Annotated in this window: 52 protein-coding genes and 4 tRNA genes; 14 read left to right on the top strand and 42 right to left on the bottom strand. The window is 72.3% G+C overall.

Translation table 11 applies throughout. From position 1 onward, the window contains the following. The first annotated feature begins 291 nt into the window (after positions 1-291). Positions 292-762: a pyridoxamine 5'-phosphate oxidase family protein gene (locus ACTJKO_RS17080; RefSeq protein WP_440690506.1), complete on the top strand. Its 471-nt coding sequence runs from the start codon at positions 292-294 to the stop codon at positions 760-762. A gap of 231 nt (positions 763-993) precedes the next feature. On the opposite strand, the gene ACTJKO_RS17075 is transcribed toward ACTJKO_RS17080, so the two are convergent. The 3 genes from ACTJKO_RS17075 to ACTJKO_RS17065 form a co-directional block, all read right to left on the bottom strand. Then, positions 994-1,065: transfer RNA gene (locus ACTJKO_RS17075), tRNA-Val, on the bottom strand. A gap of 13 nt (positions 1,066-1,078) precedes the next feature. Further along, a tRNA-Cys gene (locus tag ACTJKO_RS17070) sits at positions 1,079-1,152 on the bottom strand. Between the two features lie 82 nt (positions 1,153-1,234). Beyond that, positions 1,235-1,306, bottom strand: a tRNA-Gly gene (locus ACTJKO_RS17065). Positions 1,307-1,544: 238 nt separating this feature from the next. On the opposite strand from ACTJKO_RS17065, the gene ACTJKO_RS17060 reads away from it, so the two are divergent. The 5 genes from ACTJKO_RS17060 (at position 1,545) to ACTJKO_RS17040 (ending at position 8,155) form a co-directional block, all read left to right on the top strand. Beyond that, a tRNA-Val gene (locus tag ACTJKO_RS17060) sits at positions 1,545-1,617 on the top strand. Positions 1,618-1,693: 76 nt separating this feature from the next. Next, positions 1,694-3,223 carry a DUF3375 domain-containing protein gene (locus ACTJKO_RS17055; RefSeq protein WP_440690504.1) on the top strand — a complete coding sequence of 510 codons (1,530 nt, stop codon included), beginning with the start codon at positions 1,694-1,696 and terminating at the stop codon, positions 3,221-3,223. Then, positions 3,220-3,981 carry a DUF4194 domain-containing protein gene (locus ACTJKO_RS17050; protein ID WP_440690502.1) on the top strand — a complete coding sequence of 254 codons (762 nt, stop codon included), beginning with the start codon at positions 3,220-3,222 and terminating at the stop codon, positions 3,979-3,981. Before ACTJKO_RS17055 ends, ACTJKO_RS17050 begins: the two co-directional genes overlap by 4 nt. Continuing rightward, positions 3,978-7,358 carry an ATP-binding protein gene (locus ACTJKO_RS17045; protein WP_440690500.1) on the top strand — a complete coding sequence of 1,127 codons (3,381 nt, stop codon included), beginning with the start codon at positions 3,978-3,980 and terminating at the stop codon, positions 7,356-7,358. The genes ACTJKO_RS17050 and ACTJKO_RS17045 overlap by 4 nt, the downstream gene beginning before the upstream one ends. Before the next feature lie 488 nt (positions 7,359-7,846). Then, entirely contained in the window at positions 7,847-8,155 is a 309-nt protein-coding gene (locus ACTJKO_RS17040) for a hypothetical protein (protein WP_440690498.1), read from the top strand. A 146-nt stretch (positions 8,156-8,301) separates the two neighbouring features. Here the strand turns inward: ACTJKO_RS17040 and ACTJKO_RS17035 are convergent, their stop codons facing one another. After that, positions 8,302-9,768 carry a peptide MFS transporter gene (locus ACTJKO_RS17035; RefSeq protein WP_440690496.1) on the bottom strand — a complete coding sequence of 489 codons (1,467 nt, stop codon included), beginning with the start codon at positions 9,766-9,768 and terminating at the stop codon, positions 8,302-8,304. A 216-nt stretch (positions 9,769-9,984) separates the two neighbouring features. On the opposite strand from ACTJKO_RS17035, the gene ACTJKO_RS17030 reads away from it, so the two are divergent. Further along, entirely contained in the window at positions 9,985-12,075 is a 2,091-nt protein-coding gene (locus ACTJKO_RS17030) for an acyl-CoA dehydrogenase family protein (RefSeq protein WP_440690494.1), read from the top strand. Positions 12,076-12,158: 83 nt separating this feature from the next. Here the strand turns inward: ACTJKO_RS17030 and csrA are convergent, their stop codons facing one another. From csrA to ACTJKO_RS16965, 13 genes are all read right to left on the bottom strand, one after another. After that, a complete protein-coding gene (gene csrA / locus ACTJKO_RS17025; protein ID WP_440690492.1) occupies positions 12,159-12,425 on the bottom strand; it encodes a carbon storage regulator CsrA in 267 nt (88 codons plus the stop codon). Between the two features lie 4 nt (positions 12,426-12,429). Then, entirely contained in the window at positions 12,430-13,365 is a 936-nt protein-coding gene (locus ACTJKO_RS17020) for a hypothetical protein (RefSeq protein WP_440690490.1), read from the bottom strand. Beyond that, complete coding sequence (locus ACTJKO_RS17015) at positions 13,340-15,394, bottom strand: flagellar biosynthesis protein FlhA (RefSeq protein WP_440690488.1); 2,055 nt, start codon at positions 15,392-15,394, stop codon at positions 13,340-13,342. Before ACTJKO_RS17015 ends, ACTJKO_RS17020 begins: the two co-directional genes overlap by 26 nt. Next, positions 15,391-16,587 carry an EscU/YscU/HrcU family type III secretion system export apparatus switch protein gene (locus tag ACTJKO_RS17010; RefSeq protein WP_440690486.1) on the bottom strand — a complete coding sequence of 399 codons (1,197 nt, stop codon included), beginning with the start codon at positions 16,585-16,587 and terminating at the stop codon, positions 15,391-15,393. Before ACTJKO_RS17010 ends, ACTJKO_RS17015 begins: the two co-directional genes overlap by 4 nt. 6 nt (positions 16,588-16,593) lie before the next feature. Next, on the bottom strand, positions 16,594-17,352 hold the full coding sequence (locus ACTJKO_RS17005) for a flagellar biosynthetic protein FliR (protein WP_440690484.1): 759 nt from the start codon (positions 17,350-17,352) through the stop codon (positions 16,594-16,596). 3 nt (positions 17,353-17,355) lie between these two features. After that, entirely contained in the window at positions 17,356-17,628 is a 273-nt protein-coding gene (gene fliQ, locus ACTJKO_RS17000; RefSeq protein ID WP_440690482.1) for a flagellar biosynthesis protein FliQ, read from the bottom strand. Between the two features lie 9 nt (positions 17,629-17,637). Then, positions 17,638-18,456, bottom strand: coding sequence for a flagellar type III secretion system pore protein FliP (gene fliP, locus ACTJKO_RS16995; RefSeq protein WP_440690480.1), 819 nt, complete (start codon positions 18,454-18,456; stop codon positions 17,638-17,640). Continuing rightward, on the bottom strand, positions 18,453-18,986 hold the full coding sequence (locus tag ACTJKO_RS16990; RefSeq protein ID WP_440690478.1) for a FliO/MopB family protein: 534 nt from the start codon (positions 18,984-18,986) through the stop codon (positions 18,453-18,455). The genes fliP and ACTJKO_RS16990 overlap by 4 nt, the downstream gene beginning before the upstream one ends. 8 nt (positions 18,987-18,994) lie before the next feature. Continuing rightward, the gene (gene fliN, locus ACTJKO_RS16985) at positions 18,995-19,702 is read right to left on the bottom strand and encodes a flagellar motor switch protein FliN (protein ID WP_440690476.1); all 708 of its coding nucleotides are present in this window, start codon (positions 19,700-19,702) and stop codon (positions 18,995-18,997) included. Further along, on the bottom strand, positions 19,699-20,589 hold the full coding sequence (locus ACTJKO_RS16980; RefSeq protein WP_440690474.1) for a flagellar motor switch protein FliM: 891 nt from the start codon (positions 20,587-20,589) through the stop codon (positions 19,699-19,701). Before ACTJKO_RS16980 ends, fliN begins: the two co-directional genes overlap by 4 nt. Positions 20,590-20,677: 88 nt before the next feature. Next, positions 20,678-21,646, bottom strand: a complete 969-nt coding sequence (locus ACTJKO_RS16975; RefSeq protein ID WP_440690472.1) for an OmpA/MotB family protein — start codon at positions 21,644-21,646, stop codon at positions 20,678-20,680. Positions 21,647-21,648: 2 nt separating this feature from the next. After that, positions 21,649-22,476 carry a motility protein A gene (locus tag ACTJKO_RS16970; protein ID WP_440690470.1) on the bottom strand — a complete coding sequence of 276 codons (828 nt, stop codon included), beginning with the start codon at positions 22,474-22,476 and terminating at the stop codon, positions 21,649-21,651. Position 22,477: 1 nt separating this feature from the next. Continuing rightward, positions 22,478-22,765: a flagellar FlbD family protein gene (locus ACTJKO_RS16965; protein WP_440690468.1), complete on the bottom strand. Its 288-nt coding sequence runs from the start codon at positions 22,763-22,765 to the stop codon at positions 22,478-22,480. 231 nt (positions 22,766-22,996) lie between these two features. On the opposite strand from ACTJKO_RS16965, the gene ACTJKO_RS16960 reads away from it, so the two are divergent. Next, positions 22,997-24,565, top strand: coding sequence for a helix-turn-helix domain-containing protein (locus ACTJKO_RS16960; protein ID WP_440690466.1), 1,569 nt, complete (start codon positions 22,997-22,999; stop codon positions 24,563-24,565). A 70-nt stretch (positions 24,566-24,635) separates the two neighbouring features. Here the strand turns inward: ACTJKO_RS16960 and ppsA are convergent, their stop codons facing one another. Further along, a complete protein-coding gene (ppsA, locus tag ACTJKO_RS16955; RefSeq protein ID WP_440690464.1) occupies positions 24,636-27,038 on the bottom strand; it encodes a phosphoenolpyruvate synthase in 2,403 nt (800 codons plus the stop codon). Between the two features lie 131 nt (positions 27,039-27,169). Between ppsA and ACTJKO_RS16950 the strand changes: the two genes are divergently transcribed. Continuing rightward, positions 27,170-28,618, top strand: a complete 1,449-nt coding sequence (locus ACTJKO_RS16950; RefSeq protein WP_440690462.1) for a helix-turn-helix domain-containing protein — start codon at positions 27,170-27,172, stop codon at positions 28,616-28,618. A gap of 92 nt (positions 28,619-28,710) precedes the next feature. Beyond that, complete coding sequence (locus ACTJKO_RS16945) at positions 28,711-30,291, top strand: Na+/H+ antiporter (protein ID WP_440690460.1); 1,581 nt, start codon at positions 28,711-28,713, stop codon at positions 30,289-30,291. Positions 30,292-30,321: 30 nt separating this feature from the next. Here ACTJKO_RS16945 and ACTJKO_RS16940 read toward each other — a convergent pair whose 3' ends face one another. Further along, complete coding sequence (locus ACTJKO_RS16940; protein ID WP_440690458.1) at positions 30,322-30,987, bottom strand: DedA family protein; 666 nt, start codon at positions 30,985-30,987, stop codon at positions 30,322-30,324. A 52-nt stretch (positions 30,988-31,039) separates the two neighbouring features. Beyond that, positions 31,040-31,738, bottom strand: coding sequence for a phosphatase PAP2 family protein (locus ACTJKO_RS16935; protein WP_440690456.1), 699 nt, complete (start codon positions 31,736-31,738; stop codon positions 31,040-31,042). Positions 31,739-31,813: 75 nt separating this feature from the next. Between ACTJKO_RS16935 and ACTJKO_RS16930 the strand changes: the two genes are divergently transcribed. Both ACTJKO_RS16930 and ACTJKO_RS16925 read left to right on the top strand, forming a co-directional pair. Further along, complete coding sequence (locus ACTJKO_RS16930) at positions 31,814-32,563, top strand: ABC transporter permease (protein WP_440690454.1); 750 nt, start codon at positions 31,814-31,816, stop codon at positions 32,561-32,563. A 47-nt stretch (positions 32,564-32,610) separates the two neighbouring features. Continuing rightward, on the top strand, positions 32,611-33,369 hold the full coding sequence (locus tag ACTJKO_RS16925; protein ID WP_440690452.1) for a COG4705 family protein: 759 nt from the start codon (positions 32,611-32,613) through the stop codon (positions 33,367-33,369). A 16-nt stretch (positions 33,370-33,385) separates the two neighbouring features. On the opposite strand, the gene ACTJKO_RS16920 is transcribed toward ACTJKO_RS16925, so the two are convergent. From ACTJKO_RS16920 to ACTJKO_RS16900, 5 genes are all read right to left on the bottom strand, one after another. Continuing rightward, positions 33,386-34,153: an FAD:protein FMN transferase gene (locus ACTJKO_RS16920; protein ID WP_440690450.1), complete on the bottom strand. Its 768-nt coding sequence runs from the start codon at positions 34,151-34,153 to the stop codon at positions 33,386-33,388. After that, positions 34,150-34,683 carry an FMN-binding protein gene (locus ACTJKO_RS16915; RefSeq protein WP_440690448.1) on the bottom strand — a complete coding sequence of 178 codons (534 nt, stop codon included), beginning with the start codon at positions 34,681-34,683 and terminating at the stop codon, positions 34,150-34,152. Before ACTJKO_RS16915 ends, ACTJKO_RS16920 begins: the two co-directional genes overlap by 4 nt. Continuing rightward, complete coding sequence (locus tag ACTJKO_RS16910; RefSeq protein ID WP_440690446.1) at positions 34,680-36,137, bottom strand: ferredoxin reductase family protein; 1,458 nt, start codon at positions 36,135-36,137, stop codon at positions 34,680-34,682. The genes ACTJKO_RS16915 and ACTJKO_RS16910 overlap by 4 nt, the downstream gene beginning before the upstream one ends. Positions 36,138-36,260: 123 nt before the next feature. Further along, on the bottom strand, positions 36,261-37,625 hold the full coding sequence (locus ACTJKO_RS16905) for a sensor histidine kinase (protein WP_440690444.1): 1,365 nt from the start codon (positions 37,623-37,625) through the stop codon (positions 36,261-36,263). Next, complete coding sequence (locus tag ACTJKO_RS16900) at positions 37,622-38,305, bottom strand: response regulator transcription factor (protein WP_440690442.1); 684 nt, start codon at positions 38,303-38,305, stop codon at positions 37,622-37,624. Before ACTJKO_RS16900 ends, ACTJKO_RS16905 begins: the two co-directional genes overlap by 4 nt. Before the next feature lie 45 nt (positions 38,306-38,350). Here ACTJKO_RS16900 and ACTJKO_RS16895 point away from each other — a divergent pair, with 45 nt between their 5' ends. Beyond that, the gene (locus ACTJKO_RS16895) at positions 38,351-39,250 is read left to right on the top strand and encodes a LysR family transcriptional regulator (protein ID WP_440690440.1); all 900 of its coding nucleotides are present in this window, start codon (positions 38,351-38,353) and stop codon (positions 39,248-39,250) included. Positions 39,251-39,262: 12 nt separating this feature from the next. On the opposite strand, the gene ACTJKO_RS16890 is transcribed toward ACTJKO_RS16895, so the two are convergent. The 3 genes from ACTJKO_RS16890 to ACTJKO_RS16880 all read right to left on the bottom strand — a co-directional run bounded on the left by ACTJKO_RS16890 (position 39,263) and on the right by ACTJKO_RS16880 (position 41,579). Continuing rightward, entirely contained in the window at positions 39,263-40,327 is a 1,065-nt protein-coding gene (locus ACTJKO_RS16890; protein WP_440690438.1) for a YeiH family protein, read from the bottom strand. A gap of 114 nt (positions 40,328-40,441) precedes the next feature. After that, positions 40,442-40,642, bottom strand: a complete 201-nt coding sequence (locus ACTJKO_RS16885; RefSeq protein WP_440690437.1) for a hypothetical protein — start codon at positions 40,640-40,642, stop codon at positions 40,442-40,444. A gap of 139 nt (positions 40,643-40,781) precedes the next feature. Then, positions 40,782-41,579, bottom strand: a complete 798-nt coding sequence (locus tag ACTJKO_RS16880; RefSeq protein ID WP_440690508.1) for a helix-turn-helix domain-containing protein — start codon at positions 41,577-41,579, stop codon at positions 40,782-40,784. A 77-nt stretch (positions 41,580-41,656) separates the two neighbouring features. Here ACTJKO_RS16880 and ACTJKO_RS16875 point away from each other — a divergent pair, with 77 nt between their 5' ends. Continuing rightward, positions 41,657-42,148 carry a VOC family protein gene (locus ACTJKO_RS16875; protein WP_440690435.1) on the top strand — a complete coding sequence of 164 codons (492 nt, stop codon included), beginning with the start codon at positions 41,657-41,659 and terminating at the stop codon, positions 42,146-42,148. A 17-nt stretch (positions 42,149-42,165) separates the two neighbouring features. Here ACTJKO_RS16875 and ACTJKO_RS16870 read toward each other — a convergent pair whose 3' ends face one another. From ACTJKO_RS16870 to ACTJKO_RS16805, 14 genes are all read right to left on the bottom strand, one after another. Further along, complete coding sequence (locus tag ACTJKO_RS16870) at positions 42,166-42,534, bottom strand: hypothetical protein (protein ID WP_440690433.1); 369 nt, start codon at positions 42,532-42,534, stop codon at positions 42,166-42,168. A 261-nt stretch (positions 42,535-42,795) separates the two neighbouring features. Continuing rightward, the gene (locus tag ACTJKO_RS16865; RefSeq protein WP_440690431.1) at positions 42,796-43,287 is read right to left on the bottom strand and encodes an AAA family ATPase; all 492 of its coding nucleotides are present in this window, start codon (positions 43,285-43,287) and stop codon (positions 42,796-42,798) included. 69 nt (positions 43,288-43,356) lie between these two features. Further along, a complete protein-coding gene (locus ACTJKO_RS16860; protein WP_440690429.1) occupies positions 43,357-44,532 on the bottom strand; it encodes a flagellar hook protein FlgE in 1,176 nt (391 codons plus the stop codon). Between the two features lie 58 nt (positions 44,533-44,590). Further along, positions 44,591-45,031 carry a flagellar hook assembly protein FlgD gene (locus ACTJKO_RS16855; RefSeq protein WP_440690427.1) on the bottom strand — a complete coding sequence of 147 codons (441 nt, stop codon included), beginning with the start codon at positions 45,029-45,031 and terminating at the stop codon, positions 44,591-44,593. A 40-nt stretch (positions 45,032-45,071) separates the two neighbouring features. Beyond that, a complete protein-coding gene (locus tag ACTJKO_RS16850) occupies positions 45,072-46,742 on the bottom strand; it encodes a flagellar hook-length control protein FliK (RefSeq protein ID WP_440690425.1) in 1,671 nt (556 codons plus the stop codon). Next, the gene (locus ACTJKO_RS16845; RefSeq protein ID WP_440690423.1) at positions 46,739-47,458 is read right to left on the bottom strand and encodes a C40 family peptidase; all 720 of its coding nucleotides are present in this window, start codon (positions 47,456-47,458) and stop codon (positions 46,739-46,741) included. Before ACTJKO_RS16845 ends, ACTJKO_RS16850 begins: the two co-directional genes overlap by 4 nt. Then, positions 47,455-47,886, bottom strand: a complete 432-nt coding sequence (locus ACTJKO_RS16840) for a flagellar FliJ family protein (RefSeq protein ID WP_440690421.1) — start codon at positions 47,884-47,886, stop codon at positions 47,455-47,457. The genes ACTJKO_RS16845 and ACTJKO_RS16840 overlap by 4 nt, the downstream gene beginning before the upstream one ends. Further along, the gene (locus ACTJKO_RS16835; RefSeq protein ID WP_440690419.1) at positions 47,886-49,217 is read right to left on the bottom strand and encodes a FliI/YscN family ATPase; all 1,332 of its coding nucleotides are present in this window, start codon (positions 49,215-49,217) and stop codon (positions 47,886-47,888) included. The genes ACTJKO_RS16840 and ACTJKO_RS16835 overlap by 1 nt, the downstream gene beginning before the upstream one ends. Then, entirely contained in the window at positions 49,214-49,864 is a 651-nt protein-coding gene (locus ACTJKO_RS16830) for a hypothetical protein (RefSeq protein WP_440690417.1), read from the bottom strand. Before ACTJKO_RS16830 ends, ACTJKO_RS16835 begins: the two co-directional genes overlap by 4 nt. Then, the gene (fliG, locus tag ACTJKO_RS16825; protein WP_440690415.1) at positions 49,857-50,912 is read right to left on the bottom strand and encodes a flagellar motor switch protein FliG; all 1,056 of its coding nucleotides are present in this window, start codon (positions 50,910-50,912) and stop codon (positions 49,857-49,859) included. The genes ACTJKO_RS16830 and fliG overlap by 8 nt, the downstream gene beginning before the upstream one ends. After that, on the bottom strand, positions 50,909-52,573 hold the full coding sequence (gene fliF / locus ACTJKO_RS16820) for a flagellar basal-body MS-ring/collar protein FliF (RefSeq protein ID WP_440690413.1): 1,665 nt from the start codon (positions 52,571-52,573) through the stop codon (positions 50,909-50,911). Before fliF ends, fliG begins: the two co-directional genes overlap by 4 nt. Further along, the gene (fliE, locus tag ACTJKO_RS16815) at positions 52,573-52,926 is read right to left on the bottom strand and encodes a flagellar hook-basal body complex protein FliE (RefSeq protein ID WP_440690411.1); all 354 of its coding nucleotides are present in this window, start codon (positions 52,924-52,926) and stop codon (positions 52,573-52,575) included. The genes fliF and fliE overlap by 1 nt, the downstream gene beginning before the upstream one ends. Next, positions 52,926-53,321, bottom strand: coding sequence for a flagellar basal body rod protein FlgC (locus tag ACTJKO_RS16810; protein ID WP_111044204.1), 396 nt, complete (start codon positions 53,319-53,321; stop codon positions 52,926-52,928). The genes fliE and ACTJKO_RS16810 overlap by 1 nt, the downstream gene beginning before the upstream one ends. Beyond that, positions 53,318-53,662: a flagellar basal body rod protein FlgB gene (locus tag ACTJKO_RS16805; RefSeq protein WP_440690409.1), complete on the bottom strand. Its 345-nt coding sequence runs from the start codon at positions 53,660-53,662 to the stop codon at positions 53,318-53,320. Before ACTJKO_RS16805 ends, ACTJKO_RS16810 begins: the two co-directional genes overlap by 4 nt. Positions 53,663-53,886: the final 224 nt, after the last annotated feature.

The following is a 53,886-nucleotide window of genomic DNA, read 5'->3' as shown; positions in this document are numbered from 1 at the left end:
CACCGCGCCTCCCGACCCTGCCTGGTCACCACGCGGACGGGGCGGGACCCTTGTGCCCTGCCGCCGGTCCTGCCGGGCCGCGGTCCTGGAGCTCGGAGTCCGCGACCGGATCCTCCGCTCCTCGAACCCGGAACGGTCCCTGGGCGCGTCCACACTCGACGTGGCCCTCGTCCCGCGTCCGTGGGACTTCCGACCCTGGGCACGAGCAACGGGCCGTCGCATGCTGGTCCGACCGGGCGAGAAATCGGAGCGATCACGCTCGTTCCGTCCCGCAGACCAGGAGGCAAGACAATGGACGCAGCGGCGACCGGACCTTCGAACGAGACGAACGAGGCGAAGGCTCAGGGAACGGAGCGAGCCGACGCGACCCCGCTGGACGAACTCGTCGTCAGGCTCGACGCCGACCAGTGCTGGGAACGACTCCACCGCTCGCGCATCGCTCGTGTCGCCTTCCGCACAGAGGAGTCCCTGGAGGTCGTCCCGGTGAACTACGTCGCCGAGGCGCGACAGTTGGTCTTCGCGACGTCGAGCAACGTCATCCTCGACGCCGTCCATTCCGGGCGCGAGATCGTCATGGAGGTCGACGAACACGACGGGTGGACCGCATGGAGCGTCGTGGTGAGGGGAACCGCCCACATCCCCGACATCCGGCACGTGACGGCGCAGCGCATCCGCTCGATGCTCCCCACGCCGAAGCGCGCCACCGTCGTGCTCGAGCCGACCAGCGTCACCGGCCGGCTCTTCGACCAAGCCGCTCCGTGACAGCCTCTCGTCATCGCGATGGGCAGCCGGATCCTCGCGTTCGCCGCACCCCTCCTCGTCGCCGCAGCGGTGGACACCGCCGCGGCGCACCCGAGACGGTGTCATTGACGGCCGCGTCGCGCGCCGCGCGCGCTCCTGACGTCGTCTCCACCATCGTGCTCGGCGCACGCTCCATCAGTGGCGTGGTGATGGAACACGAAAGCCCCCGGAACTCCGGGGGCTTTCATTCTGTGGGCGATACTGGGATCGAACCAGTGACCTCTTCCGTGTCAGGGAAGCGCGCTACCGCTGCGCCAATCGCCCAGAGGAGTTGAACTGGAGGTGGGGACGGGATTCGAACCCGCGTGGACGGCTTTGCAGGCCGCTGCCTAGCCTCTCGGCCACCCCACCATCGAGGTTCACGTCTCCGTGAGTACCCGAACGGTGGGATACCCTCTGGTGAGTCGTGGCGCCCCGTGGGGAACCACACTCGAGCGGATGACGAGATTCGAACTCGCGACCCTCACCTTGGCAAGGTGATGCGCTACCACTGCGCCACATCCGCATTTGTCTGACCCGCTGTCGCGGCGACGACGTAAACTCTATACGAACCGAGGGGCATCCGCCAAAATCCTCCTCGTTCACCGGGCGTGTCCCCCGTGTTCATGCCGATCGATGGCCGTTCGGGCGTGCGAACAGCAGGTGGTCGCCTCCGATCCACCACCGCGCCACACCCGGGAAGGACGTCGTGTTCGGCGGACCGCCCGGGATCCGCTACTATCGACTGGCACGCACAGTGCAGGGGGCGATTGGCGCAGTTGGTAGCGCGCTTCGTTCACACCGAAGAGGTCATCAGTTCGAGTCTGGTATCGCCCACCCCAAGAGCCCGGCGCAGTCGCGTCGGGCTCTCGTCATCTCACGAAGCAGGCAACCGGACCGGACGAAGGGGCACATGACCGACGTCGACCTCGAGTTCGCCCGGGTCCGAGCGGTCCTCGAGCGACCGACCCTGCGGCTCATGTCCCGGCCGACCAGCGCCACCGTGCTCGCCGTGTTCCGCACGGTGTTCGACCGCGACGTGCAGTACGTCCCCGCGGACCGCATGCACCTGCAGGTCGAGGAGCACGTGGCGCGGCTCCAGGCCACCGGTGCACGTGTCCCCGCGAGCGAGAACCCCGAGGGCGACCCCGACGCGCGTCCGAACGGCCGCACGCTCTGCCGTGAGTGGGTCGCGGCGCAGTGGCTCGTCCGGTCGAACTCCCCGGACGGCGACGAGCAGTACTCGCTGACGAGCCACGCCCTCGAAGCGCTCTCCCTCGTCGACGCGCTCTCGGCGGACCGCGCGCTCATCAGCGAGAGCCGCCTGGCGATGATCGTCGACGCCGTCCACCGGTGGGCGGCGCGCGCGGAGCCCGACCCGGACGTGCAGATCCGCCGCATCGACGCGCAGATCGCCGAGTTGCAGGCCGAGCGCGACCGGCTCGCGCAGGGTGAGGTGGACACGGTCGACGACGCCCGCATGCGCGACGGGTACACGAACATCTCCGACCTCATACGTCAGCTCCCCAGCGACTTCAAGCGCGTCGAGGAAGCCGTCGCGGCCATGCACCGTTCGATCGTCGAGGACTTCCGGCAAGAGGTCCGTCCGATCGGCGAGATCCTCGACGACTACCTGGCGCGCACCGACAACCTCATGGAGGCGACCCCCGAGGGGCGTGCGTTCGAGGGCGCGTTCGAGCTCCTCCGCGACGACGCGCTCCTGCTCCGTCTCCGGGACGACATCGCGACGATCCTCGCCCACCCCTTCGCCGAGTCGCTCGGTGCCGCCGAGCGCCGCGCCTTCCGGAACACGGTCGTCATCCTCCGCCAGGGCATCGAGGACGTCCTCGCCCAGCGACGGCAGCTCACCGCGACCCTGCGCGACCAGATCGTGGCGCACGACGTCGTCCGCGACCGTGAACTCGACGCCGTGCTCCGGTCGGTCAACCGCGGGCTGGCGACGTGGATGGAGCAGGGGTCCCCGCGGGACCGTCTGCCGCTCGGACTCCTCCCCGCCACGGCCGAGGTCGGGACGCTGCGCGAGCGGTTCTACGACCCCGATGCCGAGTCCGTCCCGCCGCCGATCGAGGAGCCGGACGACGACGTGTTCGAGGAGCTCGACGTCGAGACGCTCCGCCGCCACGGCGGCCCGCTGCTCACCGAGCTCCGCGCCGCCCTGCGCTTCGCCGCCGGCGACTCGAGCGTCGAGGCGTTCCACGAGCTGCCGCCCGAGCAGCGTCGCCCGGTCGAGCTGTTCGGGCTCGCGCACCTGCTCACCGGGCACGACGACTTCGAGACCGCCGCGCACGTCGCCGAACACCGCACGGTGCGGCCGGACGGCACCCCGGTCACCTTCCACATGCCGACGGCGACCCTCACCGGCGAGCACCGCGACCGGCCCCACGACACGACGAACGACGAGCACGCACAGGAGGCGCGGTGAGCGACACGACGCCGGCACCGGTCGACGAGACGGTCCCCGACGACGTCACGGCGACGATCGAGGACGACGACGAGCGCGACGAGACGAGCTTCGCGCTCTTCGAGGGCGACGAGGGACGGCTCGACGACCGCCAGCGCCGCGCGCTCGTCGCCCTCCTGCGGAACCCGTACGTCAGCGCACGCACCCACGCCGACGAATGGCGCACCGTGCTCGACACCGAGTACCAGCTGCGCTCCCGCCTCAACGACCTCTTCCTCGAGCTCCACGTGGACCGGGACCGCGAGGTCGCCTGGAAGCGCCAGGCGCGTCCGGAGAGCCAGCGGCGCGGTTTCCCGACCCTGCTCCGCGACGTGCCGTACACCCGCGAGGAGACGATCGTCCTCGTCTACCTGCGGATGCGCCTCCGCGCCGACACCCGGCCGGGGCTCGACCAGGTCGTCGTCGACCGGTCGGAGATCCTCGGCCACGTCGCCGGGTTCCGTCCCGCGACCGCGACGGACCGCACCCGCGACGAGGGCCGGGTGGCGAAGGCGATCGAACGGCTCGTGACCGCGCGCATCCTGCTCCGCACCACGGACCCGGACCGCTTCCGCGTCGCCAGCGTGGTCGAGGTGCTGCTCCCCCTCGAGCGGCTCCTCGAACTCGACGCCTGGCTGCGGAACGCCGCCGCGCAGGGCGGCGACCCGAGGGACGGGGACGAGCCGCGCCTCCCGTCCGCACCCACCGACACCGACGACGAAGGCGAGACGGAAGCATGACCGACACCGCGACCGACGCCTTCGGGATGACCGCCCTGTTCGACACCGTGGCGCAGTGGCGCGCCGAGTCGATGCAGGTCGTGAACTGGGGCGGGTTCCACGGGCACCGGCAGGTCGAGCTGTCCGGTACCGCCACGCTCATCTCGGGCGCGTCCGGCACCGGCAAGTCGACGCTCATGGACGCGTACCTCGCCGTGATGATGCCCTCCGACGTGCCGTTCAACGGCGCCTCGAACGACGCCACCACGGGGCGCGCGAGGAGCGCGGACCAACGGAACCTGCTGACCTACCTGCGCGGGAAGGTCGACACCCGCCGAGACCCGGAGTCCGGCGCCCTGCGCGACGTGAACCTCCGCGGTGATGACCAGACGACGTGGGGTGCGGTCGCGGTCACGTTCCGCAACGACGACGAGCGACGGTTCACCGTGCTGCGCGCGTACATCGTGCCGAAGCGGGCCCGCGGTGTCGGCGACATCCAGATGACGATGGCGACCGTCGACGACACGTTCGACCTCCGCCGGCTCGAGGAGTTCGTGCCGTCGCGGTTCCACCACCTCGAGCTCACCGGCCGCGTGCCCGGGCTCGTCATCCGGGACACCTACCAGGAGCTCGCGTACACGCTGCAGACCCGGCTCGGCATCGGCGACTCCGGCGGGGGCAACCGGGCGATGCGCCTGCTCGCCCGCATCCAGGCCGGGCAGCACCTGCCGACCGTCGACGCGCTGTACAAGTCGCTCGTGCTCGAGACCCCCGGCACGTACGACGCAGCCGACCGGGCCCTCGCGCACTTCTCCGCCCTCGACGAGGCGTACGAGGCGATGGACACCGAGGAGCGAAAGGTCCGGATCCTCTCCCCCATCACCGGGCTCCACGAGGAGATCGAGCGCTCGCGTGCCGCGGCCGAGGCGCTCGACGGCATCGCCACGGGCGCCGAGGTGTCCCCCTTCGCCCACTGGACCGCGACCCGCAAGCGGGAACTGCTCGACGCCGAGGTCGAGCGGAACGCCCGGGAGCGCACCGCGTCCCGCGCCGAGGTCGCCGCCGCCGAGGCCCGGCACGGGGCCGTCGAGATCGAACTGCGCGACGCCGAGGCCCGACTGCGCGACCAGGGCGGCAACGCGCTCGCCCAGCTGGAGGACCGCATCGACCGTCGCACCCGCGAGCGCGACGCCGTGGTCCGGACCCGGGCCACGTTCGACGAGCGGACGGCGGTGCTCGCGCGACCCGTCACGACCGAGGCCGACTTCACCGCGGCGCAGCGGGCCTCGCACGAGTTCCTTGGCACCTACGCCGCACAGCGCACGGCACTCGACGACCGGCGTGACGCCCTGACGCGCGAGGAGTACCCGCTGCTCGACCGGGAGCGCTCCCTCCGCCAGGAACGCCAGTCGCTCGAACACCGCCAGGGCGCGATGCCGCTGCCGATGCACGAAGCGCGGCTCGCCATGGCCCGCGCCGCCGGCATCGACCCCGCCGACCTGCCCTTCGTCGCGGAGCTGCTCGACGTCCTGCCCGGCGAGGAACGCTGGCGCACGGCGATCGAGTCCGTGCTGGCCCCGGTCGCCCGGACGCTGCTGGTCGACCAGGACCGCCTGGCCGACTTCAGCGAGGCGATCGACTCCCTCCGGCTGCCCGTGCGCGTGCAGTTCGAGGGGGTCCCCACCGGTCCCCACCTCGACCTCGCCGGCGACCCCTCGATGGTGTCCGGCAAGCTCGCGATCAAGTCGTCGCCGTTCAGCACGTGGGTGCGGGAGCGGATCGAATCGGAGCGCACCGACGCCCGTTGCGTCACCGACGCGGCGGAACTCTCCGGTCCGGGCCGTCGGGTGACCGAGTCCGGTCAGCTCCGCGACGGACGGCGCGGCGCCCACGGCGACCGGCGCCAGGCGAACGTCATCGGGTTCACGAACGAGGCGCGCGTGGCCTCGGTCGAGGACGAGCTCGCGTCCATCGCGCAGGACCTCGCGACGCTCGAGGCCCGGCGGACGGACGTCGCGCAGGACATCGCAGCGCTCGACACCCTCCGGGCGGCGCACCAGCACGTCGTGGACGTGACGTGGGACGCGATCGACGTCGAGGGCCTCGAGGCCTCGCTGGCGCGGCTCGACGAGGAACGGCAGGCCCTGCTCGCAGCCGACGACGGGCTCCGCACCCTCCGCGAGTCGGTGGCGCGCCTCCGGAAGTCCCTCGACGAGGCCGCCGACCGCCGCGCCGCCGCCCGACAGACGGTCGCACGGCTCGAGGAGCGACACGCGGTGCTGGTCGACGGGCAGGACGCCGCCGCCGAGATCCTCGAGCGGTTCTCGGACGCACCGGGGTCCCTCCCCGACGCCGAACAGGCGCGTCTGCTGTCGGAGACCTTCGCCGAGGTCGGCGCGCCCGACGGCATCGACGGCTTCGACGACGCCACGCGACGGTTGAAGCGCCGGCTCGAGGAACGGCTCTCACAGGCGCTCGACGGCGCGGCGTCGGCGTCGAACGCGCTCACGCTGACGTTCCAGCGCTACCAGGACGCCTGGCCCGACCCGAACCTCGGCACCGGTGTCGCCTCCTACCCCGACTACCGAGCGATCCTCGACCAGATCGTGGCGACCGGGTTGCACGCCCGGCGCTCCGAGTGGCGCCGACGGCTGTCGCAGTGGAGCGGTGAGGACCTCGTCCCGCTCGCCGGGGCGTTCGACCGCGCCGTCGTCGAGATCGAGGAGCGCCTGGAGCCCGTCAACGAGATCCTCCGCGAGCTGCCGTTCGGCGCGAACCGGGACCGCCTGAAGATCCAGATCCGCCGCGTCACCCGCGAGGACGTCACCGCGTTCCGCCGCGAGCTCCGTGCCCTGTCCGCGTCGGTCGACACGGAGCTGACCGACGACGTCCTCGAGACCCGGTTCCGCCGGCTCCGACGCTTCATGGCCGTCATCCGCCCCGACCCCGAGGCACCCCGGGGCCGGACGACGCAGCGGGACGCCGTGCTCGACGTCCGTCGGCACATGGAGATCACGGCCGTCCGCTACGACACCGACGGCAACGACCTCGGCGTGTACTCGTCGCTCGGCGACAAGTCCGGCGGGGAGACGCAGGAGCTCGTGGCGTTCATCGTCGGCGCCGCCCTGCGCTACCAGCTCGGCGACGAGACCCGGCCCCGGCCGCGGTTCGCACCGGTGTTCCTCGACGAGGCGTTCATCAAGGCGGACTCCGAGTTCGCCGGACGTGCCGTGACGGCGTGGCTCCGGCTCGGGTTCCAGCTCGTCGTGAGCGCGCCGCTCGACAAGGTGACGGCGCTCGAGCCCTCGATGGAGCGGCTGCTGTCGATGCGGAAGCACCCGGACACGGGCCACTCGTCGATCACCGAGATCGCCCGGGCCGCGGCGCCGGAGGCGTAGCCGCGCCCGGCGGCGGCGCGCCGCGCCGAGTGGGCGAAATACGTCACGCTCGGCGCCCGCCAGCGGCACGATCTGCCCACTCGACGCAACGCACGCGGCATGTCCCGCGCACTCGGCGCCGCCAGCCATGCGACCGGCCCGACCCGCGCCTCCCGTCCGTCCGCCCCACCCCGAATGCGCAACATACGTCATTCTGGGCGCCCGCCAGCGGCACGTTCTGCCCACTCGACGCAACGCACGCGGCGTGCCCCGCGCACTCGGCGCCGCCAGCCGTCCGCGGGCCAGGAGGCGCGCAACCGGCCCGACCCGCACCTCCCGTCCGTCCGCCCCCACCCCGAGTGCGCGAAATACGTCACTCTCGGCGCCCGCCGGCGGCACGTTCTGCCCCCTCGACGGAACGCACGAGGCATGTCGCGCGCACTCGTCGCGGCCGGCCGAGCGCAGGCCAGGAGGCGCGCGACCGGAACGGGACGCGCTACGGTTGGCGCGTGTTCGGACGCCGTCGCTCCCCCAGCCCGCAGCCCGACGACCGCCCGGGCCTCGGCATCGGGGCGCTCGTGCAGGTCGTCCCCACCGACCGGGGTGGTGAGCGCTGGGCCGGCGAACCCATCGGCGTGATCGTCGCTCCCGGCGGCAACCAGCTCGTCGGCTACCCGGGCGTGGGCGAGCCGCTGTCGTGGACGGTCGCGTTCGAGGACCCCGTGTACACGGAGGACGGCCGCGGCCCCTTCGAGCGCGCGACCGTCCTGAGTCGTCAGTTGGTGCCGATCGAGACGGCACCGGTGAGCGAGGCCTAGTACTCCTCGGAGCCGCTCTTCATCATGGCGGCGAAGGCCATGCAGACCCCCACGCCACCGAGCACGCCGACTCCGATGATGACGCCTGCGATGAGTTCGAGCATTGATGACTCCTTGGTTGCGGGGCCGGTGTGGCTGTCCTCAGGTTAGCGGATGCCACGCATGAGCTTCAGCACCGGCTTGGCGAGGACGAGCAGCACGACACCGACGATGACGGCGGCGAGTCCGAGGACGGTGAAGTACGGCGCCTCGTTCTCGGGGGAGTAGTACCGCGACAGCACGCCGGTGACGGCGGTGCCGAGCGACACCGACAGGAAGAACAGCGCGACCATCTGCGTCTGGAACTTCGGCGGAGCGAGCTTCGTTGCCACGGACTGACCGACGGGCGAGAGCAGGAGCTCGGCGATCGTGAAGACGAGCAGGATGCCGACGAGGGCGAGCAGCGGCGTGCCGTTCTTCCCCGAGTGCACGAAGGGCAGGAACAGCAGGAACGCGACGCCCATGATGCCGGTGCCGAGCGCGAACTTCGTCGGCGTCGAGGGCTGGCGGTCGCCGAGCTTGGTCCAGATCGCGGCGAAGACGCCCGACAGCACGATGATGAACACCGGGTTGATCGACTGCACCCACGACACCGGCATGTCCCAGCCGAACAGCGAGCGGTCGAGACGCTGGTCGGAGTACACGGTCACGACGGTGAACTGCTGCTGGTACAGCGACCAGAACACGGCGCTCCCGATGAACAGCGGGATGAACGCGAGCACCCGGGAGCGTTCCACGGCGGTGATGCCGCTCGTGAGGATCACCACGAAGTACGCGATGGTGGCGAGCACGACGATCGCGACCACGACCGTCGGGAGGTTCTCGACGTTGAGCAGGCCGGTGAGCACCGCGACGACGATGACGACGAGGCCGACGACGACGATCCCGCCGATGAGGGGCAGCCGACGCCGGTCGACCGGGTTCGTGACGTGCCGCACGACCTCGGGGAGCTTTCGGCGCCGGATCGCGTACTGCACGAGGCCCGCTGCCATGCCGACGGCGGCGAGGCCGAAGCCGTAGTGGAAGCCGAGCGAGGTCTGCAGCAGCCCGGTGAGGAGCGGACCGAAGAACGCGCCGAGGTTCACGCCGAGGTAGTACAGCGAGAACCCGGCGTCGCGGCGGGGGTCGTCGCGGCTGTAGAGCCCGCCGACGATCGTGGTCGCCGTGGCCTTGAGTCCGCCGGAGCCGAGCGCGATGAGCACCAGGCCGACACCGACTCCGGCGACTCCGGGGATGAGGGCGAGGGCGATGTGCCCGAGCATGACCACGATGGCGCTGCCGAACAGCGTGCGGTCCGCGCCGAGCAGCCGGTCGGCGATCCACGCGCCGATGATCGTGAAGAGGTACACGGCACCGCCGTACGCACCCATGATCCCGCTGGCGATGCCCTTGTCGATCCCCAGGCCGCCCTGCGAGAGCGTGTAGTACATGTAGATGAGGACGATGCCCTGCATCCCGTAGAAGGAGAACCGCTCCCAGAGCTCGACCGCGAACGGCGTCGACAGCTCGAACGGCTGTCCGAAGAACGTGCGCTTCTGCTCCGGGTTGCGTTCCGGTGCGGTGGTACCTGACATGCCGGACAGTCTGCCTGCTCCGACCCCGCCGTGCACAATCGTCACGGCGCGATCAGGAATTCGCGGGCGCCGGTTTTGGAGGGTTCCCACGAGGCGCCGCACCGACGAGCGGTCCGGCGTTGTGCGGCCCGGACGGCGTTCATGCCACTCGCGGGTGCGCTCAATAGCGTGGTCTCTGCAACACCGGACAGAGCAGTTCAGGAGGGCTCCGACACCATGGTCGACACCGCACCCGTCCACAGCACGAACACCCCGAAGGCCGACGCCGCGGGCGACCCCGCGGCGGGGACCCCGACGGGCGGGACGGACACCGACGTCCGCATCGACGTCGACCTGCTCGCCGAGCACCTGCTCGGACGGTGGGCCGAGGACCGCCGCATCTCCCGCCGGCTCGCCCTGGACCCGTCGATGCACAAGATCGAGGGCCAGCCCGTCCCGGAGCACCGCGCCCGGACGCTCGACCAGCTCCGGACGCTCGTCGAGGCCGGTGCGATCCAACGACCGTACCCGGCGGAGTTCGGCGGCCAGGACAACCACGGCGGCAACCTCGCCGCGTTCGAGGAGCTGACGACCGCCGACCCGTCGATGCAGATCAAGGCCGGCGTGCAGTGGGGACTGTTCGGCTCGGCCGTGCACCACCTCGGCACCGAGCGGAACCACCGCGAGTTCCTGCCCGGCATCGTGTCCTTCGAGGTCCCCGGCTGCTTCGCGATGACCGAGACCGGGCACGGATCTGACGTCCAGAGCATCGCCACGACGGCCACGTACGACCCGGCGACGGAGGAGTTCGAGATCCACACGCCGTTCCGCGGCGCGTGGAAGGACTACATCGGCAACGCCGCACTGCACGGCAAGGCGGCCGTCGTGTTCGCGAAGCTCGTCACCGCGGGCGTCGACCACGGGGTGCACGCCTTCTACGTCCCGCTCCGTGACGACGAGGGCGCGTTCCTCCCCGGTGTCGGTGGCGAGGACGACGGCGTCAAGGGCGGTCTGAACGGCATCGACAACGGTCGGCTGCACTTCGACCACGTCCGGGTGCCCCGCACCAACCTGCTCAACCGCTACGGCGACGTCGCGCCCGACGGCACGTACTCGTCACCGATCGCCTCACCCGGTCGGCGCTTCTTCACGATGCTCGGCACGCTCGTGCAGGGCCGGGTGTCGCTCGACGGCGCCGCCGTGGTCGCGCAGAAGATCGGGTTGCAGATCGCCCTGACGTACGCCGCCCAGCGCCGCCAGTTCCCCACCGGCGACGGCACGGAGGGCGTGCTGCTCGACTACGGCCGGCACCAGCGGCGGCTCATCCCCCGGCTGGCGACCGTGTTCGCGCAGTCGTTCGCCCACGAGAAGCTGCTGCGGACGTTCGACGACGTCTTCAGCGGTCGCGAGGACACGCCGCAGCGTCGTGAGGACCTCGAGACCCAGGCGGCCGCGTTCAAGTCGATGTCGACGTGGTCGGCGCTCGACACGCTGCAGGAGTGCCGCGAGGCCTGCGGCGGAGCGGGCTTCCTCGCCGAGAACCGGCTCACCGGCCTCCGTGCCGACCTCGACGTCTACGTCACCTTCGAGGGCGACAACACCGTCCTGCTCCAGCTCGTCGGCAAGCGGCTGCTGACCGACTTCCGTGCGAAGGCGCCGAAGGACCCGGCGTCGACGGCACGGTTCGTCGCGGCGCAGGCGGCCACGAAGCTCGCCGACGCGACCGGCATCCGACGGATCGGCCAGGCCGTGGCCGACCGTGGTTCCCTCGCCGCCTCGGTCACCGACCTGCGGGACGCCCGGACCCAGCGCGAGCTGCTCGCCGGTCGGGTCGACACGATGGTGACCGAGATCGGGATGCGCCTGGCCTCGGCGGGCAAGGACCGAGCCCGTGCCGCCCTGCTCCTCAACCGCTCGCAGCACGAGCTCATCGAGGCCGCGAAGGCCCACGCGGAGCTGATGCAGTGGGACGCCTTCACGGAGGCGATCGACGAGGTGCCCGTCGGCGACACCCGCCGCGTACTCGTCTGGCTGCGTGACCTGTTCGCGCTCGGGCTGCTCGAGCAGCACCTCGACTGGTACCTCATGCACGGTCGGATCACGGCACAGCGTGCCCGGGCGGTGTCCGCGTACATCGACCGGCTGGTCGCGCGGGTCCGTCCGGTCGTCCCGCAGCTGCTCGAGTCGTTCGGGTACGAGCCCGGTCACGTCCGTGCGCCGATCGCGCTCGGCGCGGAGCAGGCGCGGCAGGACGAGGCACGCGCCTGGTTCGCGGCCGAGGCCGCCGCTGGCCGGCTGCCCGAGCAGGAGAAGAAGCCCCGCCCGTAACGGGAGCAGGCGCGGGAGCAGGAGCTGCGAGCGCCAGCACCAGCGCGCCAGAGCTGGAGCTCCCAGCAGGCGCGGAAGCGTCGTCAGGCGTCGGGCGTCTCGCGGGTCGACAGGCCCCCGAGCGCCCGGCGCAGCCGCGCCTCGGCGTCGTCGCCCGACCCCGCGGCGGCTGCCGCGGCCTCGGCGTTCGCCTCGGTGACGGCGCGCACGACCTCTTCGCGCTGGATCTTCACACCGCGCGGGGCGTCGATGCCGATCCGGACGCCGTCCCCGCGGCTGTCGAGCACCGTGATGACGATGTCGTCACCGACGAGGATCCGCTCGCCGACCTTCCGCGTGAGTACCAGCACCCGTTCAGCCTAGCGACAGGACGGGCAGCCCCAGCAGGTGCACGGACTCCGGCGTGGCGGTCTCCCCCGCACCGATCGACACGACCCCCGCGATCGGCGTCCGTCCTGCGACTGCCGCGACCATGGCGGCCGTGTCCGCCGGCTTCCGCCCGACGTCGACGACGACCCAGACCTGGTCCGGCGTCAGCGCCGTGAGGGTCGCGTGGTCCTCCCACCCGGCGACGCCGAGCAGGGCGTGTCCCTCGCGCACCCCGTCGGCGCGCGCGAGGATGCCGCTCCGGCGGTCGGCGGCGTCCGTGGGACGGAGCGCGTGCCGCGCGGCGAAGACCCCCGCCGCCGCGTCCACGTCGCCGGGTCTGCCGACGAGCAGGACGAGGTCGCCGTCGGCGGACCGCACCGCGGGGACGGCCGCAGCCGGCGCGGGTACCGGCGGCGCGGAGGAGCTGCCCGTCCCGGGACCGGCAGCGTCGTCGCGGCGACGGGGTGCGCCTCCTGGTCCGGTGTCCGCCGGGAGGCGCGGCTCGGCCCGTTCGGTCGTCCCCGCGTCCGTCGGTGTGAGGGCTGGGCGCGGGGCGCTGGTCGTGATGCCGTCCGCCACGAACCCGTCGAGCAGCGACGCGAACGCGTCGGCGCGCGTGGCGGCGGTGCCGTCACCGCCGGCGATGCGCGCCTCCGCCTCCTCGGCGTCGGCGAGGAGCGCCGCGATGCCGATGCGCTGCACGGGCCCGTCGGCGATCGCGACGCGGGCCGACGTCAGGTCGTCGGGGGCGGGGACCTCGACGGTCGCTTCGACGTGCGCCTTCCGGAACAGGCCGCCGATGCCCGGCGTGGTGACCCGTTCGGCGGCCACGATGCGTGCGGCAGCGCCGAACTCGGCGCGGACGGCGTCCCGCACCGCGTCGAGCGTGGCGCCGCTACGCTGCAATCGGGTCGGCGGCACGGACCACTCCCACGGTCTCGATGGTGGACCCCGCAGCCGTGGCCTCCTGGTAGGAGAGCACGGGCAGGCCGTTCGACTGGGCGGACACCATCCGGTGCACGGCGGGCCGGAGTTGGGGCGCGCACACGAGCACGGCGGAGAGGCCGGCCTCCTCGACGGTGCGGACGGCGTCCCGGACGGAGGCGAGGACCTGCTCGATGCGGTGCGCGTCGAGGACGATCTGCGTGCCCTGCTCGGACGGACGGAGTCCCTCGAGCATCGACTGCTCGAGGAGCGGGTCGATCATGATGACGCGGAGCGTGCCGGCGTCGAGGTACCGTGCGGGCAGCGCCGGGCCGAGGGCGGCGCGGGCGGCCTCCACGAGCCCCTCGGGGTCGGTGGACACCTTCGCCCGCAGGGTGAGCGCCTCGCAGATGCGGCCGAGGTCGTTGATGGGCACGCGCTCGGCGAGCAGGCCCTGCAGGACGCGCTGGACCTCGGCGAGCGAGAGCATCCCCGGGACGAGTTCCTCGACGGCCGCGGGGTTGACCTGCTTGACACCCTCGGTGAGGACCTTGACGTCCTCGCGGGTGAGGAGCCGTGCCGCATTGTCGCCGATGATCGCCTGCAGGTGCGTGACGAGCACCGACACGCGGTCGATGACGGTGGCCCCGGTCATCTCCGCGGCGTGGCGGAGTTCGGCCGGCACCCACTTGCTGGCCAGGCCGAAGACCGGCTCGACCGTGGTCTCGCCGGGCAGTCCCTCGAGGTGGTCGCCGAGGGCGAGCACGCTCCGCGACGGGGCGGTGCCGCGGCCCGCCTCCACCCCGGCGATCCGGATCGCGTAGGTGGACGGCGGCAGCTCGATGCTGTCCCGGGTCCGCACGGGCGGCACGACGATGCCCATGTCGACGGCGACCTTGCGGCGGAGCGCACGGACCCGGCCGAGCAGGTCGTCGGAGGCGCCGGAGACCATGTCGACGAGGTCGGGTGCGAGCAGGATCTCGAGGGCGTGCACGCGCATCTGCTCGATGAGGTCCTCCGGGGTGTCCGCGCTGGGTGCCGCGGCGGCCAGCGCGGCCTGCTGTTCGGCTTCCTGCTCCGCCTTCTTGGACTGCTGCCCGAGCCGCCAACCGATGACGAGCAGCGCTGCGCCGATCACGAGGAACGGGACGATCGGCATGCCCGGGATGAAGCCCATCGCGATCGCGGCGACGCCGGCGATGAGGAGCGCGTTCCGGGACTGGGTGAGCTGCGTGGTCGCCGACGCGCCGATCTCGGTCTCGGCACCCGAGCGCGTGACGATCATGCCCGTCGAGACCGCCATGAGCAGGGCGGGGATCTGGGTGACCAGGCCGTCGCCGATCGTGAGGATGCCGTACTTCGACAGAGCGTCGGTGATCGACAGCCCGTTCTGGACCATGCCGATCGCGATGCCGCCGATGAGGTTGATGACGATGATGAGGATGCCGGCGATGGCGTCGCCCTTGACGAACTTCGACGCACCGTCCATCGCGCCGTAGAAGTCGGCCTCGGCGGACACCGCGGCACGACGCTCCTTCGCCTGCGCGTCGGTGATGAGCCCCGCGTTGAGGTCCGCGTCGATCGCCATCTGCTTGCCCGGCATGGCGTCGAGGGTGAACCGGGCGCCGACCTCGGCGACGCGCTCGGCACCCTTCGTCACGACGACGAACTGGATGACGACGAGGATGAGGAAGATCACCGCGCCGATGATGATCGATCCGGAGACGGCGACGTGGCCGAAGGCCTGGATGACGTCGCCGGCGAACCCCTGGCCGAGCACGAGGCGGGTCGACGCGACGTTGAGGCCGAGCCGGAACAGCGTCGCGACGAGCAGCAGGGACGGGAACACCGAGAAGTCGAGCGGCTTCTTCACGAACAGGGTCGTGAGGAGGATGACGAGCGCCAGCAGGATGTTGCAGATGATCAGGACGTCGAGCAGGAACGACGGCACCGGCAGGATCAGCAGCAGGATGATGCCGACGATGAAGACCGGGACGGCGAGCTTCGGCAGGTCCTTGCGGTTCATGCGGGGACTCCCTCGGGGGCTGGTGCGTTCTCGGGACGGTGCGGGCGGAGCTTGCGGGGTCGGAGGTCGCCGGTCAGGGTGGCCGGGTCGAGCACGGTCGCGACCTCCTCGGGTGTCGTCGGTCGCGGCGGGGTGTGCGTGCCGGCCGCAGCACCGCGGGCCTTGAGCGCCATGACGAAGGACAGGACGCGGGCGACGGGCGTGTAGAGGTCGACGGGGACCTCCTGCCCGAGCTCGCACGCGGCGTGCAGCGCCCGGGTCAGCGGGACGTCCTGCACGATCGGGACCCGGGCCTCGAGCGCCTTCTCACGGATCACCGCCGCCACGGGTCCGGCGCCCTTCGCCACGACGCGCGGCGCGGACCGGCCCGGTTCGTACGTGAGGGCGACCGCGTACTGCGTGGGGTTCGTCATCACCACGTCGGCGGTACCGATCGCACCGATCATCCGGTTGCGGCTCATCGCGAGCTGCCGGGACCGCCGCTGCGACTTCACGAGCGGGTCGCCCTCGCTGTGCTTGTTCTCGTCCTTGACCTCGCGCTTGGTCATCATGGTGCGCTTCCGGTTGCGTCGGATGACCACGAACACGTCCAGTGCCGCGAGGACCAGTCCCGCGGCGATCGCGGCGCGCAGCAGGGTGCCCGCCCCGGCGGCCGCGGCGTCGAGCACCGCAGAGAGCGGCAGGGACCCGCTCGTCATGAGCACCGGGACGAGCGCCTGCACCGCCGCCCAGAGCACGAGGCCGACGACCGCGGTCTTCAGCAGCGCCTTCGCACCGTTCCACAGCGCCTGGGTCCCGAACACGCGCTTGAGACCGGCGATCGGGTCGAAGTGGTCCGGCTGCGGGGTCATCCGGCGGAAGTGCACGCCGCCCTGCGCGACGGCGGCGGCGAGCACGGCGACCGCGACGACGCCGAGCAGCGGCCCGAGCGTGGCGCCGACCGACCCGAGGGCGTCGTGGAAGACGGCGTTCATCGTCCCGATCGTGGGGTCGGCGATGACGCGTTGCACCGATCGGAGCTGCTCGGACCCGGCAGCGGCGGCGTTGCCGATCGCGGCAGGCATCATGAGCGCTGCCGCGGCGATGCCGATCCACGCGCCGAGGTCCTGCGAGCGGCCGATCTGGCCCTTCTGGTGGACCTCCTTCATCCGCTTCTGCGTCGCTCGTTCGGAGCGTTCGCCGCTGTCGGACATGCCCGGTCACCCCCGCCCGGTGATCGCGGCGACGGCGTCACCGGTGAGCGACGACACCACGGACGGCAGCGCCATGAAGAGGGCGCCGGCGAACACGACGGTCAGGCCGATCTTGATGGGGAAGCCCATCTGGAAGGCGTTCAGCGCCGGGGCGACGCGGGTGAGCAGGCCGAGTCCGACGTCGGCCAGGAAGAGCACGACGACGAGCGGACCGGCGATCTGCAGCGTGGCGAGGAACATCTGGGTGAGCGCGGTGACCAGGATCGAGGCGAGGCCGCCGAGCTCGAACGTGCCGGTCAGCGGCACCGCGTCGAACGACCGGACGAGCCCGCCGACGATGAGCTGGTATCCACCGGACGCGAAGAGCAGGGCGAGCGCCGCCATCTGGAACAGCCGCGTGAACTGCGCCCCGTTCACCTGGGACTGCGGGTCGAAGGCCTGCGCCAGCGTGAACCCGCCGAAGAGGTCGATCAACGCGCCCGCGGACTGCACCGCGGCGAACACCAGGAACACCAGGAACCCGAGGGCGAGTCCGACGACGAGCTGCGTCACGAGCGCGAGCAGGAACGGGCCCGTGTCGAGCGACGTGTACCCGGCCGCGACCTTCGGTGCGACGCCGATGGCGAGCCCGATGCCGAGGATCACCTTCACCGTCGCCGGGAAGGCCCGGTACGAGAACGGCGGCGCGATCACGAAGAACGCCACGAGCCGCACGCCCGCGAGCATCGTCGCCTCGAGGCGGTCCGCGCTGATGACGAGTTCCACCGGCTACGACCCGAGCATCTTGGGGATCATGTCGAAGGCGACGTGGGTGAACGCGACCATCTCCGAGATCATCCAGTTGCCGCACACCACCAGGGCGATCGCGACCGCGACGGCCTTCGGCACGAACGAGAGGGTGACCTCCTGGATCTGGGTGACGGACTGGAAGAGCGAGATCGCGAAGCCCACGACGAGGGAGGTCACGAGCACGGGCGCGGCGAGCTTCGCCGAGACGAGGAGCGCCTGCAGCGTGAGGTCGATGACGGCCTGCTGGTTCATGCCGGTCCCCTAGACAACGTGGTAGCTCTCGATGAGCGACTTGATGATGAGCCCCCAGCCGTCCACGAGGACGAACAGGAGGATCTTGAACGGCAGGGAGATCATGACCGGCGGGAGCATCATCATGCCCATCGACATGAGCGCCGCCGAGACGACGAGGTCGATCACGAGGAACGGGATGAAGATGACGAACCCGATGATGAACGCGCTCCGCAGCTCGGAGATCACGAACGCCGGGATCACGGTCGTCATCGGGACGTCGGCCATCGACTTCGGGTTGTGCTGACCGGCCGCCCGGGTGATGAGGGCGACGTCCTCCTCCCGGGTCTGGTGCAGCATGAACGTCCGCAGCGGCTTCGTCCCGACCTCCACCGCCTGGTTGAAGTCGAGGTGCCCCGCCAGGTACGGCTGGAGTGCGTCGTCGTTGATGTGCCCGAGCACCGGCGCCATCACGAAGAGCGAGAGGAACAGCGCGAGTCCGGCGAGCACCTGGTTCGGCGGGATCGACTGCAGCGCGAGCGCGTTCCGCGTCATCGCGAGGACCACGAAGATCTTCGTGAACGACGTCATCATGAGCATGAGCGCCGGGGCGACGCTGAGCAGCGTGATCCCGATGAGCGTCACGACGGCCGACGACGGGGTGCCGTCCGGACCGTTCACGTCGACGCTGAAGTTCCCGGTCGAGGGCGGGGTCGGTGTGGCCGGTGCGGTCGGCTGCACGACCCCGGCGGCGTGCGCACCGGTCGCGGTGAGCATGAGGAACCCGGCGACCACCGCGAGTCCGAGGAGGACGAGCGCGACGAGCCGCCCGGTCCGTGCGGCGGTCACCCGGTCCGCCGGTTCCGCAGGGCTGCGGCCGCCTGACGCCACGTGTCAGCGGACAGGAGGGAGCCCTGCAGCTGCTGCGCGGTCGGCAGGACGGTGCGCTGCTGCCGACGGTTGCGCGGGCGCATCGGCAGCGGCTCCGCCGCGTCGGACGGGAGGGACGGGGCGGCCTGGTCCTGTCGCGCGAGTTCGCGGGAGAACGCGTCGGCCGACGGGGCGGGACGTGTCGGCAGCGCCACGGGTCCGGTCACGATCGTCAGCTCCGGCGCCGGCGCCTCGCCCCTCGTGAGCAGGTTGACGCCGTGCTCGGACACGCCGAGCACGAGGCGCTCTCCCTCGACGTCGACCACGACGACGCTCGCCTTCCCGCCGATGCCCTGGCGGCCGACGACCTCGACCGAGGCCGAGCGACGGCCCTTCGTCTTCGCCGCGCCGAACTGCCCCTTCGACACGCGTCGGTGCAGCACCCACATGAGGCCGAGCACGACGCCGAGCGAGAGGGCGACGCGGAGGACGATCCAGGCGGTGTCCACGTCCGACCTCAGACGCTCTCGGCGACGTCGAGGATCTTCGTGATGCGCACGGCGTAGTCCTGGTCGACGACGACGACCTCGCCGTGGGCGATGAGCCGGCCGTTGAGCAGCACGTCCGCGGGGGCGCCGGCGCTGCGGTCGAGTTCGACGACGGCCCCGGGCTCCATGCCGAGGACGTCCCGGACGGACATCCGGGTGCGACCGATCTCCACGGTCAGGGCCATCTCGACGTTGTTGATGCGACCGAGGTTGCCCGCGGGCACCGATGCGACGGGGGCCGCCGGTGCCGAGACCGTGCCGTTCTCGCGCACGCGCAGGGCGAACCAGCCGCCCGGCTCTCCCCCGGCGGCGAGCTCGAACACGACGGTGTCGGGGTCGGCGAGGAGCGTCGTCGCCGACTCGCGCCGGGCGTCGCCGAGCACGCCGACGCCGAGCACGGACGCCGCCGCCTCGAGCGACGGACGGAGGACGTCGGTCACGTCGACGATCCCGTGCTCGGTGCCCCCGGCGGCCGCGACCGCAGCGAGGTCGGTGAGCACGAGGACCAGGTCGGCCGACAGGCCGCCGACGAACGAGGCGACCACGGCATCCCCGGCCGCTTCGAGGGCGGCGGGGGTGGCGCCTCCCGGCTGGGCCACGGCCACCATCGGCGCCGCCGTCGGGAGCTGCGCGGCGAGGGCCTCGGCGGCCTGCGTGTGGAGGGTGGTGACGGTCATGCGTGCTGCTCCGTGCTCGTTGCGGCGGTGGTGGTGACGACGATGCCGGCGAGGCGTGAACCGTTCGCGCCGACCGCGGCGGTGCCGACGGGCTCGCCGTCGACCGCGATGGTGAGGGGGCGGTGCTGCGGGTGCGGCAGCGGCAGGACGTCGCCGACGGCGAGCCGGAGCACCTGCGACGGCAGGACGGTCGCGGGGGCGAAGCGCAGGCTGACCCCGACGGGGACGTTCGCCAGCTGCGCGTCCACCAGTGCCCGCGCGTCGGCGGGCGAGACGTGCGCGGCGGTCTCGCCGAGCTGCGGCAGCACGGCGTCGGCGGGGAGGGCCAGCGTGCCGGGCGCGACCCGGTCGCCGACGCGGATCGTGAACGAGGCGACGATCATGAGGTCGCCCTTCTGGGCGGCCTGGGCGAACTGCGAGTTGAACTGGAAGCCGCCGACCGCGACGTCGTGCGCGAGGAGACCGCCGAAGGAGTAGCGGAGGTCGTCCAGGGCGTCCTCGACGATCTTCCGGACGAGTGCCTGCTCGATGGGCGTGAAGGTGCGCTCGGGCGTCGGGAGCGGCTTCGAGGCGCCGAGCGCGTGCGAGACCCAGGTGAGCGCCGCGTCGAGCGGGACCTGGAGCACGCCCTTCGGGACGACGTCGGCGATCGGCAGGAGGACCATGCCCGTGAGGGCGGGCAGGGACGCCGCGTACTCGTCGTACGTCGTGAGCTGGACCTGCTCGCTCGTGACCTGGCTGACGGCGCGCACCTTCGCCGTCAGTTGGGTGCCCCACTGGCGCGCGAAGGTCTCGAAGGCGAGTTCGAGGACCCGGGCGTGCTCGCGGGCGAGCGTCGACGGGCGCGCGAAGTCGTACACCTCGGGCGCTGGCAGGGTCTCGGTCACGGGTGCGTCTATCGGTCCGCTGTGCGACTCCCGTCAGCGCTGTACCCCGTACTGGGGCGGTGGGTGGTGCGGTCTCGTGGTCTCGGTGCTAGCCCTGGCGTGCTCCGTCCTGCGCCTTCGCGAGCGCCGGCATGAGGGCACTGACGTCCTGGTCCTGGTTCGACAGCACCACGATGTCGACCCGCCGGTTCAGCGTGAGGTCGGCGTCCGACCCGCCCTTCGCGAGCGGCCGGCTCGACCCGAACCCGACGCTCTGGATGTGCGCCGACGGCATCCCGCCGCGCTCGACGAGGTCGCGGAGCACCCCGGTGGCACGGGCCGCGCTGAGCTCCCAGTTCGTGGCGTAGGGGGCGGTCGAGTTCCGCTGGTCGGCGTGCCCCTCAACACTGACGTCGTGGCCGCTCGTCCGCAGGACCGGGGCGATCGCGTCCATGATCCGCTTCGCCTGGTCGGAGAGGTCCGCACTGTTGGTGGTGAAGTACGTCTCACTGCCCACGAGCCGGACGGTCAGCCCGCGGGCGTCGACGGTGAACTGGACGTTCGACGTCTGCCCGGCCGCGGCGAGGTTCGCCTTGATCGCCGCTTCGATCGCCGTGAGGTCGTCGAGTTCGCGCTTCGCCGCGGCGAGGTCGGCCTTCGTGGCGGCCGTCGGCACCGCGGCGCTCGTCGGGTCGGCGGTCGCGGTCGTCCCCGCCCCGGCCTCGGCGTTGCTGTCCTTCTCGCCGCTCGACGCGCTGGAGTGGTCGGCGTGCGACTTGTCGATCGAGTACCCGGACCCGTTCTCGACCTCGTCCTTGGTCACGACCGTCCCGGACGCGGTGTCGACCTTCTGCGACTTGACCTCGCCGAACCCGGTGGCGAGGGAGTTCTTCAGCTCGATGTACTTCTGCTGGTCGACCGTGGACATCGCGAAGAGCACGAGGAACATGCACATCAGGACGGTGATCATGTCCATGTACGAGGCCATCCAGCGCTCGTCGGGGTGTTCGGCCTCGTCGTGCCCGCCGCCTTTCCGGCCGCCTCGACCGCGCCCGCGGCCCCGGGGGTTGGCGCTCATCGTCAGGCCGCCAGCTGCTGGTCGTCGGCGACGTCGTCGGCCTTGGCGCCCTTGCCCTTGCCGCGCTTCGCGTCCCCGCCGCGGGCGGCCGGCGGCACCATCGCCGTGAGCCGTTCCCCGAGGAGCCGGGGCTGGCTGCCGGCCTGCACCGCGAGCAGTCCCTCCATGAGCAGGGTCTGGCGGTCGGCCTCGAGCTGTGCGAGCTTGCGCAGCTTGCCGCCGATCGGCAGCCAGAGGAAGTTCGCGGTGAGGAGGCCCCAGAGCGTCGCGACGAAGGCGCTCGCGATGAGCGGGCCGAGCTCGTCCGGCTTGCCGAGGTTGGCGAGCACGTGGGTGAGCGAGACGACCGTGCCGATGATGCCGACCGTCGGCGCGAAGCCGCCGAGGCCCATGAAGAACGCGCTGGCGCTCCGCACCGGTGCCGCGTTCGACTCGATCTCGTCCTCGAGCAGGATCCGGAGTTCGTCGCCGTCCGTCCCGTCGGCGATGTTCTGGAGCGCCTTCTTCATGAACGGGTCGTCGTGCTTGTCGGCTTCCTGCTCGAGCGCGAGCAGTCCGTTCGCCCGGGCCGTCTCGGCGAGGCCGACCACGTCGTCGATGACCGACTGCGGCGGCGTGACCTTGCCGGTGAACGCCTTGGGGACGGCCTTGAAGCTGGCGATGGCGTCCTTGAGCGTCGTGCTCGCGATGCCGCAACCGATCGTCGCACCGAACACGAGCAGCATCGGGGCGGGGAGGAACAGCCCGGCGACCTCGACGTGCTCCATCTGGACCATGCCGAACAGTGCGCCGAAGGCGACGAGGATGCCGACGATCGTCGCGATGTCCATGTCAGCGACCCCCGTCCTGTGCACGCTGCGGGTGGATCGGGGCGACGGGCGCGAGGGTCGGCTGCGGGCCGGTCGCGTTCCGGACGGTTCCGTCGGCGCCGTAGGCCATGCCGACGATGCGGGCACGGTACGCGGCGATGAGCTCGATGACCTCGGCCATGGACTCGCGCACGATGTACTTCGCGCCGTCGACCATGATGAGCGTCGTGTCCGGCGTCTCCTGGATGCGCTCCACGAGGTCGGGGTTGACAGCGAATCCGCTGCCGTTGAGTCGTGTGACGACGATCATGGCCCGTCCTGGTTCTCGATCGTCCCGCCGCCGTCCGTGGGGCGGGATGCGGCCCGTCCGTGGGCCTGCACCGAGGACTATCGGCGGCAGTGCTCGGGGCGTTAGCGACCGGACGCCGAGCCTCCACGACGCCCGTCGGACTTCTCACAGACGGTGTATTCCCGATCCGATCCTGAGAATCCTGGGTATTGTGTCCCCGGTTTTATCTCATGAGCGTGTTACGTTGGCGCCATGTCCGACACCACCACCGTCGTCACGCCGACTGCCACGGGCACGCCGGCTCCGCTCCGCGAGGTCGGCGCCCTGATCCGGGGTGCACGCAAGGGCCGCAGCATGACCCAGGCGCAGCTCGCCGAACGCGTCGGCACCAGCCAGAGCGCGATCAACCGCATCGAGCAGGGCGGGCAGAACCTGTCCCTCGAGATGCTCACCCGCATCAGCGACGCCCTCGACCAGCAGATCGTGTCCATCGGCGGGGCCCCGCAGCGTGCTCACCTCCGCGTGCAGGGCGGCCGGAAGCTCAGCGGCTCCATCGCCGTGAACTCGAGCAAGAACGCGGCCGTCGCACTGCTGTGCGCCTCGCTCCTCAACCGGGGCGTCACCCGGTTGCACCGCGTCGCCCGGATCGTCGAGGTGGACCGCATCATCGACGTGCTCCGCAGCCTCGGCGCGACCGTCACGTGGTCGGCGGACGGCGAGGTCCTCGAGATCGTCGCCCCGTCCGACCTGCGGCTCGACGCCATCGACGCGGACGCGGCCCGTCGCACGCGCAGCGTCCTCATGTTCCTCGGGCCGCTCAGCGGACGGTACGAGTCGTTCCGCCTCCCCTACGCCGGCGGCTGCGACCTCGGCACACGGACGGTGGAGCCGCACCTCATCGCGCTCCGCCCCTTCGGCGTCGAGGTCGAGGCGACCTCGGGCTGGTACGAGGTCGACGTGGCGAACACCGCGGTGCCGACGAAGTCGATCGTCCTCACCGAGCGCGGCGACACCGTCACCGAGAACGCGATCCTCGCCGCGGCCGCGCGCGACGGGGAGACCGTCATCCGCAACGCCAGCCCCAACTACATGGTGCAGGACCTCTGCTTCTTCCTCGAGCTCCTCGGCGTCCGGGTCGAGGGCATCGGCACCACGACGCTGCGGATCACCGGGAAGAGCCACATCGACGAGGTCGTCGACTACTTCCCGAGCGAGGACCCGGTCGAGGCGATGAGCCTGCTCACCGCGGGCATCGTCACCGAGTCGACGCTCACCGTGACCCGTGCCCCGATCGAGTTCCTCGAGATCGAGCTCGCCACGCTGGCCGAGATGGGGCTCCGCTTCGACGTGTCCGAGGAGTACGCCGCGGCGAACGGTCGCACCCGTCTGGTCGACATCACGGTGCACCCGTCCGACCTGCACGCCCCGATCGACAAGATCCACGCGATGCCGTTCCCCGGACTGAACATCGACAACCTGCCGTTCTTCGTCGTCATCGCCGCGATGGCCGAGGGCGCGACGCTCGTGCACGACTGGGTGTACGAGGGCCGCGCCATCCACCTGCTCGACCTGACGCGCCTCGGCGCGAACGTCACGCTCCGCGACCCGCACCGGCTCGACGTCACCGGCCCGACGCACTTCTCCGGCGCCGAGGTGAGCTGCCCGCCGGCGCTCCGCCCCGCCGTCGTCATCCTGCTGGCGATGCTCGCCGCGAAGGGCGAGAGCGTCCTGCGCAACGTCGGCATCATCGCCCGCGGGTACGAGCAGCTGCAGGAGCGCCTCAACTCGCTGGGGGCGTCCATCGAGACGTTCCACGACTGACGCTCGTCACGGACGGACGGGAGGCGCGGGTCGGCACCGACCCGCGCCTCCCGTCCGTCCACACGCGGTGTCAGGACGCCGCGGCCAGACGCTGCCAGGTGGCGACGACGGTGTCCGGGTTGAGCGACATCGACGTGATGCCGCGGGAGCGCAGGTGGTCCGCGAGCTCCGGGTGGTCGCTCGGGCCCTGGCCGCAGATGCCGATCGACGCCCCGCGCGCCCGACACGCGTCGATCGCCATGTCGACGAGCCGGAGGACCGCCGGGTTCCGCTCGTCGAACGCGTCGGCCACGATCCCGGAGTCCCGGTCGACGCCGAGGGTCAGCTGGGTGAGGTCGTTCGAGCCGATCGAGAAGCCGTCGACGTGGTCGAGGAACCGGTCGGCGTCGAGTGCGTTCGACGGGACCTCGCACATCATCACCACGCGCAACCCGCGTTCGCCGCGCACCAGACCGTGCTCCGCCATGCGGCGCACCACCCCCTCGGCCTCCTCGACGGTCCGGACGAACGGGATCATCACCCGGACGTTCTCGAAGCCCATCACCGCACGAACGGTCCGGATCGCCTCGCACTCGAGCGCGAACGCGTGCGCGAAGTCGTCCGAGAGGTACCGGGCGGCGCCGCGGAAACCGATCATCGGGTTCTCCTCGTCCGGCTCGTAGCGGTCGCCGCCGAGCAGGCCCGCGTACTCGTTCGACTTGAAGTCGGACAGTCGGACGACGACGGGCTTCGGGTCGAAGGCCGCCGCGAGGGTGGCCACGCCCTCGGCGAGCCGCTTCACGAAGAAGTCGCGGGGCGACCCGTACGCGGCGATCCGGTCCTCGATGCGCTCCCGGACGTCGGCCGGCTGGTCCGCGAGCCGGAGCAGCGCGTTCGGGTGCACCCCGATCTGCCGGCTGACGACGAACTCCATCCGCGCCAGGCCGACCCCGGCGTTCGGGAGCGCGGCGAACGAGAAGGCCTGCTCCGGGTTGCCGACGTTGAGCATGAGGTCGACGTCCAACGGCGGCAGCTCCCCCACGTCGACGCGTTCGACCTCGACGGCGAGCAGCCCGTCGTGCACGACCCCGGTCTCACCCTCGGCGCAGGACACCGTGACGAGTTCCCCGTCGGCCAGGACGGTCGTCGCGGTCCGCGTGCCCACGACCGCCGGGATCCCGAGCTCCCGCGCGATGATCGCCGCGTGGCAGGTGCGACCGCCGCGGTTCGTGACGATCGCGGACGCCCGCTTCATGATCGGTTCCCAGTCCGGGTCGGTCATGTCCGCGACGAGGACGTCACCCGGTCGGAAGTCGTGCATCTCGTCGAGCCCGGCGAGGACCCGGACGGCGCCCGAGCCGATCCGCTGCCCGATCGCGCGCCCCTCGAGCCGCGGCGGCCGTCCCGGACGCTCGGCGAGCCGGTGACGTTCGACGGTGCCCACGGCGATCCGCGACGCGACCGTCTCCGGCCGGGCCTGCAGGACGTACAGCCGCCCGTCGATGCCGTCCTTGCCCCACTCGACGTCCATCGGGCGTCCGTAGTGCTGCTCGATCACGAGCGCGGTGCGGGCGAGCTCGGTCACCTCGTCGTCGCGCAACGAGAAGTGCCGGCGCTCCGCGGGGGCCGTGTCGACGAACGCCGTGGTGCGGCCGACGGTGCGGTCGTCGGTGAACACCATCCGGCGCGTCTTCGACCCGAGCACCCGGCCGAGGATCGCCGGACGGCCCGCGGCGAGGGCGGTCTTCGAGACGGTGAACTCGTCGGGGTCCACCGCCCCCTGCACCACCCCCTCGCCGAGCCCGTACGCGCTGGTGACGAACACCGCCCGGTCGAACCCCGACTCGGTGTCGAGGGTGAACAGCACGCCGGCGGCGGCGAGGTCGGAGCGGACCATGCGCTGGACCCCGACGGAGATCGCGACCTCGTCGTGGACGAACCCGTGGTGCACGCGGTAGGCGATGGCCCGGTCGGTGTACAGCGAGGCGAACACCCGGCGCACGGCGTCGAGCACGTGGTCGACGCCTCGGACGTTGAGGTACGTGTCCTGCTGCCCGGCGAAGGACGCGTCGGGCAGGTCCTCCGCGGTGGCCGACGACCGCACCGCGAACGACGCGTCGTCGGGGGCCTCCGACTCGAGCACGGCGAACGCGGCACGGACCCCGCCAGCGAGCCCGTGCTCGAGCGGCGTCGCCAGCACGCGCTCGCGGATCGCGGCACCGGCGGTGGCCAGCGCCGCCGTGTCGTCGACGTCGAGCGCTGCCAGGGTCCGGCTGATCCAGTCCGTGAGGCCGGTGTGCTCCATGTGGCGGCGGAACGCGCTCGCCGTCGTGGCGAACCCGTCCGGCACCCGGACGCCGAGGCCGTCGAGGCTCCGGAGCATCTCGCCCAGCGAGGCGTTCTTGCCGCCGACGGACGCGATGTCCTCGAGGCCGACGGCGCGCAGGGGCACGACGTCCGACGTCACTGCCGTCCGTTCGTCGATGATCGTCATTGCTTCGCCTTTCGTCGGTGGACCGCCGGGCGTGACCGGCGGGACGTGTCCTCCACCGTGCGGCAGACCGCGCAACCGTTCGCCGACCGGAGGCGTCGAAATCCGCGCCTTTTTGCGGTACCGTCCGATCCATGCAGGTCGACGACGACAGCGCGCGCCTCCTCGGGGCCCGGATCCGGTACTTCCGGGTGCGGGGCGGGTGGACGCTGACCGCGCTCGCGACCGAGCTGCAGACCGCCGCGAGCACGCTCTCGCTCATCGAGAACGGCAAGCGACCGGTCCGGGCCGCGGAGCTCCCCGCCCTCGCGGGGGCGCTGGGCGTCGAGGTGCTCGACCTGCTCCGGGCCGAGGCCCCGGACCCGCGCTCCGCACTCGAACTGGAGCTGCAGCGTCTGCAGGCCGGGCCGCAGTACGCAGCGCTGGGCGTGCCTCCCGTCCGGGTCTCGCGGTCGTTGCCGCAGGACGCCCTCGCGGCCCTCGTCCGGACCCTGCAGGAACTCGACCGGAAGGCGCGGGAGGCGTCCGCGACGCCCGAGGAGGCGCGTCGGGCGAACAACGAGCTCCGCGAGCGGATGCGCGCGCGGAACAACGCGCTGCCCGAGATCGACGCACTGGCGGAGGACGTGGTGCGCGCCGTCGGGCACGAGGTCGGCGCGCTCACGCACCGCGAGGTGCACCGGATGGCCGAGCACCTCGGGTTCACGCTGCTGTACGTCGACGACCTGCCGCACTCCACCCGGAGCATCACCGACCTGGCGAACGGGCGGATCTACCTGCCACCGGCCTCGATCCCGGGTGGCCACGGCCTCCGGTCCATGGCGCTCCAGGCGATGGCGCACCGCCTGCTCGGCCACCAGCCGCCGTCGTCGTACGCCGAGTTCCTCCAGCAGCGGCTCGAGATCAACTACTTCGCAGCCGCGTGCCTCATGCCGCGGAAGCAGGCCGTCGGCGTCCTCACCGAGGCGAAGGCGTCCCGGGACCTCGCCGTGGAGGACTTCCGCGACGCGTTCGGCGTGACCCACGAGTCCGCGGCGCTCCGGATGACGAACCTGCTCACCGAGCACCTCGGGATCCGGGTGCACTTCCTCCGCGTCGGCGAGGACGGTGCGGTCTACAAGGCGTACGAGAACGACGGACTCCCCCTGCCGACGGACGTCACCGGGGCGGTCGAGGGGCAGGTGGTGTGCCGGAAGTGGCTGGCCCGACGCGCCGGCGACCGCGGCGCGCGCACGTCCGAGGCGCACCAGTACACGGACACCGCGGCGGGGACGTACTGGTCGTCGACGCAGACCGGGTCCGGGCCCGACGGAGCGTTCAGCATCACGTTCGGGGTGCGGTTCGACGACGCGAAGTGGTTCCGCGGCCGCGAGACCGACCAGCGCCGGGTGTCGACGTGCCCGGACGAGTCCTGCTGCCGGCGCCCACCGGCACCGCTGGCGTCCCGGTGGTCGGACGCGGCGTGGCCGAGCGCCCGCATGCACACGCGGGTGCTTGCCTCGCTGCCGTCGGGCCGGTTCCCCGGCGTGGACGACACCGAGGTGTTCGAGTTCCTCGACCGGCACACCGGCGACGTCGCGTAGCCGACCGAGCGCGCTCCGCAGGCGGGCCGATCGGGTGCACGCTGTCAGCCGCCGTCGCGTTGACTGGGGTGTCGGTCGACCGAGGAGTACGTGTGCTGGGACCTGAACTGGTGGTCGTGCTGGGCCTCGCCATCGCGGTGACGGCCGGGATCGCGGACCGGATCCGCGTCGCACCGCCCGTGGTGCTGCTCGCGTTCGGGGCCGGGCTCGCACTGGTGCCGCAGTTCGCGCACGTCCAGCTGCCGGCGGACGCCGTCCTGCTGCTCTTCCTCCCCGCGCTCCTCTACTGGGAGAGCCTCACCACGTCCCTGCGCGAGATCCGCAAGAACCTCCGCGGCATCGTGCTCATGGGGACCCTGCTCGTCGTCGTCACCGCCGGTGCGATCGCCGCCCTGCTCCACCTGCTCGGACTGCCGTGGGGTCCCGCCTGGGTGCTCGGCGCCGCCGTGGCCCCGACCGACGCGACCGCCGTCGGCGCACTGACGAAGATGCTGCCACGACGGAACGTCACGGTGCTCCGGGCGGAGAGCCTCGTGAACGACGGCACGACCCTGGTGGTCTACGGCATCGCCGTGGCGGTGACCGTCGGGACCCAGCAGCTGACGTTCTGGAACGTGTCGGGCATGCTGCTGCTGTCGTACCTCGGTGGTGTCGCCGCCGGCCTCGCCGCCGCCTGGGTCGGCACCCTGGTCCTGCGTCGGGTCGACACCGTGGTGCTCGAGAACCTCGTCACGCTCCTGGTGCCGTTCGTCGCGTTCCTCGCGGCGGAGGCGATCCACGCCTCGGGGGTGCTCGCGGTGGTGGCGGCCGGCATCGTCGTCAGCCAGGTCGGACCGAAGCTCGACCAGGCCGAGACGCGGCAGCAGGTCCGGGCGTTCTGGTCCTTCCTGACCTTCCTGCTCAACGGCGCGCTGTTCGTCCTCGTCGGCATCGAGGCGATGGTCGCGGCCAGGGCACTTCACCCGTCCGAGCTCCTCCGGGCGACCGGGATCATCGCAGCGGTCGCGGTCGGGCTCGTGGTGGTCCGGTTCGCCTTCCTGAACGCCGCGGGCGGGACGGTGTGGCTCGTCACACGCAGGACGGGCGCGACGCCGCGCGAGGGGCACCGCGACCGGCTGGTCAGCGGCTTCGCGGGCTTCCGGGGCGCGGTGTCGCTCGCGATGGCCGTCGCGGTGCCGCGCACCCTCGAGTCCGGTGCTGCGTTCCCGGATCGGGACCTCATCGTGTTCGTCACCGCCGGGGTGGTCGTCGTGACGATCGTCGGCCAGGCGCTCGTGCTCCCCGCGGTGCTGCGGCGGGCCGCGCTGCCCGAGGACGAGTCGGTGGGTGAGGAGCGCCGGTACGCCGAACGCACGGCGATCGAGGAAGCCCTCGACGCGCTCCCCCGCCTGGCCCGCTCGACCGGAGCCGACCGCGCCACGGTCGAGCGGGTGCGCAAGGACTACGAGGCGCACCTCGACGTCATCCAGGCGCGCGCGGAGGAGGACGACGACCACCCGGCACTGCAACGCCACGACAGCGCGGTCGCGCTCGAACTCGCGCTCGTCCGGCACAAGGCGGCCACGCTCCTGCGTCTCCGGGACGCCGACGAGATCGACGACCTCGTGCTGCGGCAGGTGCGCGCGGGGTACGACGCCGAGGAAGCCCAGCTGAACGGGACGACGCCGATCTGATCCGCCCCACGGGCCAGGGCGATCAGCGGATCAGCGGGTCAGCGCGGTGTCGTCGTGCTCGGAGGTCGCCGCCCGACGCCGGGTGCGACGGCTCCGCAGGGCACCGATGACCACCGGCAGGACCGACACGACGACGATCACGATCGACAGGACGTCGATGTTGTGGGCGACGAACGGGATCCCGCCGAGCAGCACACCGATGAGGGTCATCGCGACGACCCAGGTCACACCGCCGACGACGTTCCAAATCGTGAAGCGACGCCAGTGCATCCCGGCGGTCCCGGCGGCGAACGGGACGTACGTCCGGACGATCGGGACGAAACGCCCGAGCACCAGGGAGAGCGCGCCGTACCGCGCGAAGAACGACTCCGCCTCGTGGAGGCGCGAGGTCTTCAGCAGCCGCGCGTCGTCCCGGAAGAGCCGTCGGCCGAAGTCCCGTCCCAGCCAGAACCCGACCTGGTCGCCGACGAACGCGGCCACGATGCCGACGACCGCGATCTGCCACGGGGCGATCCCGAGCGAGGCCGACAGGATCGCGGCCGTGACGAGCAACGAGTCGCCGGGCAGGAACGGGAAGAGGACGCCCGACTCGATGAAGACGACCACCCCGATGCCGAGCAGGACCCACGGTCCGAAGGCGTGCAGGAGGGACGTGGCGTCGAACAGCGAGATCGCGGCGGGGACCATGGAGACCATCCCTCCACCGTCCACGACGACGTGCCAGGAACGTCCAAGAATCCCTCGGCCGTCAACGCAGCAACGGGATCCGCGGGGCGATCAGACGCAGCCACACGGCGCGGACGAACGGCGCCACGCCCAGCGCCCACCCCACCGACGCGAGCACGTCGGTGGGGAAGTGCACGCCGTCGACGAGCAGCGACAGGAGCAGGACCACCACGACGATCGGTACGACCACCCGCGCCGTCCGGGCGGCGCGCGTGTCCGCGAGGAGCAGGACCACCCCGATCGCGACGGCGGTGATGAACACCGCGTGCCCGCTCGGGTAGGACGCGTCGACCTGGGCGGGCGACACCGGGTGGGGCAGCTGCGCGAGGTCCGGCCGGTGCCGGTCGACCAGGATCTTCACGACGGCTGACGGCAGCCAGGTGCCCGCGACGACGACCGCGAAGGCGGCCGCCGGGCGGACGTCACGCCGCACCACCCACACCACCGCCGTCGCGGCCGCCGTCAGCAGCACGGCCTCGACCGGGCTGAACACCGTGTAGACGGCGTTCGTGAAGGCCGCGATCGGCCCGACGTGCAGCGCGTTCAGCGCCGCGGTGACGCCGAGGTCGACGGCACTCGCGTGCAGGACCCCGCCGGCGGCGAGGACGACCACGACCGTCACCAGGGCGGTGACGGCGCTGCGTGTGGTCGCGGGCGGACGGAGGACGGCGGCGGAGCGACGGACGGGACGCGCGTCGCGACGGGTCAGGTGTGCGGTCACGGGTCGATCGTCCTGGTCGCGTTCCCAGATCCCTCGAAGAACCGAGGGACGGTGCACCCGTGGCAGAGTCGAGGGGTGATCGATGCGAGCACCGTCCTCTGGACGCTCGTCGGGGTCCTCGGGCTGGTCGCGCTCGCGACGGCCGTCCTGGTCGCCGCCCGCGCCCCGTCGCCGTGGGCACCGGCGTTGGCGGTCCTCCGCGGCACCGTGCAGCTGGCCCTCATCAGCCTGGTCCTCAGCGGGGTCATCCGTGATCCCCGTTGGATCGCCCTCGCCCTGCTCGTGATGTTCGGCGTCGCGACCACCACCGCTGCTCGCCGGCTCGGGACCCTGCGCGACCGCTTCGTGCCGGTCGCGGCCGCGATGGCCGTGGGGATCGTCGCTGCGCTCGCGATCGTGTTCCTCACCGGTGCGATCGCCTTCACCCCGCGGTACGTGCTCGCGATCGGGGGCATCGTGATCGGGAACGCGATGACGACCGCGACGCTGTCCGGGCGGCGGTTCGTGGAACTCGTCGACGACCGGTGGGACGACGTGGAGGGCTGGCTCGCCCTCGGCGCGACACCCCGGCAGTCGACGGCGGACCTCGTGCGCCGCGCGATCCACGCCGCCATGGTGCCGAGCACCGACCAGACACGCACCACCGGCCTCGTCACCCTGCCCGGCGCGTTCGTCGGCGCGATCTTCGGCGGGGTGTCGCCGCTCGAGGCCGGGCGCTTCCAGATCGTCGTCCTCGCCGCGATCATCGCCGCGGGTGCCCTCGTCGCGACGTCGTTGACGCACGTGCTCGCACCGGTGAGGACGCGCCCTCCCCGCCCCCGCTGAGCACGATTCTCAGAGGTTCCTCCGAGGCGTGGCGCGAGCGTGGTCGGGTGCGTGCGAACAAGGTCCCGGTCCCGTCCCCGTCCTTCTGGATCGTGAAGGTGCTGACCACCGGGTTCGGCGAGGCGCTGTCGGACTTCCTCGTCAAGCGGTTCGACCCGGTCCCCACGGTGCTCGTCACGGCCGTCGTCTTCGCCGTCGTCCTGGGCGTCCAAATCCGGGCGCGACGGTACGCGCCGTGGCGGTACTGGGCAGCGGTCGTCCTCGTCGCCGTCTTCGGGACGATGGTCGCCGACGCCGCGCACGTGGCCGTCGGGGTGCCGTACTGGGTCTCCACCCTCGTCTTCGCCGTCGCGCTGGTGGCGGTCTTCGTCGGGTGGCGGCGGACCGCCGGGTCCCTCGACGTCCACGGGATCGACACGCTGCGACGCGAGGTCTGGTACTGGTGCGCCGTCGTCGTCACCTTCGCCCTCGGGACCGCCGTCGGGGACCTCGCCGCCTCCGTCGCGGGAGCGGGGTTCCTGGTCGGCGGACTCCTGTTCCTCGCGGGCATCGCGGTCGTCGTCGCGTTGCGGGGCCTGCGCGTGCTGGGGCCCGTGGCCGCGTTCTGGTCGGCGTACGTGCTCACACGACCGCTCGGCGCGTCGTTCGCCGACTGGGTCGCCGTCGATCCCGCTCGGGGTGGGCTCGGCGCGGGGACCGGACTCGTCTCGGCGGTCCTCGGTCTCGCCATCGTGGGGTTCGTGGCGGTGCTCCCGGACGAACACCGGCGACGGTACGCCGAGGAGCCGGAACCCGCGGGCCCCTGAGGGTCTCACAGCCGGTTCAGACCGTGCCGACGGCTCCGGGGGCAGGCTGCGGCCCGTCGTCGCGCACGGCCGGTGCGGCGCCGGGGGTCGCCCAGACCGTCCCGTCGGCACCGAACGCCAGCACGTCCACCGCTCCGTCGCTCGTCAGGCGGCGCAGGTCGTCCTGGTCCCCCGCCACGACGGCGGTCGCGAGCACGTCCGCGGTCACGATGTCGTCGGCGATCACGGTGGCCTGGACGAACATCGGTGTGGTCCGCCGCCAGATGTGCTCACCCCGTTCAGCGGTCCCCGAGGTGGCAACCGCGCGACGGGGCGCCTCCAACCGGACGACCCCGACCACCGTGTCCCGGTGTGCCGGATCGACGACGCCGACGGCCCACGGTTCCTCACCGCGGTGGCGCCCGCGAGCGAGGACGTCGCCACCGGCGCTGATCATCCAGTCGGTGCACGCCGTGTCCAGGACCGCGCCCGCGTCCCGGATCGCGAGCGCCTTCACGACACCGGAGAGGTCGACGACGCCGTCCGGGCGGTGCGGGGTGAACGCGCCGCCGGTCCGTTCCCGCCAGTCGAGTGCGAGTGCGTAGACCTCGCGCACCGCCGTCGGGGTGTCACCGAGACGGAGCGTCCCGGCGGCGACCCGGCTGAGGACCGACGACGGGTCGTAGAGGGTGTAGCGGTGGTCGTAGCCGGCGAAGACGCTGCGGACCTCGGCGGCCGACTCGGGCGTCGCGCCCCGCAGGCTCACCACCGTCCCCATCGTCTCGAACGTCAGGACGTCGGTCACAGTCCGGCCTTGTCGATGGCGGACTGCAGCGACGTCGTGTAGCCCTCACTCGTGAAGGTCGCGCCGCTCACCGCCTGGATCTGGGCGGACTGGGCCTGGAGCGCCTCCTGGCGGAGGATCGGCGCCGCCTCCTGACTGATCTGCACCGACCGGCCGTCGCTGTCGGTGAGCTGCAGTGCCGTGACGTCGGTGATCTTGCCGCTCGCGACGGTGATCTGCACCTGGACCGGACCGTAGCGGGTCTCGGTCGTGTCGCCGGTGAACGTCCCGGTGACGGTCGATCCGTTGCCGGAGCTGCTGGAGCCACCACTCGTCGAGCTGCTGCCGGAACCACCACTCGTCGAAGTGCTGCCGGAACCACCACTCGTCGAGGTGCTGCCGGAACCACCACTCGTCGAAGTGCTGCCGGAGCCGGACGTGGTGGACTGCTGCGCCGGTGCGGTGACCGCGGGCTGGCCGCCGAGCTGCCACCCGATCACCAGCACCGCGATCGACGAGACGACCCCGCCGGCGACGACCCGTGCTCTCATGACTCGAACCTCTCCTGGTGGATCTGGTGCTCGGGCACGCCGGCCAGCCGTGCTTCCCGGACCACGAGGTCCGACCACGCCCGCGGACCGCAGACGTAGAGGTCGGACTCGAGCAGTCGCGGGAACACCGACCGGAGGGTGACCCCGCGGCGGACGTCGTCCTCGGTCATCCAGCTCTCCCGGGACGTCGCGCGGTGACCCACCATGGCGTAGAGCGTGCTGCCGGTGGCCGCCGCCAGGGCTGCGGTCTCCTGCCAGAGGTACTGCTGGTCGGCGTCCGTCCCGCGCAGCAGCACGGTCGCTTCGCCCGGACGCAGGTCGGTGTCCTCGAGCAGTGCGCGGACGGGCGTGATCCCGATGCCGGACGCGACGAGCGCCAGGTAGGGGGCGGTGCGGGCCCGGCTCGTGAACAGCCCGTACGGCCCCTCCAGGGAGACGAACGCCCCGGGTGTGATGCGGCCGAGCCGGGCGGACCCGGCACCGAGGTCACGGACGGTGATCCGGGCGCGGTCGCGCCCCGGGACAGCGGAGAACGACACGGGGTGCGCGTGCCACCACGTCCGCGCGGTCCAGAACCGCCAGACGCCGTACTGCCCGCCCCGTGCGCCGAGACGGTCGAGGTCGCGACCCGCGAGGTGGATGGACACGACACCCGGGGCGATGGGCTCGACGTCGACGACGCGGATCCGGTGCCGGAACGTCACCACGAGCGGCAGTGCGAACCGGTACAGCACGATGAGCCCGAGCGCGACGATGTACAGGGCGATCCAGTAGACCCGCTGCCAGGTGCCGTGCGCGAGCACGCTCCCGACGCTGAGCATGTGCGGCAACGCCACCAGCACGGCGGCGTAGCTGAGGAGGTGGATCACGTGCCACGCCTCGTACGGCAGCCGCCGGCGCACCGCGACGAGCGAGGAGACGACCACGGCGACGAAGAGCCCGAGGCCGAGGTAGGCGAGCGGCATGTCCGGGGTGGAGAACAGCGCGATGGTCTCCGCGATCGGGCCGGTCCCGGCCGACGCACCGTACCCGAGGGTGAGCAGTGCGCCGTGTGCGAGGAGCAGGTAGAGCACCGGCTTGCCGAGCGACCGGTGGACCGCGATGGCGTTGTCCTGCCCGAACGTGCGGTCGATCAGCGGGACGCGGGCCGCGAGGACGAGCATCACGAGCACGAGGTCCGTCCCGATCAGTCCCGCCACGATCCCGGCGTCGGTCAACCAGCCGCCGATGCCGGACACGGTGTGCGAGCCCGGCGAGGCGAGCCAGAGCGTCACGGCGACCGCCGCGGACGTCCAGGCGAGGACGGCGAGCAGGTCGGTGACCGCGTTCCGGCGGCGACCGGCGCGACGACGTCTCCGGGCGGCGACCTCGAGGGGCTCCGCCGGCGGGGCGGCAGCACCCAGGCGCCGGGGTGTCGGCTCGGGGCGAGCGGTGGGGCGAGCGGTGTCGATCATCGTCTCGGACCTCCAGCGTGTGATCGGGTGACACTCAGCATCGGCACCCGGCCTATGCGTCGACCCGGAACGGGCTGGCCCGTTCGTTCGAGATCTCGAGTGATCCGGCAGCGCGACCCGTCGTCAGTGCGCGGGCAACCGCACCGTCGCGACCGCGCCGCTCCCGGGGAGGTTGCCGAGGTCCGCGGTGCCGCCGGCCCGCTCGGCGATGCCACGCACGAGGGCCAGGCCGAGCCCGCTCCCGCCGAGCACGGCACTCCGCGCGGCGTCGGCACGGGTGAAGCGGTCGAACGCCCGCGGGAGGAACGATTCCGGCACGCCCGGGCCGTCGTCCGTGACCCGGAGCTCGAGGGCACGCCCGCCGTCCTGGTCGAGCGTCACGCGGACGACGCCACCCTCCGTGCCCGCCGCGATCGCGTTCGCGACGAGGTTGTCGACGATGCGGGCGAACGCAGCCGGCTCGAGCGCGTAGCGGGCGTCGGGCACGTCGACGGACACGGCGAAGTCGATGTCGCGCCCACCTGCGCCGCCGAGTGCACGCGCGCGGTCGATCGAGGCCATGAGCTCGGTCACCAGGGCGTCGGCGGGGGTGGACGGCAGCGGCCCGGCCTCGTCGAGCCGGCTGAGTTCGAGGAGCGTGTTCGCGAGGGCGACCAGGCGTGCCGCGTCGGCCTCGGCGGCGTCGATCTCCCGTTCCAGCGCGACGGCGTCCCCGGACGAGCGGTGGGCCAGTTCGAGCCGCGCCGTGAGCGCGGCCAGCGGGGTGCGGAGCTCGTGGCTGGCGTCGGAGACCATCCGCCGCTCGCGTTCGGCGTTGTCGCGCTGTCGGTCCACGAACGCGTTGAGGGTCCGTGCGAGCGCGGCGAGTTCGTCGTCGGAGGTCCCGACCGGGAGGTGGCCGGCGGCGGTCCCGTCGCTCAGCGCCTCGGCCGTCCGGCGCATCCGGCCCACCGGCCGGAGTGCGAGGGTCGACAGCAACCACGCCGTGCCGGCGAAGGCGGCGAGTGCGAGGACCGTCCCGACGACCAGGGACCGGTCGACCCGCTCCAGGGTCTCCTGGCCGGCACGCCCGTCGTGCGCCGCCCAGACGACGAACGATCCGACCCGGTTCTGCACGGGGATGCCGACGACGGTCGCCACCCGATGGGCGGTGTGCACCCGGAGCGTCACGGGCTCGTCCGGCGGCGTGTTCGGCAGCGCGGCCTGCACGTCGGCGGGCAGCGAATCGACCGTCCACTCCCCCGTCGACGAGCGGATCCCGACCGAGACGTCCTCGGCCGGTCGGTCCGGCGGCTCGTCCGGGTTGTGCCGCAGGTCGGAGACGAAGGGTGCTGCGTCACCGGACGCGAGCGACTGGTCGGTGGCGAGGGTCGCGCGCTCGATCTGGACGTGGAGCGCCACCGCGACCCCGGCGAGGACGACGGCTCCGACGAGCAGGCTCCCGAGGGTGATCCGCGCCCGGATCGACAGGCGACGCAGGAACCTCACGGCGTCGGCACGACCTCGAGCGCGTACCCGACGCCGCGGACGGTCCGGATCACGACGTCGGCGCCGGCCGCCTGCAGCTTCTTGCGCACGTAGCTGACGTACTGGTCGACGATCGTCGGGTCGAAGTGCTCGGCACTCCCCCACACCTCCTCGAGCACCTCGGCCCGGGTCCGGACCGACGGCGACCCCTGGATCAGGTACCGCAGGAGCGAGAACTCCTTCACGCTGAGCGGCAGGTCCCGGCCCCGGACGGACGCCCGCACCGCCACGGTGTCGAGCCGCACCGAGCCCGCGGTCGACACCGTCGCACCGCCCGCGGCCCGTCGGCGGAGCTGGGCGCGCAACCGTGCGTTGAGCTCCGCGATCGCGAACGGCTTCGTCAGGTAGTCGTCCGCACCGGAGTCCAGCCCGAACACCCGGTCGTCCAGGGCGTCCCGTGCGGTCACGAGGATGACCGGCAGGTCCTGCCCCATCTCCCGGAGCCGACGACAGACCTCGAACCCGGTCATCTCGGGCAGCATGACGTCGATCGCCGCGGCGTCGTACGGCTGCGACCGTGCCGCGACCAGGGCGGCGATGCCGTCCGTCACGACGGTGACCGTGTGGCCCTCGCCGCTGAGGCCGCGCTCCACGAGCGCCCCCATCGCCGGGTCGTCCTCGACCACCAGGATGTTCGCCATCCGACCAGCAAACCAGGCTCCGCGTGGAGTTCGTAGAGTCATGGGGTGCCCGATCTCCCGCTCGACGCCCTGCGCGTGGTCTCCGCCGTCGCCGACTCCGGGAGCGTCGCCGCCGCAGCGGCCCGGCTGGGCGTCAGCCCGCAGGCCGTGTCGGCGCGGGTGCGATCGGTCGAGCAGCAGGTCGGCGTCCGGCTCTTCGACCGGACGCCCGGAGGCACGACCCCCACCGACGCGGGTCGCCTGGTGGCGTCGCGGGCAGACGAGCTCCTCGACGCGGCCGCCGACTTCGCCGACCGGATCCGTTCCCTCGCCCCGGACACCCGGCGGCGCGTCCGGGTCGCGGCGAGCCTCACGGTCGCCGACCACCTCGTGCCGTCGTGGATGGTCGAAGCCGCCCCCACCGACGACGTGGAACTCGCCGTCGTGAACTCGACCGAGGTCGCCGGACGAGTCCGCAGCGGTGCGGTCGACCTCGGGTTCGTGGAGACCACCGACGTGCCCGCCGACCTCGAGAGCCGGATCGTCGCGTACGACGAACTCGTCCTCGTCGTGCCGCCGGGGCACGCCCTCGCACGCAGCGGCAGCATCCGCCTCGCCGACCTCGCCCGGGTGCCGCTCGTCGCCCGCGAAGCCGGATCCGGCACCCGGACGTCGTTCGAGCAGCTGTGCGCGGAACACGGCGTCGGACCGACCGCCCCGCCGCAGCAGGTCGTCCCCACGTCCGCCGGCGTCCGCGCCGCCGTGGTCGCCGGTACCGGACCGGCCGTCCTGTCGGGCCTCGCGGTCCGCGACGACGTCGCCCTCGGCCGCGTGACACGGGTCCGGGTCGAGGACGCCAGGCTCGTCCGACCGCTCAGCGCCGTCTGGCGTGGCGGCAGCACGCTCGCCGGCCCGGCACGGGACTTCCTCGACGTGGCACTCCGGACGAGCGCCCGGGGACGGTGACGTCGGCGCGGATCAGAGGAGTCCGAACGCCGCCTGCGCACCGAGGCTCGTGGCGGCGACCAGGACCCAGAGGGCGACTCCCAGCAGCATCGGACGGAAGCCCGCCCGCCGCAGCGCGCCGAAGTCGGTCGAGACGCCGATCGCCGCGAGCGCGACCGTGATGAGGAACGTCGCGGCCGTCGCGAACGCGGGAGCGGTGGCCGCGGGCAGCACCCCGACCGTGCGCAGCAGGACCACCACGAGGAACCCGATGAGGAACCAGGGCACGAGCCGGAGGACGCGCACGCCCCCCGCGCGAACCGCGCCGTCGTCGGCGGTGGCCTGGTCTCGGGCGGTGCGCCGCGCCTCCAGGCCGGCCAGCCCGACCACGATCGGGATGATCATGAGGGTCCGCACCAGCTTCACGACGACCGCCGTGTCGGTGGCCTGGCGTCCGTACACCGTCGCGGTGGCGACGACCGAGGACGTGTCGTTGACGGCGGTGCCGGCGAAGACGCCGAACGCGTGCTGCCCGAGACCGAGCGCGTGGCCGAGCAACGGGAAGACGAACACGGCGGCGATGTTGCAGAGGAAGATCGTCGACATCGCGTAGGCGACGTCCGCGCTCACGGCGCCGATGACCGGGGTGACGGCCGCGATGGCCGATGCGCCGCAGATGCCGGTGCCCACGCCGATGAGCGTGCGGAGCGCACCCGACACCCGCAGCAGGCGGCCGATCCCCCACGCCGCAGCGAGGCACACCACGAGCGTCGTGAGCATGACCGGCAGGGTCTCGCCGCCGATGCGGAGCACCTCGCCGATGGACAGCTGTGCGCCGAGGAGCACCACGGCGGCCTGCAGGACGCGACTCGACGCGAACTTCACACCCGGCTGCAGCGTGCCGAGGTCGCCTGCGCCACCGGCCACCGATCGACGACGGCGGGCGAGCCAGCCGACGAGGGCGCCGATGACGACCGCCGGGACGGGGCCGCCGACCACCGGGACCACCGTGCCGACCAGGGTGGCGATGACGCCGACGCCGAGGGCGACGGTGACGCCGGGGGTTGCCGACCGGACGGCGGCGGGATCGAGGAGCATGGTGCGATCGTCCCGCACCGGCCGGCCGCGGCGCCAGCAGCGCGGTGTTGCGGGCCCGCAATCCCGCGTTGCGACACGCCCCCGTGTCGACTGGCGACGGGCCGGACCGGACCGTCAGCCGAGCACGCCGTCCTCGTCGTCGTCCGCATCGTCGGCGTCGAGCGGCACCGGGCGGTCGTCGTCCGGGAGCAGCTCGGCGTCGCCGTCGTCGACGACGGGGAGGTCGTCGGGGTCGTGCACGGCAGGTGTCGGCTCGTAGTCGGTGTCCTGCGCCTCGCGGAATCCGTCGAGGGCATCGTCTCGTGGATCGCTCATGCCCCGACCGTAACCCCGGGACCGTGTCGTTGTCCGCGGTGACCCCGGGACCGCGTCGTTGTCCGCCGTGACCGCCGGGCGGCCGCGGCACGGTCCGTCCCGTGCCGGTCCGGCGGCGATGGCTGCGCTCCGGACGAGGTCAGGCGTCGGGCCGGGCGCGGCGGTAGTCGCTCGGCGTGATCCCGAGACTGCTCCGGAAGTCGTTCGTCAGGTGGGCGTGGTCGGCGTACCCGAACCGGTGCGCGAGCGACGTCAGGTCGGTGCCGGGGTCGAGGCGGAGCTGCTCTGCGGCCTCCTGGAGTCGGCGGCGGCGGATCAGCGCGGCGGGCGGGAGACCGACGTACTTCGCAGCGAGACGTTGCGCACTGCGCTGGGAGACGCGGAGCTCGGCGGCGAGGGCCGTCACGGTCAGGAGGCGCGCGTCGGTCTCTGCGGCCGCCACCATGCGGTTCGCGAGCAGGGCCTCCTCGCTCGGCGTGCCGAGGTGGTCCAGCAGCCACTCGGCGAAGGCGCTCGTCGCGTCGTGGTGACGTTCCGCCCGGGGAGCGTCCGCGGTCATGGCCGCCCGGACGGCCGAGTGGAGGTCCGGCAACCGCAGGCTCCGGGACGTGTCACGCAGCCGCCCGACGTCACCCGCCAGCGTCGGGACCGCGGCGGGACGCAGGAGGGCACCCACGGCCCAGCCCGACCCGCTCAGGTCACGGTACGACGAGCGTGTCGTCGGGCCCCAGATGCCCGTCGAGGCGTCCTCGACCACGAGGTTGCACGCCGGGAAGCCGATCAAGTGCTGTCGCTCGGTGTGCCCGGGCGCGACGTCCCACTCCGGGATCCAGAACCAGCGCACGAACACCGCCGCGTCGCCGGTGACCGGCACGCGGTGGAAGGTGGGGAGCGCGCGCGGGTACAGCACCCCTCGGGACGCTCCGGGCTCCGGCATCACGCGCCCGACCCTACCGAGTGGTCGTGTCGCGAATGTGCAAGCGGTCCGCGGATCGGGCTCCCTACGCTGCGGGCATGGCAACAGCAGCACACGGCACGCACACCGACCACGGCACCCCCGCGAGCGTCAGCAGCATCACCCCGTTCCTCGCGATCCCCGACGCCCGCGGAGCGATCGGGTTCTGCCACGACGTGTTCGGGGCACGCGTGGTCGACGTCACCGAGATGGGCGGCGTCGTCGTCCACGCGGTGCTCGACTTCGGGCACGGCCACCTCCAGATCGGCGAACCCACCGCCGACCTCGGCCTCGTCGCCCCGCCAGCAGGCGAGGACGACTGCTACTCGCTCGGGCTGTACGTCCAGGACGTCGACGCCGTCGTCGCGGCGGCTCGAGCAGCCGGAGCCACCCTCCGTGAGCCGGTCACCGACTTCGCTTCGGGCGACCGCTACGCGAGCATCCGCGATCCCTTCGGGATCCGCTGGTCCGTCATGACCCGCATCGTGGACATCAGCGAGGAGGAGAGCGCTCGCCGGGTCGCCGAGTGGGCGGCATCGCGAGCGCAGTGAGCTCGGTGCGGCGCTCCCTACGCCTCGTTGCCGCGACTCGGACGCGGCGCGACCATGTGCGGTTCGGGCACGCCCTTCCCGTCGTCGCCGAACCAGGTCACTTCGATGCTCACGAGTACGCCGGTACGGTCGAAGACCGGCAAGACCTCGACCGGGAGCTCATCACTGAGCAACGCAGGGACGTCATCAGCGACGACGACCGGGACCGGTCCGGGGAACGACACGTTGAAGCTCCCGCAACGGCAGCCGCAGTTCCCCGCCACCAGCATCGTCGCCGCTTGCATTCGGAGGGCGTTCGTGCTCTTCCCCACGGCCGCGTCGGCAAGTGCATCGACGATCGCTCGCTCGTCAGGTCGAGGCGGTCGCAGCGGCTCGATCGATTCCACCACTCGACGATCATCGCAGAGGGGGCACGGTGTGCGACCGCGGTCGGGACAACGGCTCGATCCAACGTCGTGACGAGGGGTGTGCCGACCCCCGACTCCCGAGCGACCCCCGGTCCGGCGCCGCAGATGTGTTGGCGCAGGTGCTCCTCATCGCACGTCGCTTCGACGTCGATCAGCCGGACGAGGTCACGAAGAAGTGGCTCCTCGAAGTGGCCACGGGTCGCGAGCGCCCCGTCCTGCTTCCCGCTCCTGCAACCACGGCTATCGGTCCTCGAGGACGCGACCGAGGACTGTTCGGACGTCATCGCCCGGAAGGATCGGCCGTTCTGCGACGAACGGCAGCGGGTCCCACGCGTGGTACCACTCGCGCATCCGGTCCGGATCGACCTCCGCCGCTTCCGGCCGCTGCGCGTGCCGCCGCAGCGTCTCCTCGAACGTCAGGTCGAAGGCGAAGAAGCGGGCGTCGGTCGCGGCACCCGCGATCCGTTCGAGCATCTCGGCGTAGCGGTCGGCTCGGAAGATCCCTTCCAGGACGACATGGTGACCGGCGGTCAGGCAGTGCAGCGCCGCAGCCTCGAGCAGACCCGCGTGTTCCATCCCGTCCGCGTGCCCGGCGTCGTGACGCTCCCGGTAGACGGTGCGGCGGAAGTGGTCCTGGCCGAGGAGCGCCGTCGGCCACCCCAATGCACGCTGGAGTTCCGCCGCGAGGGTCGACTTGCCGGAGCCCGAGTTCCCGCGGATCACGATCAGCACGGTTCCCACGATACGGAAGCCGGGCACCCCTGCCTCACCGTCGACGGCGAGGTAGGGGTGCCGCGACCGCTACCGCTTCAGGTTCGTCAGCTCCTGCAGCACCTCGTCCGACGTCGTGATGATGCGCGCGTTCGCCTGGAACCCGCGCTGCGCGACGATGAGGTTCGTGAACTCCTGCGACAGGTCGACGTTGGACATCTCGAGCGTGCCCGACGCGAGCTGCCCGACACCCGGCGAACCCGGAGCCCCGACGGTCGCGTTGCCCGAGTTGGCGGTCGCGCGGTAGCCCGAGGCACCGGTCTTCTCGAGACCGGCCGGGTTGGCGAAGGTCGCGAGGGCGATCCGCCCGATGGCGAGCGACGCGCCGTTCGAGAACGAGCCCATCACCGTGCCGTCCTTCGCGATCGAGTAGCCCTGGAGCGTCCCGGCCTCGTGCCCGTTCTGCGACGAGATCGACGCCGTGTTGAGGGAGGCGAACCCGGTGAGCTGCGTCATGTCCACGGCGATGCCGCCGACCGTGACCGTGCCGCCGGCGGTCAGCTTGCCGTCCGTGCCGAACGTGAGCGAGGTCGTCGCCGTCGCGCCCTGGCCGTCCGTCGCGGCGACGTCCCAACCCGCGGCCGTGCGGGTGTAGGCGAGCGACATGGTGTGCTTCGCACCCGAGGCGTCGTACACCGTGGCGTCACGCGTCAGGGTGGTGCCGACCGCCGTCTCGGACGGCAGGTTGCCGGTGACGCCGGCGGTGCTGGTGCGGACCGCCGGGGCTGCGGCGTCGAGCGGCAGCACGATGTCGGACAGCGCGCCGTTCTCGTTGACGACCCCGTTGGTGGCCGGGTAGCCCTGCACGATCTTGCCGTCGGCGCTCACGAGACGGCCGTCGGCGTCGAAGTCGAACGCGCCGGCGCGGGTGTACACGGTGTCGTTGCCGAGGCGGGTGACGAAGAACCCGTCGCCCGAGATCATCAGGTCGGTGGCCTTGCCGGTGGCCTGTGCGGACCCCTGGGCGAAGTTCGTCGAGACGCCGGCGACCTGGACGCCGAGGCCGATCTGCGCGGGGTTCGTGCCGCCGATGCCGGTCTGCGGCCCGCCGGCGCCCTGGGTCATCTGCGACAGGGTGTCCTGGAAGACCGTGGACGACGACTTGAAGCCGACCGTGTTGACGTTGGCGATGTTGTTGCCGGTGACGTCGAGCATCTCCTGGTGTGAACGGAGGCCGGAGATCCCGGAGTAGAGCGAGCGGAGCATGGTGCGTCCTTTCGTGGAACGACGACGAGGGAACGACGACGAGGAAGAAGGTGGAGGGTCAGGAGGAGGTCGTGGTGGTGATGCCGGAGATCACGTCGAGGTTGACCTCCTTCCCGTTCACGGTCACGGTCGGCACGCTCGCGGCGTACGACACCGCGGTCGCCGTCCCGGTGACGTCCTTGCCGGTGGTCGCGTCGGTGTAGCTGACCTGCTTGCCGACGAGGTTCGCGGCGGCGATCCGCATCTGCAGCGAGAAGTTCTCGTTCGCCGTCGTGGTCTGGTTGGTGATCTGCTCCATCATCGCGAGCTGCGTCTGCTGGCTGATCATCTGGTTCGTGTCCATCGGGGACGACGGGTCCTGGTTCCGCAGCTGCGTCACGAGCAGCTTCATGAACACGTCCGAGTCCATCGTCTGCGAGCGCGAGTTGGCCTGGTTCGCAGCGAGGGCCGCGGCCTGTGCGGCCTGGTCCACGGTGCCGGTGATGCCGTCGATCGGCATGGTCGTTCCCTTCGGTTCCGCCGGTGCGGGCGGTGCTCGCTCAGGCGAGGACGTCGAGTCCGGCGGAGCGGACGGTGGGCGTGTGGGTGGTGCCGGGTGCGCGCGGGGTGGGGCGCGCCTCCAGGCCGGGGTCACGGCGGACGAACGGACCGGGCCGGTCGTCCTGCCCGGAGCGGGCGTCCGGGTGGTTCTGCGAGGACAGGTCGAGCGTGGTGGAGCCACCGGCACCGGCGGCGTCGCGGCGGAGGTCCGGGAGGACCTGCCGGACCGCGTCCCGCCCCGCGTCGGAGCTGGCGAACAGCTCGACGTGCATCCCGTGCGTCGTGACGTGCGCGCGGATCGTGACCGGACCGAGGGAGTCCGGCGTCACCTGGACGGTGACGACGTGCTCGCCCGGTCCGGCCTGCGCGAGGGTGAACACCGGCCGGCTGAGCTGCTGTGCGAGCGGCGCGGGAGCGTTCGCGGTGGCGGCGCCCGGAGCCGATGCGGGGGTGGCGGACGTGGTCGGCGCGACGGTGGGGATCGCGACGGGCGCGTCGGCCCCGCGGGGTGCGGTGACGGCCTGGAGGCGCGGATCGCCCTGGCCCGTCCCGCCGTCGTCCGTCCCGTGGCCGGTCTGGGCGCCGCTGGCCCGGGCTCCGTCAGCGGCCGTCGCCGTCGAGCTGACGACCACGGGTGTGCTCGGCGCGTCGGCGGTCTGCGCCGTGGGGCGTGCGCCCGGCGAAGCGGCGGCGGCGCTCGGGAGCGCGGGAGTGTTCGTCACCGCGGCGGCTCCCGGTGCCTGCGACGTGCTCGTCGCGGTCGGCACCGCGGGCGTGGGCGACCCGTCGGGGCCGGTCGTGGTCGCCGTGGCGGGCGTGCTCGCTGCCGGGCCTGCGCTGGTCCCCGGGGAGCCCGCGGGTGCAGCGCCGGTCGTGACGCCGGCCGGAGTCGACGTCGTGGCCGCGGTGACGGCACGGTCGACGCTCGTCGGCACCGGCTCCCCCTCGGCTGCGGCGGTGCGGGCGGGCGACGCGACGACACCGACGCTCCCGGCTGCACCAGCGGTGCCGGCCGTGGTCGTCCCGGGCGTGGACGCGGTGGCCGTCGCGAGCACGGCGGAGGTCGCGGCAGGGATCGCTGCTACGGGCACCCCGGTGGTCCCGGCGGCGCTGGGGGCCGGGCTCGTCGGGGCTGCGTTGACGAGCGTCGCCACCGGGTCGACGGTCCCGGTGGCCGTCGGGGACCCGGCGACGGTCGGCGCGACGGTCACCGGCACGGGCGCGGTCATCGGCCCCGGCGCGGATTGACCGACCGGCTGCGAGCCGTCGGTCGCGACGGCGACGGCGGAACCGTCGGTCGCGGTCGTCCCTGGAGCCGCGCCGTCACGCGTCGGAGCCGCACCCGCAGCCGCGGTGGCGTCGGTCCCCGGCCGGTCGCGCTCGGCGCGGGCGTGCTCGGGGCGGGCGTGCCCGCCGGTGCCGTCGCTCCGCCCGGGACGCGGCGCAGGGTCGGCACCCGGCCGTGCGGGCGATCCCGGACGTGCGGGCGATCCTGGACGTGCGTGCCCCGTCCGGCGGTCGTGCTCGGCGCCGTCCGACGGGGTGCGGCGGTCCGGGCCGGTGCCGACCGCGGCCAGCGCAGCGCCGAAGGAGTCCGCGGACGTCGGCGTCGCCGCGGCCGTGGGCTTCGGCGGGGTCGTGGACGGCAGGGTGCCGATGGTCATGCTCATGCGGCGCTCCCGCTCTGCATCAGGGACAGCAGTGCCGCGGTCTGGAGGTCGGTCGACCGGGACGCGGCGCTCGTCGTCGTCGCGGTCGCCTGCGCCTGGGCGGGGACGATGCGGCGGATCGTCTGGATGTCCGAGTCCTTGTACCAGTTGTCGACGATCCGGACGTCCTTGCCGGGGCGCGGTGCGTGCAGGACCTTGCCGTCGCCGACGTAGATGACGACGTGCCCCTCGCCCTTCGGGATGATGAGGTCGCCGGGCTGCGCGTCCTTGAGGGAGCCGACCTCGACGCCCATCTTCGCCTGGTCCGGCACGACCCGGGGCATGGTCACCCCGAGGTCCTTGAACACGGTCTGTACGAGCCCGGAGCAGTCCATCCCCGAGGTCGTCGTGCCGCCGAACACGTACGGCACGCCGAGGTACTTCTTCGCGTCGGCGACGACGTCCGCACCGGTGGCACCACTGCCGGTCGCGATGGTGCCCGCACCGGCGTCCACCGACGTCGCCGCTCCCGTGTTGGCCGCGGCGGTCGTCACGCCGGCCCCGGTCGTCCCGGAGGCGGCTGCACCGGTCGTCGTCCCGCTCGCCGAGGCGAGGGCGTCGGCGAACGCGGTCGAGCTGTCGGTCCCGGTCGACGACGTCGTGGTCGTGCCGGTGCGCAGGGCATCGATCTGGCTCCGGATCTCGGAGATCCGGGAGAGCACGGCGTCCACGCTCATCGGGCACCACCTTCCGCGCGGCCGCGTGCCGCGATCTCGTCGAGGGCGTTCTGTTCGGTGCGGAGCTCCTCGGCGGTCTGCTGCTCCACGTGCTGCGCCTCGAGCTTCTCCAGTCCGAGGGCGGAACGGCGCGCGTCGTTGTAGGCGTCCTGTGCCGCGTCGGCGTCCGCGCGGCGGCTCCGGACCACCGCGTCGAGCTCCTCGAGCATCCCGCGCGTGGCGGCCCGGGCGGCGGCGACCGCGCTGAGGGTCGCGGCGTCCTGCACCGGCTGTGATCCCTCCGCGTCCGCGAGGCTCCGACGCGCGGCGACCCGGGCGTCGGCGGCGTCGCGCACCCGGTCGTTGGCGGCGGCGAGGGCTGCGGCGGCACGGTCCTGCTCGGCGTGCCGGAGCCGCAGGAGTCCGGCGAGCGGGAAGCGGCGGGCCATCAGGACGCACCTCCGAGCACCGCGACGAGACGGTCGAGCGCACGCCAGGACGCCTCCGCGGTGACGCGTTCGTCCATGCCCTGCCGGAGGAACGCGTCGATCGCGTCCTGGTGGTCGACGGCGGCGTCCACGAGCGGGTTCGAGCCGCGCTGGTACGCACCGACGTCGAGCAGGTCCTGGGCGGCACGGCGTGCGGCCATGACCTTCCGGAGGGTCGTCGCCGCCTGGCGCTGCGGGGGCGTGGTGACCTTCGAGGCGACGCGGGACACCGATCCGAGGGCGTCCACCGACGGGAAGTGGCCGGTGACGGCGAGCTTGCGGTCGAGCACGACGTGGCCGTCGAGGATGCTCCGGGCGGCGTCCGCGATCGGCTCGTTGTGGTCGTCGCCGTCGACGAGCACCGTGTACAGGCCGGTGATGCTGCCGGTGCGGTCGGTACCGGCCCGTTCGAGCAGTCCGGCGAGCACCGAGAACGTCGACGGCGGGTACCCCCGGGTCGCGGGCGGCTCCCCCACCGACAGTCCGATCTCCCGCTGCGCCATCGCGACGCGCGTGAGGGAATCCATCATGAGCACGACGTCCTGCCCGGCGTCGCGGAACGACTCGGCGATCCGGGTCGCGACGACGGCGGCACGGAGGCGCATCAGCGCGGGCTCGTCCGAGGTCGACACGACGACGATCGACCGCGCGAGACCCTCGGGCCCGAGGTCGTCCTCGAGGAACTCGCGCACCTCGCGGCCGCGCTCGCCGACGAGCGCGATGACGTTCACGGCGGCGTCGCTGCCCCGGGCGATCATCGACAGCAGCGAGGACTTGCCGACGCCCGAGCCCGCGAACAGGCCCATGCGCTGCCCCCGCCCCACCGTCGTCAGGGTGTCGAGCACGCGCACGCCGAGCTGCATCGGGGTGTCGATCCGGGTCCGCGCCATGGCGTTCGGCGTCTCGTGGTCGAGCGGCACCCAGGCGTCGGTGTCGAGCGGCCCGCGGTCGTCGATCGGCCGTCCGAGCCCGTCGAGGACCCGTCCGAACAGGCCGGCACCGGTCGGCACCAGCACCGGGCGCCCGGTCGGCCGGGCCGGGGTGCCCGCGGTGACCCCGGTGAGCCGGCCGAGCGGCATGCAGCGCACCCCGGTGACGTCGGTCGCGACGACCTCGACCGCGGTCTGCGGGCCGTCCTCGTGGCCGACCGTCACGACCTCGCCGACGCGCGCGTCGAGCCCGGCGATCGTCAGCCCGAGGCCGACGGCGCTCGTCACCGTGCCGACGCGCTGCGGGGCAGCACTGCGGACCGCCTCGTCGAGGCCGCGCGGACGGAGGAGCGTGGCGGTCACGCGGTCACCCCCAGGGCGGTGCGGGCACGGTCGAGCGCGGTCGCGATGCGGGCGTCGAGCAGCCCGTCCGGCAGGTCCACGACGGCGTCGCCGTCGACGAGCGACGCGTCGGCGACGACCGGGACGGGGAGGTCGAGGTCCGCCACGCGACCCGCGTCCGCGACGCTCAGCCGCACGGCCAGCGCGACGGTGGTGTCGACGGAGGCGAGCGCCCGGCGGACGGTCGCCTCCGCACCGGACGGGTGCCGCGCCTCCTGGGCCGTCTCCGTCGGTCCGTCGGTCGCCGCTCCGGGCTGCCGGGAGGCGCGGATCGCGTACCCGACGACGGCTTCCGCCAGTTCCATGGCCGCGGCGGCCACCGACTGCTCCGCGTCCGACAGGACGGGCACGACCCGTGACAGGAGCGCGTTCGTCGCGGCGTCGAGCACCTGGATCCGACGCGCCGTGTCGGCCTGCAGGGAGGCAACGCGGGCCTCGTGCTCCGCCTGCAGGCGCGCCCGGAGCGCGTCGGTCTCGGCCTGCGCGGCGCGGAGCCCGGCGGCGTACCCGGCGGCGTGCCCACGGACGTCCGCACCGGTGGCGCGTTCCCTGGCCGACGCGTCCCCGATGACCGGGAACGTGACGCGCTGCACGACGGTGTCAGTCAACGAGCTCGTCCTCCTCGGCGCGGTGGACGGTGATGACGCCCTGGGCCTCGAGCTCGCGGACGGAGCGGACCACCTCGGCTCGGGCCTCCTCGACCTGCGAGACGCGGACCGGACCCATCGCCTGCAGCTCGTCGTCGAGCAGTTCGCGGTTGCGCTCCGAGACGTTCGCACGGATGGTCTCGACGACCGGGCCGGCGGCGCCCTTCATCGCGGTCGCGAGGAGCTTCGAGTCGATGCCGCGGAGCACCTGCTGGATGTCCCGTGCCTCGAGCTTCACGATGTCCTCGAACGTGAGCATCCTGGAGCGGATGTCCTCGGCGAGTTCGGGGTCCCGCGCCTCGAGACCGTCGAGAACGGCCTTCTCGGTCGCGACGTCCGAACGGTTGATGATCTCGACGAGGGGCTGGATCCCGCCGACGACCTCGACGCTCTCGCGCGGGGACACGACGGCACCGGCACGCTGCCGGAGCACACCGGCGACGATGCCGACGGCCTCCGGTGTGGCAGAGCCCATCGTGGCGAACGCCTGCGCGACGTCGGTGCGGACGCGTTCGTCGACGCCCGCGAGCACGGCGCTCGCCTGGGCGGGCTTCAGGTGCGCGAGGACGAGGGCGATGGTCTGCGGGAGCTCGCCCTCGAGGAGCGTGATCACCTGCCCGGGCTCGGCGTCGTCGAGGAAGTCGAACGACTGGCCGGCGAGGTTCGACGCCAGGCGGTCCATCACCCCGGCCGCGCGCTCGGCGCCGAAGGAGGCCTCGAGCAACCCGAGCGCGGTCTCCTTGCCGCCGCGCTTCTGCGTCCGGCCGCTCAGGGTCATCCGGTGGAACTCGGTGAGCGTGCGGTCGACGACGGAGTCCTCGACGCGGCGCATGCGCACGATCTCGGCGGAGATCTCCTCCGCCTCGATCTCCGTGAACTGCTTCATGACCTCGGCGGCGCGCTCGGTCTCCATCTGCATGAGGATGAGCGCGACCTTCTGGGCTCCGGTCAGCGGACGGTCGCTCGGCGCGCCGCCGGCAGCGCCGATGCTCGGGGTGAGCGCGCTCACACCGGCGCCCGGTCGTCGAGGAGCCCGCGGAGGAGCTCGGCGGTGCGCTTCGGGTCGCGCTCGGCGAGGGCGGAGATGTCCTGACGACGGCGCTCGGCCGAGATCTCCTCGGTGGTCAGGACCTCGGTCGGGGCGTCGTCGAGCGGGATGCTCGGCAGCGCCGCGGTCGGCGCGTCCCCGGCCTGCAGGGTGCCCCGGTCGTCGCCGTCGAGCGCGAGCGGCAGCTGGAACGTCTCGCCGGCGAACGCGTCGAGTTCGCCGAGGTCCACGGCCTCGCGCTCCTGCTGCCGGCCGCGGCGCAGGAGGAAGAAGACGATCGTGAGGAGCGCGAGCAGGGCGCCGACGACGATGCCCGCCGTCCGGATCGCCGACCAGAGCGCCTCCTGCTGGTCGGCCTTCTGCTGCGCCTCGAGCGCCTTCGTGGCCTTGTCGGCGGCGGTGGTGTCGAAGTCCATCATCGCGACGCGGACCTGGTCCCCGCGGGTGGAGTCGACGCCGGCGGCAGCGGAGACGAGGTCGTTGATGCTCTGCAGGTTGGCGTTCTTGACGGCGGTCGCCTTGGCGTTGAGGGCGACGGAGATCGTCTGTCGCGACAGACCGCCGGCGGGCAGCTGGGTGGTCTCGGTGGTGTGGTCGACCGCGTTGTTCTTCGTCGCCGACTCGTTCTTGTAGCCGTCGTTGGCGCTGCCGGACGCCGAACCGTTCGGCACCGCGATGTTGTCCGGCCCGAGCACGCCGGTGGCGCCGCTGCCCGCACCGGACCCCGATCCGTACTGCTCGGTGGTGGACGATTCGTTGAGTGCCACCGGCCCGGTGGTCGGCGTCGTGTAGGACTCGGACGTCCGGGTGCCCGAGTTCTGGTTCATCGTCGCGGACACGACGACGCTGGCGTTGCCCGCACCGAGCGTCGTGTCGAGCAGGTCCTGGATCTTCTTGCTCGTCGACGCGTCGTAGTCGGCGGCCTGGTCGGCACCACCGCCCGTCGCGCCGGTCCCCACGGCGGAGAGCGTCTGGCCCTTCGAGTCGACGACGGAGACGTCCGTGGGCTGCATGCCCTCGACGGCGGCGCTGGTGAGGTGCACGATGGCCTGCACCTGATCGGTCGTCAGTTCGGCGCCGTTCTTCGTCGCGATGAACACCGACGCCGTCGGGTCCTTCTCCTCCGAGACGAAGACGGTCTTCTCGGGGATCGCGAGCTGCACGGACGCGGTCTGCACGCCGTCCATCGCGCTGATGGTCTTCGCGAGCTCGCCCTCCATCGCCCGCTTGTAGGTGACGTCCTGCTGGAACTCGGAGCTCGTCACGCCCATCTTGTCCAGGAGCGAGTACCCGCCCTCGTTCGACGACGGCAGGCCGTTCGACGCCGCCTTGAGCCGCTCCGAGTACACCTGCGCCTGGGGCACGAGGATCGTCGCGCCGCCGTCGGTGAGCTGGTAGGGCACACCGTCCGCCTGCAGCTGGTCCGTGATCGAGCTGGCGTCCGCGGCCGCCAGCCCGGTGAACAGCGGCGCGTACGACGCCTTGCCGAGGAAGCTCGCCAGGGCGATCCCGCCGAGCACGAGTGCGGCGATGACGAGGATCGCGATCGTCCGCTGCGCGGCGGAGAACCCCTTGACGTACGCGCTGAGCCGGGCCCAGACGTTCTTGACGGCGACGGGCATCAGGCCTGCATCCTCATGATCTCGTTGAACGCGTCGACGCCCTTGTTGCGGACGGCGGCGACGAGCTCGAGGGTGACCTGCGCACGGGTGGCGGCGATGGTCGCGTCGTGGATGTCGTCGAGGTTGCCGGTGACGGCCTTGAGCGCGAGGGTCTTCGAGTCGCTCTGCAGCTGCTGCAGCCCGTCGACGGCGTTGCCGAGGCTCGCGGCGAACCCGCTGCCGTCGGTCCCGGTCGTGCCGGTGGTGGTGCTGGGGTCCGTCACGGCACCCGCTCCCGTGGCTGCGTCCGCCGCGCCGGGGAAGGCACGGGTCATCGCGTTGGTGGTCACACCGTTCACGGCGTCGATGGGCATCAGTTCTTCCCGATCTGCAGTGCCGCCTCGTAGGCGGTCTTCGCACGGTCGACCACGGCGGCGTTCGCCTGGTAGCCGCGCTGGGCCATGATGAGGTCCGCCATCTGGGTGCCGAGGTCGATGTCCGGCATGCGGACGTACCCCTCGGCGTTGGCGAGCGGGTTGTCCGGGTCGTACGTGACCCGACCGGCGGCGCTGCCGAACGCCGCACCCTTGACGTACGCGCCGGACACGCCGTTGCCCTCCTGGACCTCGACGTAGCGCGCCTGGAACGCCGAGTCGTCCATCGACCGGACGGTGTTGACGTTGGCGATGTTGTCGGAGATCGCGTCGAGCCACTTGCGGTGCACGGTCATGCCGGTGCTCGCGATGCCGATCGCGTCGAACGTGGTCACGAGGTGGTCCGCATCGCCGCGCGGACGCTGGTGAGCTCGGAGTTCATCGCCTGGGTGGCGAACTGGTACCGGAGCACGGTGTCGACGTTGGAGAGCGTCTCCTCGTCGAGGTTGACGTTGTTCCCGTTCGTGTTCGTCGGCTCGAGGCTGCGCGCGACGGTCGGCGTGGTGCTGCCGCTGCCGTCGACGATCGACTTCGCCAGGGCGTCCTCGAACTGGACCTTCTCGGCGTGGTAGTTCGGCGTGTTGATGTTCGCGATGTTGTTCGCGATCACCCGCTGCCGCATCGACAGGCCGTCGAGTGCGCTCTGCAGCGCGGCCGACGTCACGGAATCGAACACGGTTGACCGTCCCCTCGATGTGCGACGTCCCCTGACGTCGCCGACTGGCGGTGGCCGATCCGTGGCCGAACTGACGAGCGATCCCTGCTCACGTGGCGCTGTCGGCCGGGCGTCGGGGCGCGTAAGCGGCTGCCCCGAACGGGGGGGGTGGGGTGTGGCGTGGGCGGGGCGCTGCCGACTCGAAACGACGTCCTCGCTGTCGCACGACACCGACAACGTCGCCC

Source organism: Curtobacterium sp. 22159 (assembly GCF_052045775.1).
Classification (GTDB): domain Bacteria; phylum Actinomycetota; class Actinomycetes; order Actinomycetales; family Microbacteriaceae; genus Curtobacterium.
The sequence above is the reverse complement of the archived record's forward strand: the minus strand, read 5'-3'. Positions and strand labels throughout refer to the sequence as shown.

Bases quoted from the DNA above. Each gene is read 5' to 3' on its own strand.
- ACTJKO_RS16950 (WP_440690462.1), top strand. From the start codon at position 27,170: ATGCAGGTCGACGACGACAGCGCGCGCCTCCTCGGGGCCCGGATCCGG.
- ACTJKO_RS17010 (WP_440690486.1), bottom strand. From the start codon at position 16,587: ATGTCCGACAGCGGCGAACGCTCCGAACGAGCGACGCAGAAGCGGATG.
- ACTJKO_RS16910 (WP_440690446.1), bottom strand. From the start codon at position 36,137: ATGATCGACACCGCTCGCCCCACCGCTCGCCCCGAGCCGACACCCCGG.
- ACTJKO_RS16965 (WP_440690468.1), bottom strand. From the start codon at position 22,765: ATGATCGTCGTCACACGACTCAACGGCAGCGGATTCGCTGTCAACCCC.
- ACTJKO_RS16840 (WP_440690421.1), bottom strand. From the start codon at position 47,886: ATGGCCCGCCGCTTCCCGCTCGCCGGACTCCTGCGGCTCCGGCACGCC.
- ACTJKO_RS16970 (WP_440690470.1), bottom strand. From the start codon at position 22,476: ATGGACATCGCGACGATCGTCGGCATCCTCGTCGCCTTCGGCGCACTG.
- fliN (WP_440690476.1), bottom strand. From the start codon at position 19,702: ATGACCGTCACCACCCTCCACACGCAGGCCGCCGAGGCCCTCGCCGCG.
- ACTJKO_RS16845 (WP_440690423.1), bottom strand. From the start codon at position 47,458: ATGAGCGTGGACGCCGTGCTCTCCCGGATCTCCGAGATCCGGAGCCAG.
- ACTJKO_RS17035 (WP_440690496.1), bottom strand. From the start codon at position 9,768: ATGTCAGGTACCACCGCACCGGAACGCAACCCGGAGCAGAAGCGCACG.
- ppsA (WP_440690464.1), bottom strand. From the start codon at position 27,038: ATGACGATCATCGACGAACGGACGGCAGTGACGTCGGACGTCGTGCCC.
- fliF (WP_440690413.1), bottom strand. From the start codon at position 52,573: ATGCCCGTCGCCGTCAAGAACGTCTGGGCCCGGCTCAGCGCGTACGTC.
- ACTJKO_RS16900 (WP_440690442.1), bottom strand. From the start codon at position 38,305: ATGGCGAACATCCTGGTGGTCGAGGACGACCCGGCGATGGGGGCGCTC.
- ACTJKO_RS17045 (WP_440690500.1), top strand. From the start codon at position 3,978: ATGACCGACACCGCGACCGACGCCTTCGGGATGACCGCCCTGTTCGAC.
- ACTJKO_RS16975 (WP_440690472.1), bottom strand. From the start codon at position 21,646: ATGAGCGCCAACCCCCGGGGCCGCGGGCGCGGTCGAGGCGGCCGGAAA.
- fliE (WP_440690411.1), bottom strand. From the start codon at position 52,926: ATGCCCATCGACGCCGTGAACGGTGTGACCACCAACGCGATGACCCGT.
- ACTJKO_RS16960 (WP_440690466.1), top strand. From the start codon at position 22,997: ATGTCCGACACCACCACCGTCGTCACGCCGACTGCCACGGGCACGCCG.
- ACTJKO_RS17080 (WP_440690506.1), top strand. From the start codon at position 292: ATGGACGCAGCGGCGACCGGACCTTCGAACGAGACGAACGAGGCGAAG.
- ACTJKO_RS16875 (WP_440690435.1), top strand. From the start codon at position 41,657: ATGGCAACAGCAGCACACGGCACGCACACCGACCACGGCACCCCCGCG.
- ACTJKO_RS16890 (WP_440690438.1), bottom strand. From the start codon at position 40,327: ATGCTCCTCGATCCCGCCGCCGTCCGGTCGGCAACCCCCGGCGTCACC.
- ACTJKO_RS16885 (WP_440690437.1), bottom strand. From the start codon at position 40,642: ATGAGCGATCCACGAGACGATGCCCTCGACGGATTCCGCGAGGCGCAG.
- ACTJKO_RS16880 (WP_440690508.1), bottom strand. From the start codon at position 41,579: ATGCCGGAGCCCGGAGCGTCCCGAGGGGTGCTGTACCCGCGCGCGCTC.
- ACTJKO_RS16850 (WP_440690425.1), bottom strand. From the start codon at position 46,742: ATGAGCATGACCATCGGCACCCTGCCGTCCACGACCCCGCCGAAGCCC.
- ACTJKO_RS16855 (WP_440690427.1), bottom strand. From the start codon at position 45,031: ATGCCGATCGACGGCATCACCGGCACCGTGGACCAGGCCGCACAGGCC.
- ACTJKO_RS16860 (WP_440690429.1), bottom strand. From the start codon at position 44,532: ATGCTCCGCTCGCTCTACTCCGGGATCTCCGGCCTCCGTTCACACCAG.
- ACTJKO_RS17030 (WP_440690494.1), top strand. From the start codon at position 9,985: ATGGTCGACACCGCACCCGTCCACAGCACGAACACCCCGAAGGCCGAC.
- ACTJKO_RS16915 (WP_440690448.1), bottom strand. From the start codon at position 34,683: ATGAGAGCACGGGTCGTCGCCGGCGGGGTCGTCTCGTCGATCGCGGTG.
- ACTJKO_RS17055 (WP_440690504.1), top strand. From the start codon at position 1,694: ATGACCGACGTCGACCTCGAGTTCGCCCGGGTCCGAGCGGTCCTCGAG.
- ACTJKO_RS17015 (WP_440690488.1), bottom strand. From the start codon at position 15,394: ATGAACCGCAAGGACCTGCCGAAGCTCGCCGTCCCGGTCTTCATCGTC.
- fliQ (WP_440690482.1), bottom strand. From the start codon at position 17,628: ATGAACCAGCAGGCCGTCATCGACCTCACGCTGCAGGCGCTCCTCGTC.
- ACTJKO_RS16940 (WP_440690458.1), bottom strand. From the start codon at position 30,987: ATGGTCTCCATGGTCCCCGCCGCGATCTCGCTGTTCGACGCCACGTCC.